Origin of the sequence: Archangium sp. Cb G35, from assembly GCF_001896145.1 — a bacterium.
In the GTDB taxonomy this organism is placed as follows: Bacteria; Myxococcota; Myxococcia; order Myxococcales; family Myxococcaceae; genus Archangium; species Archangium violaceum.
Map to the genome: position 1 here is coordinate 1 of NZ_MPOI01000003.1, position 57671 is coordinate 57671.

Annotated in this window: 48 protein-coding genes and 1 pseudogene (1 of these 49 running past the window's edge); 29 read left to right on the plus strand and 20 right to left on the minus strand. The window is 66.6% G+C overall.

Annotation, left to right across the window (positions count from 1 at the left end):
- The first annotated feature begins 180 nt into the window (after positions 1 to 180).
- The 5 genes from BO221_RS10520 (at position 181) to BO221_RS10540 (ending at position 7745) form a co-directional block, all read left to right on the plus strand.
- Entirely contained in the window at positions 181 to 1815 is a 1635-nt protein-coding gene (locus BO221_RS10520) for an IS1182 family transposase (protein WP_073560307.1), read from the plus strand.
- Between the two features lie 406 nt (positions 1816 to 2221).
- Positions 2222 to 2404, plus strand: a complete 183-nt coding sequence (locus tag BO221_RS10525; RefSeq protein ID WP_198956094.1) for a hypothetical protein — start codon at positions 2222 to 2224, stop codon at positions 2402 to 2404.
- A gap of 294 nt (positions 2405 to 2698) precedes the next feature.
- A complete protein-coding gene (locus BO221_RS10530; protein ID WP_304528701.1) occupies positions 2699 to 3775 on the plus strand; it encodes a sigma-54 dependent transcriptional regulator in 1077 nt (358 codons plus the stop codon).
- A 198-nt stretch (positions 3776 to 3973) separates the two neighbouring features.
- Entirely contained in the window at positions 3974 to 5185 is a 1212-nt protein-coding gene (locus BO221_RS10535) for a GON domain-containing protein (protein ID WP_143195371.1), read from the plus strand.
- 304 nt (positions 5186 to 5489) lie between these two features.
- Positions 5490 to 7745: an RCC1 domain-containing protein gene (locus tag BO221_RS10540; protein WP_233165896.1), complete on the plus strand. Its 2256-nt coding sequence runs from the start codon at positions 5490 to 5492 to the stop codon at positions 7743 to 7745.
- 171 nt (positions 7746 to 7916) lie between these two features.
- On the opposite strand, the gene BO221_RS10545 is transcribed toward BO221_RS10540, so the two are convergent.
- A complete protein-coding gene (locus BO221_RS10545) occupies positions 7917 to 8963 on the minus strand; it encodes an energy transducer TonB (RefSeq protein WP_073560310.1) in 1047 nt (348 codons plus the stop codon).
- A 122-nt stretch (positions 8964 to 9085) separates the two neighbouring features.
- Here BO221_RS10545 and BO221_RS10550 point away from each other — a divergent pair, with 122 nt between their 5' ends.
- Together BO221_RS10550 and BO221_RS52420 are read left to right on the plus strand one after the other, a co-directional pair.
- Positions 9086 to 10699, plus strand: coding sequence for a carboxylesterase/lipase family protein (locus BO221_RS10550; protein ID WP_083680928.1), 1614 nt, complete (start codon positions 9086 to 9088; stop codon positions 10697 to 10699).
- A 74-nt stretch (positions 10700 to 10773) separates the two neighbouring features.
- The gene (locus BO221_RS52420; RefSeq protein ID WP_083680929.1) at positions 10774 to 11595 is read left to right on the plus strand and encodes a peptidoglycan-binding protein; all 822 of its coding nucleotides are present in this window, start codon (positions 10774 to 10776) and stop codon (positions 11593 to 11595) included.
- Here BO221_RS52420 and BO221_RS10565 read toward each other — a convergent pair.
- The gene (locus tag BO221_RS10565; RefSeq protein WP_158079815.1) at positions 11592 to 12446 is read right to left on the minus strand and encodes an endonuclease/exonuclease/phosphatase family protein; all 855 of its coding nucleotides are present in this window, start codon (positions 12444 to 12446) and stop codon (positions 11592 to 11594) included. The two genes, BO221_RS52420 and BO221_RS10565, sit on opposite strands and share 4 nt — an antisense overlap.
- Before the next feature lie 119 nt (positions 12447 to 12565).
- On the opposite strand from BO221_RS10565, the gene BO221_RS10570 reads away from it, so the two are divergent.
- Positions 12566 to 13024, plus strand: coding sequence for a hypothetical protein (locus BO221_RS10570; RefSeq protein ID WP_073560312.1), 459 nt, complete (start codon positions 12566 to 12568; stop codon positions 13022 to 13024).
- Positions 13025 to 13037: 13 nt separating this feature from the next.
- Here the strand turns inward: BO221_RS10570 and BO221_RS10575 are convergent, their stop codons facing one another.
- From BO221_RS10575 to BO221_RS10585, 3 genes are read right to left on the minus strand one after another with little or no spacing between them, the layout of a single operon-like run.
- On the minus strand, positions 13038 to 13433 hold the full coding sequence (locus tag BO221_RS10575) for a VOC family protein (protein ID WP_073560313.1): 396 nt from the start codon (positions 13431 to 13433) through the stop codon (positions 13038 to 13040).
- 15 nt (positions 13434 to 13448) lie between these two features.
- Entirely contained in the window at positions 13449 to 14159 is a 711-nt protein-coding gene (locus BO221_RS10580; RefSeq protein ID WP_073560314.1) for a hypothetical protein, read from the minus strand.
- 20 nt (positions 14160 to 14179) lie between these two features.
- On the minus strand, positions 14180 to 14644 hold the full coding sequence (locus BO221_RS10585) for a MarR family winged helix-turn-helix transcriptional regulator (protein WP_073560315.1): 465 nt from the start codon (positions 14642 to 14644) through the stop codon (positions 14180 to 14182).
- Between the two features lie 100 nt (positions 14645 to 14744).
- On the opposite strand from BO221_RS10585, the gene BO221_RS10590 reads away from it, so the two are divergent.
- Positions 14745 to 15623 (plus strand): glycoside hydrolase family protein, encoded by an 879-nt coding sequence (locus BO221_RS10590; RefSeq protein WP_083680930.1) that lies wholly within the window; start codon positions 14745 to 14747, stop codon positions 15621 to 15623.
- An 18-nt stretch (positions 15624 to 15641) separates the two neighbouring features.
- On the opposite strand, the gene BO221_RS10595 is transcribed toward BO221_RS10590, so the two are convergent.
- The 6 genes from BO221_RS10595 to BO221_RS10620 all read right to left on the minus strand — a co-directional run bounded on the left by BO221_RS10595 (position 15642) and on the right by BO221_RS10620 (position 24218).
- Positions 15642 to 16373, minus strand: coding sequence for a class I SAM-dependent methyltransferase (locus tag BO221_RS10595; RefSeq protein ID WP_073560316.1), 732 nt, complete (start codon positions 16371 to 16373; stop codon positions 15642 to 15644).
- Between the two features lie 82 nt (positions 16374 to 16455).
- The gene (locus tag BO221_RS10600) at positions 16456 to 17859 is read right to left on the minus strand and encodes a heavy metal sensor histidine kinase (RefSeq protein WP_073560317.1); all 1404 of its coding nucleotides are present in this window, start codon (positions 17857 to 17859) and stop codon (positions 16456 to 16458) included.
- Positions 17856 to 18542, minus strand: coding sequence for a heavy metal response regulator transcription factor (locus tag BO221_RS10605; protein ID WP_073560318.1), 687 nt, complete (start codon positions 18540 to 18542; stop codon positions 17856 to 17858). Before BO221_RS10605 ends, BO221_RS10600 begins: the two co-directional genes overlap by 4 nt.
- Positions 18539 to 19906 carry an efflux transporter outer membrane subunit gene (locus BO221_RS10610; RefSeq protein ID WP_158079816.1) on the minus strand — a complete coding sequence of 456 codons (1368 nt, stop codon included), beginning with the start codon at positions 19904 to 19906 and terminating at the stop codon, positions 18539 to 18541. Before BO221_RS10610 ends, BO221_RS10605 begins: the two co-directional genes overlap by 4 nt.
- A gap of 20 nt (positions 19907 to 19926) precedes the next feature.
- Positions 19927 to 23046, minus strand: coding sequence for a multidrug efflux RND transporter permease subunit (locus tag BO221_RS10615; RefSeq protein ID WP_073560320.1), 3120 nt, complete (start codon positions 23044 to 23046; stop codon positions 19927 to 19929).
- The gene (locus BO221_RS10620; protein ID WP_073560321.1) at positions 23046 to 24218 is read right to left on the minus strand and encodes an efflux RND transporter periplasmic adaptor subunit; all 1173 of its coding nucleotides are present in this window, start codon (positions 24216 to 24218) and stop codon (positions 23046 to 23048) included. The genes BO221_RS10615 and BO221_RS10620 overlap by 1 nt, the downstream gene beginning before the upstream one ends.
- Before the next feature lie 150 nt (positions 24219 to 24368).
- Here BO221_RS10620 and BO221_RS10625 point away from each other — a divergent pair, with 150 nt between their 5' ends.
- Complete coding sequence (locus BO221_RS10625) at positions 24369 to 24827, plus strand: hypothetical protein (RefSeq protein WP_143195374.1); 459 nt, start codon at positions 24369 to 24371, stop codon at positions 24825 to 24827.
- An 83-nt stretch (positions 24828 to 24910) separates the two neighbouring features.
- Here the strand turns inward: BO221_RS10625 and BO221_RS10630 are convergent, their stop codons facing one another.
- Positions 24911 to 25192, minus strand: coding sequence for a hypothetical protein (locus BO221_RS10630; protein ID WP_073560323.1), 282 nt, complete (start codon positions 25190 to 25192; stop codon positions 24911 to 24913).
- Positions 25193 to 25293: 101 nt separating this feature from the next.
- Here BO221_RS10630 and BO221_RS10635 point away from each other — a divergent pair, with 101 nt between their 5' ends.
- From BO221_RS10635 to BO221_RS52425, 7 genes are all read left to right on the plus strand, one after another.
- Complete coding sequence (locus tag BO221_RS10635; RefSeq protein WP_143195375.1) at positions 25294 to 25986, plus strand: DUF5819 family protein; 693 nt, start codon at positions 25294 to 25296, stop codon at positions 25984 to 25986.
- A complete protein-coding gene (locus tag BO221_RS10640) occupies positions 25983 to 27023 on the plus strand; it encodes an HTTM domain-containing protein (RefSeq protein WP_073560325.1) in 1041 nt (346 codons plus the stop codon). Before BO221_RS10635 ends, BO221_RS10640 begins: the two co-directional genes overlap by 4 nt.
- A 98-nt stretch (positions 27024 to 27121) precedes the next feature.
- Positions 27122 to 27385: a hypothetical protein gene (locus tag BO221_RS10645; RefSeq protein WP_073560326.1), complete on the plus strand. Its 264-nt coding sequence runs from the start codon at positions 27122 to 27124 to the stop codon at positions 27383 to 27385.
- 82 nt (positions 27386 to 27467) lie between these two features.
- Positions 27468 to 30140 (plus strand): carboxypeptidase-like regulatory domain-containing protein, encoded by a 2673-nt coding sequence (locus tag BO221_RS10650; protein ID WP_073560327.1) that lies wholly within the window; start codon positions 27468 to 27470, stop codon positions 30138 to 30140.
- A gap of 244 nt (positions 30141 to 30384) precedes the next feature.
- Positions 30385 to 32835 carry a DNRLRE domain-containing protein gene (locus BO221_RS10655; protein WP_158079817.1) on the plus strand — a complete coding sequence of 817 codons (2451 nt, stop codon included), beginning with the start codon at positions 30385 to 30387 and terminating at the stop codon, positions 32833 to 32835.
- 118 nt (positions 32836 to 32953) lie between these two features.
- Positions 32954 to 33370, plus strand: a complete 417-nt coding sequence (locus BO221_RS10660; RefSeq protein WP_073560329.1) for an SRPBCC domain-containing protein — start codon at positions 32954 to 32956, stop codon at positions 33368 to 33370.
- Between the two features lie 218 nt (positions 33371 to 33588).
- Complete coding sequence (locus BO221_RS52425) at positions 33589 to 34674, plus strand: transposase (RefSeq protein ID WP_083680932.1); 1086 nt, start codon at positions 33589 to 33591, stop codon at positions 34672 to 34674.
- Between the two features lie 233 nt (positions 34675 to 34907).
- On the opposite strand, the pseudogene BO221_RS10675 reads toward BO221_RS52425, so the two are convergent.
- Positions 34908 to 35036: pseudogene (locus BO221_RS10675) on the minus strand (transposase); the annotation flags it as partial.
- Between the two features lie 253 nt (positions 35037 to 35289).
- On the opposite strand from BO221_RS10675, the gene BO221_RS10680 reads away from it, so the two are divergent.
- Together BO221_RS10680 and BO221_RS53590 are read left to right on the plus strand one after the other, a co-directional pair.
- A complete protein-coding gene (locus tag BO221_RS10680) occupies positions 35290 to 36372 on the plus strand; it encodes a nucleoside deaminase (RefSeq protein WP_143195378.1) in 1083 nt (360 codons plus the stop codon).
- A gap of 1 nt (position 36373) precedes the next feature.
- Positions 36374 to 37186, plus strand: coding sequence for a hypothetical protein (locus tag BO221_RS53590; RefSeq protein ID WP_143195379.1), 813 nt, complete (start codon positions 36374 to 36376; stop codon positions 37184 to 37186).
- A 1024-nt stretch (positions 37187 to 38210) separates the two neighbouring features.
- Here the strand turns inward: BO221_RS53590 and BO221_RS10690 are convergent.
- A complete protein-coding gene (locus BO221_RS10690) occupies positions 38211 to 38756 on the minus strand; it encodes an ATP-binding protein (protein WP_073560332.1) in 546 nt (181 codons plus the stop codon).
- A 231-nt stretch (positions 38757 to 38987) separates the two neighbouring features.
- Between BO221_RS10690 and BO221_RS10695 the strand changes: the two genes are divergently transcribed.
- Positions 38988 to 40703 (plus strand): hypothetical protein, encoded by a 1716-nt coding sequence (locus BO221_RS10695; protein WP_073560333.1) that lies wholly within the window; start codon positions 38988 to 38990, stop codon positions 40701 to 40703.
- Here the strand turns inward: BO221_RS10695 and BO221_RS10700 are convergent.
- Positions 40700 to 41545 (minus strand): hypothetical protein, encoded by an 846-nt coding sequence (locus tag BO221_RS10700; protein WP_073560334.1) that lies wholly within the window; start codon positions 41543 to 41545, stop codon positions 40700 to 40702. The two genes, BO221_RS10695 and BO221_RS10700, sit on opposite strands and share 4 nt — an antisense overlap.
- Positions 41546 to 41721: 176 nt before the next feature.
- Between BO221_RS10700 and BO221_RS57590 the strand changes: the two genes are divergently transcribed.
- Both BO221_RS57590 and BO221_RS53600 read left to right on the plus strand, forming a co-directional pair.
- On the plus strand, positions 41722 to 42216 hold the full coding sequence (locus BO221_RS57590) for a hypothetical protein (protein WP_369864681.1): 495 nt from the start codon (positions 41722 to 41724) through the stop codon (positions 42214 to 42216).
- A gap of 483 nt (positions 42217 to 42699) precedes the next feature.
- Positions 42700 to 43809: a hypothetical protein gene (locus BO221_RS53600; protein WP_143195380.1), complete on the plus strand. Its 1110-nt coding sequence runs from the start codon at positions 42700 to 42702 to the stop codon at positions 43807 to 43809.
- Positions 43810 to 44435: 626 nt separating this feature from the next.
- Here BO221_RS53600 and BO221_RS10725 read toward each other — a convergent pair.
- Positions 44436 to 45236 carry an alpha/beta fold hydrolase gene (locus BO221_RS10725; RefSeq protein WP_158079818.1) on the minus strand — a complete coding sequence of 267 codons (801 nt, stop codon included), beginning with the start codon at positions 45234 to 45236 and terminating at the stop codon, positions 44436 to 44438.
- A 92-nt stretch (positions 45237 to 45328) separates the two neighbouring features.
- Between BO221_RS10725 and BO221_RS10730 the strand changes: the two genes are divergently transcribed.
- The gene (locus BO221_RS10730; RefSeq protein ID WP_233165897.1) at positions 45329 to 46636 is read left to right on the plus strand and encodes a sorbosone dehydrogenase family protein; all 1308 of its coding nucleotides are present in this window, start codon (positions 45329 to 45331) and stop codon (positions 46634 to 46636) included.
- A gap of 121 nt (positions 46637 to 46757) precedes the next feature.
- Positions 46758 to 48563 (plus strand): hypothetical protein, encoded by a 1806-nt coding sequence (locus BO221_RS10735; protein WP_073560339.1) that lies wholly within the window; start codon positions 46758 to 46760, stop codon positions 48561 to 48563.
- A 174-nt stretch (positions 48564 to 48737) separates the two neighbouring features.
- Here BO221_RS10735 and BO221_RS10740 read toward each other — a convergent pair whose 3' ends face one another.
- Complete coding sequence (locus BO221_RS10740; RefSeq protein ID WP_143195381.1) at positions 48738 to 49502, minus strand: hypothetical protein; 765 nt, start codon at positions 49500 to 49502, stop codon at positions 48738 to 48740.
- 425 nt (positions 49503 to 49927) lie between these two features.
- Here BO221_RS10740 and BO221_RS10745 point away from each other — a divergent pair, with 425 nt between their 5' ends.
- On the plus strand, positions 49928 to 50686 hold the full coding sequence (locus BO221_RS10745; RefSeq protein WP_143195382.1) for a hypothetical protein: 759 nt from the start codon (positions 49928 to 49930) through the stop codon (positions 50684 to 50686).
- Positions 50687 to 50748: 62 nt separating this feature from the next.
- Here the strand turns inward: BO221_RS10745 and BO221_RS10750 are convergent, their stop codons facing one another.
- From BO221_RS10750 to BO221_RS10760, 3 genes are all read right to left on the minus strand, one after another.
- The gene (locus BO221_RS10750) at positions 50749 to 51807 is read right to left on the minus strand and encodes a hypothetical protein (protein WP_073560341.1); all 1059 of its coding nucleotides are present in this window, start codon (positions 51805 to 51807) and stop codon (positions 50749 to 50751) included.
- 123 nt (positions 51808 to 51930) lie between these two features.
- Entirely contained in the window at positions 51931 to 52329 is a 399-nt protein-coding gene (locus BO221_RS10755; protein ID WP_073560342.1) for a VOC family protein, read from the minus strand.
- A gap of 142 nt (positions 52330 to 52471) precedes the next feature.
- On the minus strand, positions 52472 to 53266 hold the full coding sequence (locus BO221_RS10760) for a NusA N-terminal domain-containing protein (protein WP_073560343.1): 795 nt from the start codon (positions 53264 to 53266) through the stop codon (positions 52472 to 52474).
- 557 nt (positions 53267 to 53823) lie between these two features.
- Between BO221_RS10760 and BO221_RS10765 the strand changes: the two genes are divergently transcribed.
- The 4 genes from BO221_RS10765 to BO221_RS10780 form a co-directional block, all read left to right on the plus strand.
- Positions 53824 to 54759, plus strand: a complete 936-nt coding sequence (locus BO221_RS10765) for an MBL fold metallo-hydrolase (RefSeq protein ID WP_073560344.1) — start codon at positions 53824 to 53826, stop codon at positions 54757 to 54759.
- Positions 54760 to 55058: 299 nt separating this feature from the next.
- Positions 55059 to 55352: a hypothetical protein gene (locus BO221_RS55420; protein WP_198956110.1), complete on the plus strand. Its 294-nt coding sequence runs from the start codon at positions 55059 to 55061 to the stop codon at positions 55350 to 55352.
- Positions 55353 to 55392: 40 nt separating this feature from the next.
- Positions 55393 to 55947 carry a hypothetical protein gene (locus BO221_RS10775; RefSeq protein ID WP_073560787.1) on the plus strand — a complete coding sequence of 185 codons (555 nt, stop codon included), beginning with the start codon at positions 55393 to 55395 and terminating at the stop codon, positions 55945 to 55947.
- Between the two features lie 48 nt (positions 55948 to 55995).
- Positions 55996 to 57671, plus strand: the 5' portion of a protein-coding gene (locus BO221_RS10780; RefSeq protein ID WP_073560345.1) for a M14 family zinc carboxypeptidase. It continues 82 nt past the right edge of the window; only the first 1676 of its 1758 coding nucleotides appear in the window; its start codon is at positions 55996 to 55998; the stop codon falls past the right edge of the window.

The following is a 57671-nucleotide window of genomic DNA, read 5'->3' on the forward strand; positions in this document are numbered from 1 at the left end:
CTGAAGGACCACCTGGGGCGTCACCCCTCTACTCCACCCTCTACGGTGGGATACTCCGACAAGCTCCTAGAGCACCGGACGGATTGAAGCTCTAGAGATTTCGAGGGCTTGGAAGGAGGCTCGACAGAGAAGGGGCAGGATGGACACCTTACTTCAGCCGTGAGGCGGAGCGAGGTAACCATGGAGATAGAGCGGTGGAGGCCCAAGCAGGAGCTGAGCGAGCAGGAGGAGCGCATCATCGAGCGGATGAAGAGCACCGGGAAGCTCTTCGCCTTCCTGCGCAGACACCGCCACGAGCTCTTCGATGAGGCCTTCCAGGCCGAGTTGGAAACCATGTATCGCCAGACGGGGGCGGGAAAAGAACCGCTGCCTCCGGCACGCATGGCCATGGCCACGCTCCTTCAGGGCTATCTGGGCGCCTCGGATGCCACCATGGTGGAGCTGACTGTTTTCGACCTGCGCGTGCAGATGGTGCTGGATTGCCTGGGCCACAGCGAGCCAGCCTTCTCCAAGGGGGCCTTGTGCGACTTCCGCCACCGCCTCATTGGCGCCAACATGGACCGGCGCCTGCTGGAGAAGAGCGTGGAGGTGGCCATGGGCCAGCAGGAGTTCGGCTGGCGCGCGCTGAAGTCCTCGCTGCGAGTGGCCATCGACTCGCGCCCATTGGAGGGAGCAGGCCGCGTCGAGGACACCTTCAACCTGCTGGGTCATGCCGCGCGCAAGGTGGTGGCATGCGTCGCGGGGCTGCTGAAATGCTCCACTGACAGGGTGTGTCGCGAGGCGGGCATTCCCCTGCTGCTGGAGTCGAGCGTGAAGAAGGCGCTGGATGTGGATTGGAATGAAGCCGGGCAGAGGACACGGGCGCTTCAAGTCCTCATCCAACAATTGGACAGCCTGGTGCAATGGCTGCGGCGGGAGTTGCCCGAGCAACTCGTGGAGGAGCCCCTGGCGGGGCACCTCAAGACGCTCGAGCAACTGCGCGGCCAGGACCTGGAGCCGGACCCGGACGGAGGAGGAGTGCGCATCCGCCAGACCGTGGCGCACGACAGGCGCGTGTCGGTGGAAGACGGCGAAATGCGTCACGGGCGCAAGAGCCAGAGCAAGCGCTTCAACGGCTTCAAACAACACATCGCGGCGGAGATGGAGTTGGACCTCATCGTGGCGTGCACCGTCACCCCAGCAAATCGGCCCGAGGCGGAAGCCACCCCAGAACTCCAAAAGGACATGCAACGGCAGGGAATGGAGATTGGCGAGCTGTACATCGACCGTGGGTACATCAAAAGCCCGGTGGTGGAGTCGGTGCTGGAGCAGCGAGGCGAGGTGCTGTGCAAGCCGTGGGCGACACAGAATGGGGAACTGTTGCCCAAGTCAGCATTCAAGCTGGACATGAGGAGCCGGACAGTCACATGCCCAGGAGGCCAGAGGCTGCCCTTCAAGCCTGGGTCTGTCGTGGAATTCGATGCAAAGGTATGCGGCCAATGCCCTCTACGTGCCGAGTGCACGACGGCTCAACCCGAGCACGGGCGGATGGTACGCATTGCCGAGGATGAGGCTCTCCAGCAGCGACTGCACAAACTGGTGAAGTCGCCGACGGGCCGCGCACGGCTCAGAGAACGGGTGAAGGTGGAGCACCGGCTGGCCCATCTGTCTCGCCGACAGGGACGGCGAGCCCGCTACCGCGGAGTGCGCAAGAACACCTTTGACCTGCGACGTGCCGCTACCCTCCAGAACATCGAGTCCTGGCAGCGGCACCTTGAATCGCCTCGGGCTCAAGCCCAAAAGACTGGGGTACCTTCAAACCGTCCGGTGCTCTAGAAGCTACTCCAGGAGCGTATTGCTGGAGCCCGGGGCCCCCGAGAGAGTCCTCAGGATGCCCCATCGCTTCATGAGTCGTTAGCGCTCAATAGCTCGCGTCATAGTCGGCGCCGGTCCTGAGGGACAACCAGGTCTCATCGCAACGATGCTCAGGAGAGCCATTCGCACCGTAGTCGCACTCATAGGTGCCACTTCCAATGTAATAGCTGTGACTGCCTGGCTGGAGGTTGGTGCTGAGGTTGGACTTCATCGAGGTGTTGTACAGAAGGGCACCCCGGTCAAACCAATGACGCTCAGGTCTCCCGAGGACAGCACGTTGCGGTTGGCGTCGAAGGGGCTGCCGCTCTTCTTCTCCAGCGCGATGGTCCCATCCGAACTCTGAGCCGCAGAAGGTGTCAAAGGTGGCGTGATGCGGGTGCTGGGCGGCAGCCGCCGGCAGTTGCGGCTCGCGCAGGCCTCGGAGTTCGCGGCCATTGGCCTGCTATCGGGCCTCACCGCGGCGGCCGCCGCCTCCATCCTGGCCGGGGTCATCGCCACTCAGGTGTTCGGACTGCCGTGGCAGGCGGACTCGGGGTACTGGCGGCGGTGAGCGCGGGCATGTTCGCCACCCGCCGGGTGCTGGACGCGCCCCCCTCGGTGACGCTGCGGGAGGTGCAGGGCTGAGCGGAGAGCCGACTTTCCATGCGGGGCGCGGCACGACGATTATTTTGCGGCGTCACTTGATTATTTTTTGAAGTCCAACGTCCAGAGGGCCACACCGCGATGCTCAACGAAAGATGGCCTTCCGATGTCGATGAACCCGTGTGGAGATGGTCGTGCAGCATCCTCGTTCGCACCGCTCCCGCGGAGAGGCCTGTCCGAGACGGATGAATTCCTCCCGGTCATGGGAGCGGCGATGGGCGAGTGGCTGCCCATGTTGCGCGTCTTCGCTCAGCAGGATGAGACTCTTCTCATCTGTGGAGAAACGGGGACTGGCAAGTCCCGGCTGGCCCGCTGGTTTCATGCCCACTCCCGCCGCCGCGACGAGGCCTTCGAGGTTCTGGAGCTGTTATCGGTTCCAGAAGAGTTGCAGATGGCGGAGCTCGTGGGCTGGAAGAAGGGCGCCTTCACCGGAGCGGTGGGTAGCAACGTGGGCAGCGTGGCGCGCGCGGAGGGCGGCACGCTGTTCATCGATGAGATCGACAAGCTGTCGCTCAGGGCCCAGGCGGGTCTGCTCCACCTGCTGGAGGAGCGCGGCTACCGGGCCCTGGGCGAAGACACGGGGAAGAAGCGCGCCAACGTGCGCTTCATCATTGGCACCAACGTGAATCTGTTGGGGGCCGTGCGCGCCGGGCACTTCCGGGAGGACCTCTACTACCGCATCAACGTCCTGCCCTTCCGCCTCCCTCCCCTGGATGAGCGCCGGGACGAGATTCGTCCATGGGCCCGGTTCATGGTGGAGCGCTGCGAGCGCGAGCACGGGACCTCTGCCCGGGTGCGGCTGACAACCGGGGCGGAACAACTCCTGTCGAGCCAGCCCTGGCCGGGAAACCTGCGCCAGCTCGACAACATCGTCCGGAGGGCCTTCTCGCTGGCGTTGGTGGAGGCAAATGGCTCGGGCGAGGTGGTGATAGAGGAAGGGAGCGTGGCTCGGGCATTGGCCTGCGAGGCGATGCCCGGACCGAAGACGCTCTGCGAAGCATTGCGGCGCACGGCTCGCGCATTCGTGGAGGAAGCCTGCCGGCGCGAGATTCCCCTGGACCTGGACCTGGCGGATGCCTTTCGGGGCTTCGTGCTGGGCACGGCGGTCCATGAACTGGGGCGGGACGAGGCCTTCCGCGTGCTCGGCCGCGAGGGCCTGGTTCGCAATCGCAATCACCACAAGGTCCTCAAGCGCGAGGTGGATCGGGTGAACGCGCTGTTGACGGCCCTGGGCGAGCAGGATTCCTCGTTTTCTCAAATACTGTCATTGGAGCAATAGCGCTCACGCGGGCGGATGCGTTGATGCCAGACGCGTCCGCGTTGAATGGGAACGCGGCGAAACACTTTTTTCCCGTCCCAGTGCGTGTTCGGGAAGCGCCTCCAGAGGGAAGGCGCTGGATGCCGCGTCTGGCATAGCCATTGCTGAATAAATCCATCGCAGGACATTTTCGTTACCCCCCAACCAGGAGTTGAAGACGTGTCGAATCGCAATCAGGGTCGTCGTCTGCTGTGTGGTGCGCTCGTGGGAAGCATGAGCCTCGTCGCGTGTGGGCCCATGGCCGAGGAGCCGGCGGGCAGCGCGGCCGTCCAATCCCTGGAACCCGGCCCGCTGGCCGTGTCCTGCGCGGAGGTGAAGGCCTCCGGGCTCCCGATGGACCGCAATTACGTGCTCTACCTGAACGCGGAGTTCAGCAAGCCCTACATCGCCTTCTGCGATGCCGAGGGCGGCACCTACCTGACGCTGCCCACGGGCGAGGGACGCAACTTCTCCCAGTACATCAACGTGAGTGGGCAATCCGTCTCCACCACGTGGAACCGGGTCCGGTTCGATCCGGCGACCCAGACCCTGGATGTCGATGACTTCMGCTTCGCCACCTCGACGGGWGGCATCCCYCAGTGGGATACGTACACCGTGGCCTATGGCCTGGCGGGTGACTGCTCCGGTTTCTACTCCTCCGCGGGCCGCGCSAACGTGGACCTGACGGGCCTGCCCTTCGYGGTCACCGCCACCTGGAGCACCCACGGCTACTACCCGGCCGGCGGGTCCACCCGGTCGTCCAATGGCCAGGTCGTCGATATCACCGGTGGTGGCTTCTGCGGCAGCACCCTCGTCGATGGCCCCTTCACCGTGAGCTACGTGGGTTATGGCTCGTGCGACGCCGTCGCCGCCGCGGGCGGAGCGCAGGAGCAGGACTACACGCTGTACCTGGACCAGGACAGCAACAAGCCCTACGAGGCCTACTGCGCGACGGGGGGCGGCACCTACCTGACGCTGCCCACGGGCGAGGGACGCAACTTCTCCCAGTACATCAACGTGAGTGGACAGTCCGTCTCCACCACGTGGAACCGGGTCCGGTTCGATCCGGCGACCCAGACCCTGGATGTCGATGACTTCAGCTTCGCCACCTCGACGGGTGGCATCCCTCAGTGGGATACGTACACCGTGGCCTATGGCCTGGCGGGTGACTGCTCCGGTTTCTACTCCTCCGCGGGCCGCGCCAACGTGGACCTGACGGGCCTGCCCTTCGTGGTCACCGCCACCTGGAGCACCCACGGCTACTACCCGGCCGGCGGGTCCACCCGGTCGTCCAATGGCCAGGTCGTCGATATCACCGGTGGTGGCTTCTGCGGCAGCACCCTCGTCGATGGCCCCTTCACCGTGAGCTACCGCAATCGCATTCCCCGGTAGGAAAGGTAGCGGCTTCGCCTCGGGACCCTGGGCAGGTTCCGAGGCGGGTCATGACGAAATAGGTCACCTCGAGTACGAAATTTGTCACCTGGAGCCTGAGCAGGTGAGCAAGCACCAGGAATTCCGAGGGGTTTGAGCGGCGCCCGGGCGTGGCATGCCGTCTGCTTTCGTGCCCGCCGCCCGGGCAACCCTCCCAATTCCTATCGTACACAAGCGCCTCACCTCTCTCAGGAGAATCATGTTCAACAAGGAACCATCGCGGAGACGCTCGGGGTCTGTCCTGAAAACCCTATGGGTGGCATGCGTGGCGGTCTGGGCCGGTCAGGCCCGCGCGGAAGACCTGCATGGCAAGGCATGGGATGCGCCCCAGCGGAGCGTGCTGTCACAAAGTCTGACCGATTCCCTGGCCGTAGCGCCGGACGGAACCCTGTGGGCCTGGGGTCTCAACAACTACGGTCAGGCCGGAGATGGAACGACGACGCCGCGGCTCACCCCCGTGCGGGTGCCGGGCCTGACGAACGTGGTGGCCACCGCGGCTTCTCCCGGTAACTTCTCGCTCGCGGTGAAAAAGAATGGCTCCGTGTGGGCCTGGGGCGCCAACTTCTACGGCCAGCTCGGAGATGGGACGACGACCCGGCGGCTCACTCCCATGCAGGTGCCTGGTCTGACGAACGTGGTCTCCGTCGCGGCCGGCCGGGTCTTCTCCCTGGCCCTCGAAAGGGACGGCACGGTGTGGAGCTGGGGCAACAACGACTACGGCCAGCTCGGAGATGGGACGACGGCCCGGCGGCTCACCCCGGTGCGGGTGCCAGGCCTGGCGGACGTCGTCTCCATCGCGGCCAGTGGCTCGCACTGCCTGGCGGTGAGACGGGATGGCTCCGTGTGGGCCTGGGGTGCCAACTTCTACGGCCAGCTCGGGGATGGGACGACGACCCATCGGCTCACCCCGGTGCGGGTGCCGGGCCTGACGAACGTGGTGGCCGTCTCGACCGCTTCCATCACCTTCTCCCTGGCGCTGCGCGGGGATGGCACCGTGTGGGCCTGGGGAGAGAATTACACGGGCCAGCTCGGGGATGGGACGACGGCCCAGCGACTCACTCCGGTGCGAGTGTCGGGCCTGACGAACGTGGCCGCCATCTCGGCCGGTCACAGCGGCTTCTCCCTGGCGCTCAAAAGGAACGGCACGGTGTGGGGCTGGGGCAGCAACGACTACGGCCAGCTCGGGGTGGAAACCCCGTTCAGGCGGCTCACTCCGGAGCAGGTGATGGGGGTGAAACATGGCGTGGCCGTGGCAGCCGGCAGCCATGGTTCCCTGATGTTGCGGAAGGATGGCACCCTCTGGGCCTGGGGCACCGACCAGAAGGGAGTGCTCGGCACCGGGACCGCCATCGTGGGCCCGAGGTCTCCGTCGCCCGTGTTGGGACTCTCGAACACGGCCTCCATTTACGCCGGTTCGCACCACTCCCTGGCGCTGCGCGGAGATGGCACCGTGTGGGGCTGGGGCTCCAACAGCTACGGCGAGCTCGGGGCCGTAAACGGTTCCGCGATGGATCAGTACGCTCCGGTGTGGCTCGAGGGCTTGACGGACATCACGGCCCTCTTCTCCGGCACGAGCGCGTTCCACACCCTGGCACTGCGCGGGGATGGCACCGTCTGGGCCTGGGGCTCCAACCAATTCGGCCAGCTCGGGGACGGGTCGGGGGGCTGGTTCGGCGGTCCTCCCACGCAGGTGGTGGGTCTGACGGACGTGAAGACGCTCGCGGCGGGTGAATTCAGCTCCGTGGCGGTACGAGAGGATGGCACCGTCTGGGCCTGGGGATACAACATGGTGGGCGGGGACATGTACGACCCGAGCAATCAGTACCTCACCCCGGTGCAGGTGCAGGGGCTGCAGGACGTGCAGACGGTGTCGAACAGTGGCCGCCATGCCCTGGCGTTGCGCGCGGATGGCACCGTGTGGAGCTGGGGCGAGAACCTCGACGGCCAGCTCGGGAATGGGACGCGGCTCAACCAGGCCACGCCGGTGCAGGCGACGGGCTTGACGGACGTGGTGAGCATCTCGGCCGGTGTCAACCACTCCCTGGCGTTGCGCGCGGATGGCACCGTCTGGGCCTGGGGTGCCAACACCTACGGCCAGCTCGGTGGTGGGACAACGGGCCCGGCCCGGCCCACTCCCGGGCAGGTGCCAGGCCTGACGGATGTGGTGGCCATCGTGGCGGGCTACTCCGTCTCCCTGGCGGTGCGAAGCGACGGCACCGTATGGGCATGGGGGGGGATGCGCGCGGATCCGCTCACGGTGCCCGAAATCCGGCCCACCCCGGCCCCGATGGAGGGCCTGACGAACGTGGTGGCTGTCGCGCTCGGCCGGTACCACGGACTGGCGCTGCGCGCGGATGGCACCCTGGTGGGTTGGGGCAACAACGAGCAGGGACAGCTCGCCAATGGCGAATCACCCCGGCATTTCACCCCGGTCCGCACGCTGCTGCCCTGCCGCTTCAAGGGGCATCCCTCGCACGAGCACCACGCCTCCGGTCTGGTGCCGTGCCACGTGGTTCCCTGACGGACACAGGTGACGCCCCCGTCGCCTGGTAGCGACGGGTCACGCACGAGGCGGCATCCGCTGTCGCAAGGCAGGCCTGGATGCCGCCGGCTCGCTTCGATGGCTCGCGAGCGCGAAGTCCTCACCGATCACACTCTTGGGACACGCGGCGTTCTTCCGGATGAGCCCTCGTCACCTGCCGCAGCGCCGCGTGTACGCCTGGAGCTGATTCACGAAGCGCTCCCGCTCCGGTGCCGGCCACTCCTTGGGGAGCCCGTCCACGGCGCGCCGCTGTTCGGCCACGGCTTCTTCGCACTGCCCCAGCCCGAAGTGCGTGGCCGCGGAGACCTCGAGCACGTACGGATTGCCAGGAGCCTCCGTCCGGGCCCTCCTCGCGAGCGGCGCGGCCTCGGCATACCGCCCCTCCCGCGCGTGCGCCCACGCCAGCTCGCCGGCAGACCACCAGTACTCGGTATCCAGCTCGTTCAGATGCCGGAGGGCGGGGAGGTACGCGGGATCTTCCGGCAATTGCCGCGCCAGCGTCGAGGCCAGATCGAACCAGGCCCAGACACTCCTGGGAAAGGCCTTCGCACGCATCCGGACCCACTCGAGCTTCTGCTCCGGTGACAGACTCACGCCCCCTGGCGACATCTGGGCCTTGATGGTGTACGGAATCTCGATGGGATGACCCGCCAGCGTCGCGGGCTGGAACCTCGCCCCCTCGATCGCCGCGAACATGGCCTCCGTGAAACCATAGGGCGCGGATTCCAGCACCTCGCAATCCCGGCTCCTTCCGTCCACTCCGAAGCGGCAGCGGATGACCACGAGCGCGAAGGCTTTGTTCTTGAACGCTTCGCGTGGGTACTTGGGAAGGTCGCCCGAGAGCCGCTTGGGAGCCTTGAAGTGCTCGCGCAGGAAGTCGCAGGCCTGCTGGAACGAGGCCTCGCAGGCCGCCGTCAGGTCCTCCGAGGCCTGACGGACCTCCGCTTCCGTGGGCGTCCCCCGCAGGAGCTGGACCGCTTCGGCGAAGATGGACGGGGCCTGGGCTGGTTCCACCACCACCTCGGGGGTGCCAACGGGCTTGGGAGCTCCCGGCGGGGACGTGGGGAGCTCCAGGTACTTGTCCAGGGCCAGGGACAGGGCACCGTGACTGGCCGGCAATGCCGGCAGGGCCTTCGCATGGAGGCATCCGGCCGAGAGGAAGAGGAGCGAGGAGAGGGCAACCAGGTAGCAGCGCATCGCGCGCAGCCTACCCAACCCCGCGCACCGCACCGGGGTTTTCCCTCTCATGCGCATCGAGCATGGAGGACATACAGAGAATGCGCGTGGGCAGGGACGAGCGGATGTGCTCCAGATAGCCCATGCGCTCGTTCTCCCGGCTCCTCCTCTCCAGTTGCCTGTTGTTGCTCACCCACTGCGCCCACTCGAACGGGCCCGCCCTGGCCAAGGGACCCGCCCCCGTGGTCCAGACCGGCCGGGGACCCGTGCGGGGCCTCGCCTATGAAGATGGCATCTCCACCTTCCTCGGCATCCCCTTCGCCCAGCCCCCCACGGGCGAGCGCCGCTGGCGCCCTCCCGAGCCCGCCGAGGCCTGGAGCACCCCGCGTGAGGCCTCGCACTTCGGTGTCCGCTGCCCCCAGGTGGACATGCGCAACGGCAAGCCCGTCGAGCCCGCCAGCGAGGACTGCCTCACCCTCAACGTGTGGACGCCCGCGCTCCAGCCCCAGAAGCCCGCCCCGGTGATGGTCTACATCCACGGCGGCGGATTCACCCTCGGCTCGACCCAGGATGAGCTGTACGACGGCTCGGCACTGGCTCGCGCGGGTGTGGTGGTGGTGAGCATGAACTACCGGCTGGGCGCGCTGGGCTTCCTCGCCCACCCCGCGCTCGGCGCTGTAGCGCCCGAAGGATCCTCCGGCAACTACGGCCTCATGGACCAGCGGCTCGCGCTCGAGTGGGTGCGCGACAACATCTCCGCCTTCGGAGGAGACCCCACCCAGGTCACGCTCTTCGGCGAGTCCGCGGGCGCCATCTCCGCGTGCCTGCAGATGGTCTCGCCCGCGGCCCAGGGTCTCTTCCACCGGCTCATCGCCGAGAGCGGCACCTGCTACCTGGGCACCACGCCCCTGAAGGATCCGGGCACGCCCGAGCTGGAGGACAGCGCCGAGGAGCGCGGAGTGCGCTTCGCCCGCGAGGTGGGATGCACCGAGGGTGACATCGCCGCGTGCCTGCGCACCCGGACGCCCGGGCAACTGCTCGCCGCGAGTGGGGCCGCGCTCGATCTGGTCAAGCCACGGGTGGGCTTCGGGCCGGTGGTGGATGGAAACGTCATCCCCACGGCGCCGCGCCAGCTCCTCGCGGAGGGCAAGTACGCGAAGGTGCCCTTGATGCTGGGTACCAACCGGGACGAGGGCACGATCTTCACCCTCCAGGCGAAGATCGACACGCCCGAGCAGTACGAGGCCGCGGTGAACCTGCGCGCCCCTGGCAAGGCCGAGCCCCTGCTGCGCGCCTATCCCGCGAAGGACTTCAGCTCGCCCAAGGCGGCCTTCAGCCGGCTGCTCGGCGACGCGATCTTCGTGTGCCCCACCCGGCGGCTCGCGCGCACGCTGACGGAGCAGGGGCAGCCCGTGCATGCCTATTTCTTCACCTACGAGCCCAGGAAGCCCCTGGGCAGCGTCTTCGGTGGGATGCTGAAGCTGGGTGCGTACCACTCCGCCGAGCTGCCCTTCGTCTTTGGCCTGAGCCAAGGCCGGTTCGCCCTGGACTCCGACGCCGAGCGGGAGCTGTCCAGGAAGATCATCGGCTATTGGACCCGCTTCGCCACCCAGGGAAACCCGAATGGCGAGGGCGCGGTGCAGTGGCCCGCCTATACCCGGGACGGGGAGCAGTACCTCGAAATCAACCTGGAGCTCGGGCAGGGCTCGAACCTGAACGCCCAGCGCTGCGACGTGCTGGACTCGCTCGGACTCTGAGCGGCGCGGCGAGGTGCCAGCCTTCACAAAGCCGCTGGCGCCACCGCACCTTGAGTCAGAGGGAGGTTCCCGCGATGCCAACTCCGACCGAGATCGATACGTCGTTCCTTCAGCTCACATCCCTGGGTCTGCCCACCGTGCTGCACAAGGGCTCGCGTGGCCCATTGGTCATCGAGCTGCAACGCAGGCTGATGGCCGCCGGCTTCGACCCCGGCCCCACGGACGGCTTCTTCGGTGCGCAGACGGAGGACGCGGTGCTGTCCTTCCAGCGGGACAAGGGAATGAACGGGGACGGCATCGTGGACTCCGGCACCTGGCGCGAGCTCGGAGTCGAATTCCAGCCTCCTGAGCGGGAAGAGCCCGAGGGACCGGGCCTCTCCCTGGAGCAGTTGCGCACCGTCATGCCCAACTGCTCGGAGATGCAGGCCACCGAGCTGCTGCCGCACCTCAACGCGGCGATGCTCGAGGCGGACATCACGACGCCCCAGCGCCAGGCCGCATTCCTCGCCGAGCTGGCGTTCGTGACGGGCCAGCTCAACATGCTCGAGGAGCCGGATTCAGGCGAGCAGTACGAGGGCCGTGAAGACCTGGGCAACGTGCGGCCAGGGGACGGCTCTCGCTACAAGGGCCGAGGCCCCCTGCTGCTCACCGGACGGGCCAACTACCGCGCCGCCGGCAAGGCGCTGGGCATCGACCTGGAGAACAACCCCGAGCTGGCCGTGAACCCGGAGGTGGGTTTCCGCGTGGCGGCCTGGTACTGGAACAGCCGTGACCTCAACCAGGTGGCGGACCAGGGGGACTTCGAGGAAGTCACCCGCCGCTTCATCGGGCGAGACACCGTGCTGCCCAGGCACATGGTCTTCTACCGGCGTGCGCTGTCCATGCTCGCTCATTAGGTGCTGGCGCGCAGCAGACGCGCGGCGATTGGCAGATGATCGGAGGGCTCGTTCTCCGACGGCATCGGCGTCAGGCCGTCCAGCTCCGGCAGCCGGTCCGGCCGCGCCCGCAGCGCGCGCGAGTGGAAGAGGAAGTCGATCGCCTTGGCACTCCCGTTCGCGTTACAGGTCGGCTGGTGCCGCCCCTCGTAGGCATCGAGCAGCCCGGCCGCCACGAACACTCGGACCAGCGGCTCCCCGGGCCGCGCGTTGAAGTCACCGCACACGACCCACAGGGCCTCCGGGTCCCGCTGGACCAGTTCCTCGAGCAGCTCCGCCGCCTCCTGCATCCCCTGGTGCTGCTCCACGGGCCTGTCCGGCCGATCCCAGCGCAGGTGCGTACACGCCACGCGCAACCGGTCCCCTCCAACGTCGAAGTCCACCACCAGCGCCAGGTGCCCGGATACGCGCCCGTCCTCCAGCCGGTCCCTGAAGTAGTGGGCCCGGTGACCCTGGCAGCGTTCCATGCGATGGAACACCGCGCAGCCGTCGGGCCGGCCCTGCTGCTTCAGGGCCAGCACACCCACGTACCCGTGTGGCGCCAGCGCCCCCTGGAGCGCGGAGAAGCTGCCGGGCTCCACCTCCTGCAGGCAAACGATGTCCGCGTCCAGCCCCAGGATCCGGCGGGCCAGCGCATCCTGGCGCCTCCTCGGCTCGAAGATGTCCGCGGGTGTGTGCGGGAACCACTCGGGCTTGACGTAGGCGTCCGCCAGGATGTTGTACGAGGCAACTCGCAGCTCCACCGTCATGGGCAAAGTATAGGCGGAATGGAGAGCCGGTTGAGAGGACCCATCGAGCGTCGGGTAGCGCACGGGGGGTCTCCGGTACTGTCGAGCCTCCGACTTCCCGGGCACGCGCCGCACAGCGCCCGCCTTGTGACCCCAGCGCTCCGCTCGCAGCCTCGTCACCTCACCCTGGGAGGAGGACATCCATGCGCAACGGTTGGGCAGCGGCGGCCATCGGTTTCGTGGTGTTCAGCGCAACGGCAGCGGCCGCGGACGACGAGGAGTCCGTGCTCCACTGCGAGCGATTCGCCGATGGCGGCCTGGTGGCGGAGGTGCACAGCTATCCGGCGTTCATCGCAGTCGACACGTACATCTTCAACGACAGCGAGACGCGGACATTCACGGTCACGTCGATCCATGACTGGCCTCGCAACGCGGAGCCGAGCTCCGTGAGCATCGACGTCGGTCCGGGCACCAGCATCGGCGGGACCAGCTTCTTCACGCTGGAGAGCTATGAGCAGTGCGCGAGCCTCGCGGACCGCGAGGAGCGCGCCCAGACGGGCAAGCCCATCCGCCTCAAGACCTTCGCCAAGGTCCGCACCTCCACCGGTGAGAAGGCGAAGTGCGTCGCGCGCGTCGTCTGCCACCCGCCTCAGACACCTTGAAGCCCGTGCGGCTTCACCCGGTGGCCGCCGGCTCGAACCACTGTAGGAGTTGAACGGTCACCCCATTGGGGTCCTTGATCTGAAAGAGCCGCTCTCCCCACGGCTCATCCTTCAGCGGCGCGGTGATGGGAACACCCGCCGCTCGCAGCCGCTTCTCCTCGGCCCGCGCATCCTCGACCTCGAGCGCGATGATGAGACCGCTCGCCTTCTCATCACTGACGGTCTCCTCGGGAGTGATCCGCGCACCGCACTGGAGGAAGAAGAGCTCGTGCCCGTCGTCGTGCCTGAGCTTGGCGAAGACGCCAGGTTGGTCGAGCAGGACCTTGTAGCCAAGGTGCGACGTGTAGAACGCGACGCCCGCGGCAACGTCGGGCACCTGAAGGCAGAGGGTCATTCGAACGATATGCATCGCGAGGCTCCGTGGTCAGCGCTGCGTGCGCGCAAGGGTGTCCGCGGCTTCGAGCTCCTCGCGGAACTGCTCTCTCTCCTCCGCGGAGAGCGCAATCCGCTGGAACTCCTCCCGCGCACTCCGGGCACGTGCCTCGTCTCCGAGTGCGATGGCCAACTCGGCCCGGGCGGCGAGCGCCCGCGCGCGCTCAATGGGCAGGCCCGGCTCACTTCGCGCGAGCGCCACATCCAGAACCTTCGCGGCGGCCAGGTCGTCTCCCTTGAAGTCGCGCAGGCGCGCGGCGGCTCGAAGTGCCTTGCCCAGATGCGATGAGGATTGTGGCTTCTGGCTCTCGTCGTAGTCGTCTGGAGCATTCTTCCGGATGAAGATGACGGAGTTGCCAGCGGGGTCCACCACGGTGAACCGGCTCTGCCCCTTCCTCATCCGAGAGATTCGCGGCAGCCCCGAGATCGGCAGCTTGCCGAAGACGGAGCGCAGTGCCTCGGCGAAGGATTGATGCAGACGCTCGACTTCCGGAACGATCACCAGGCAGGTGGTGTACGCCTCCGTTGGCTTCAATCCCTTCACACCCGCGAAGTGGAGTTGCGCCCCATCGTGCTCGACGACCGCGTACGGGTTCGGCGTGGTCTGCCGATAGGTCCGCTGGAATCCGAGCAGCCCATAGAAGTCCAGCGTCTCGTCGAGCGAAACACAAGGCAGCACGGGGATCGTCACTGCGTGCGTCACGGGTACCTCCTGGGGTGTGTTCACGCCTCGTCCGAGCCGGACGCGTCCTTCTCGAGAAGCTGCCGCGCTTCCCTCAAGCCGTTCACGGCGGCGCGGAGTTGCCGCGCGTTCATCCCGGCGCCGAGCCGGTTCGCCCAGACGGCCTGCCGTCCCTCGACGCGCCGGAGCGCCTCACGGCCCTTGGCCGTCATCGAGATGAGCTTCGCTCGACGGTGGTGGGGATTCTCGAGGTACTCGATGAAGCCATCCCGCTCGAGGGCGTCGGCGGTCTGCTGAACGCCCTGGCGGCTCAGTCCCATGAGCCGCGCCACGTTGGCGACGGGCGCCGGAGCGTGGTCCACCACCCCCAACACCTGCCACCGGGCACTGCTGAGCCCCAGGGGCCCGGTCAATCGCTCCCCCGCCTCCAGCGCGAGGCCATTGAGCCGGAAGACCTCGAGCACCAGCTCCGTGAATGCCTCGCCCTCCTCGGTCAGCGCCGCCATGGACAGCATCCTGTCAACATGACAAGGCCTTGTCAAATCGGGTTCTGACTGCCCAGGCAGGGGAGCCCGGGCATGATGAACGGCTCGGAGGTGGAAACGCATGAAACGACTGGTCGCGCCGTCCTGCTGCATCGCGCTGCTCCTGCTGCTGAGCTGTGACCCGGCCAGCAGGCCCGGACCGGGCACCCAGACGCCCACTGCCACCAAGAGCGCCAAACGGGGGATTGCCTACGACCTCGCCACGCCAGAGGACCTCGCGGCCCTCTCGCCGGGGGTGAGCTGGTGGTACAACTGGAGCCCTCGTCCCCATCGGGACGTGCCCACGGACTACCGGTCCCGTTACGGCATGGACTTCCTCCCCATGCTGTGGAACGGGAACTTCGACAGCGCGAGCATCGAGGCCTTCCTGAAGGCCAACCCGGACATCCAGTACCTGCTGCTCCTCAACGAGCCCAACCTCACGGACCAGGCCAACATGTCGCCCCAGGACGCGGCGCGGCTATGGCCCCGGTACGAGAGCGTCGCCGCGAACACCGGCGTCAAGCTGGTCGGTCCCGGGATGAACTGGGGAACCTACCCGGGCTACTCGGACCCCGTCGTCTGGCTCGATGCGTTCTACGCGGCCTACCGCGCGGCCAATGGCAACCGGGACCCGCGCATCGACTACCTCGCGTTCCACTGGTACGACTACGGACTCGCGGGCCAGTTGGACCGGCTCACGAAGTACGGCAAGCAGTTCTGGGTCACCGAATTCGCCAACTGCCACAGTCAGCGAGATGGCGCGCAGATCGACTCGGTCGCCAAACAGAAGGCCCAGATGACGGAAATGGTGGCCGTCTGCGAGAACCGTGACGACGTGTTCCGTTACGCCTGGTTCACGGGCCGGTGGACGAATGATCCGTGCTTCGCGAGCCTGCTGGGCGCCCAGGGAACCCTGACGGAACTGGGCGCCCACTACCTCTCCCTGCCCTTCCGCTGACCAGGTCGGGACAGCGTCTCAACTCGCGGAGCCGGGCTCGAAGCGCGCGAGGAAGACCTTGAATTGGAGCGAGATGAAGATCGGCCGCGGCTCCACCAGCCCGGTCCGGGCGAGCATCGCGAACAGGGCGGCGTCGGACTCGATGGGCCGCACCTCCGCGAGGCGCTGGCGCCGATTCTCCAGCGCATCCTGGGGGACGCCATACGCCCGCAACCGCCGGAGCTCCACGTTCGTCAACACGGGGTCATTGCCGACGCGGCAGCCCACGACGAGCGGCGCTCCAGGCTTGAGCCGCCGGGTCACCTCCCGCAGCAACTCGAGCCGGGCCTCCTCACCTTGCACATGGTGCAGCACCCCCATCATCTGCGCACCGTCGAACGGGGGGCCGGGCGGCAGGGTACGCAGCTCGCCCACGTGCAGCTGCGTGCGAGAGAGCAGCCCCTCGGCCTCCAGGCGCTTGCGGGCGACGTCGAGCATGGCGTCGGAGGGATCCACCCCCGTGAAGCGCCAGCCCGGCACGCCGAAGCGGGTGTAGGGCACCAACTCCGCGCCCGTGCCCACTCCCACGAAGAGCAGTGACGCCGCCTCCTGGCCGTCGAGCTGTGCGGTCAACGCGCTGACGCCGAGCTCGTACATCGCCTGGGCGCCCGCGAGGTTGACGGATGCCTGGGCGTCGTAGTGGGCGGCGCGGTCGGCACCAAAGCCCGGCACGATGTGGTGGACGGAATGGGTGTGGTGTTCGTGAGCCATGACGTGTCCTCTGAAGGCCCGCGGGAAACGGGCGAGCCATCAGAAGATGCGTCGGGACCCCGCTGAATGGGAGGGCGGGGATTCAGGCCGGATCGGCGGAAATTCCGGTCCCCCCCAGGGCCGCTGGGACGTCCGAGAGGGTGAAGCCCACCGTGTTGCACCCATTCGTGCTCTTCGCGAAGACGCTTCCGCCATGCATCTTGGCCACGGCCTTCACGATCGACAGGCCAAGGCCGTGGTTGTTCCGGCTGTTCCGGCGCGCCCCGTCGACCCGGTAGAAACGATCGAACAGCCGCTCGAGGTGTTGTTCCGGAATCGGCGCCCCCACGTTCGTGACGGCGATGTGCACCTGGGACTCCCGCTGCGCGATGGCCACGACGATCTCCGCGCCACGCTCGGAGTGCTCGATGGCATTGACGAGCAGGTTGCTGGCGGCTCGCCGGAACAGGGAGCTCTCGAACGACGTCCGGGCATCTCCCTCCACCCGCACCGAGACGCCCGCTTCCTCGAGAAGGAGCTCGAGGAACTCGACCGTCTTCGAAACCTCCTCCGCGGCCGAGGCGTCCACCCGGCCGAGCGCCGTCTCTCCTTGATCCGCCCGGGCGAGGAAGAGCATGTCGTTGACGATCTCCCGCAGGCGGTCGAGCTCCTCGAGGTTCGATTGCAGGACCTCCTGGAGCTCAGGCGCGGTCCGCTCCTTGGCCAGCGCCACCTGCGTCTGGCCGATGAGGTTCGCCAGCGGCGTCCGCAGCTCATGGGCCACGTCGGCATTGAAGCCCTCGAGCTGGGCGTACGCACGCTCCACCCTGTCCAACGCGCCGTTGAACGAGGAGACCAGGTCGGCGAGCTCACGCGGCAGGGGCGAGAGCCGCAGCCGCTGCGACAGGTCTCTCGGGCTGAGGGACTGGGCCTCCTGGGACAAACTGCTCAACGGCGCGAGCCCCACCTTGGCGATGCGATGGCCGAGGATCGCGACGACGGCGACTCCCGCGAGACAGAGCACGACCAGCGCCCCGGCGAAGGCGTTCAAGGTGTCGCGGAACCTCGTCGAATCCACCGCCGAGATGATCCGGACCTCCGGGCGCTCGCCATTGGGCGGGAAGGTGCGCGCGGTCGCCAGCATCGAACGGCCCTCCAGCTCGAGCACGAACGTCCCGTCCCCATGGGTGCGGAACCGTTCGCGCAGCTCCGCTGGCACGTCGCCGTACTCGAACCGCGGGTCGGGGCCGATGACCCAGAACAACGCGCTCCCGTCGAGCGGCGTGAGCGCGTCGAGCTTGGCGCGCAGGCCCAGCCACTTCTCGGCGCTGTCGTTCCGGGTGCACATCATGCCCACGTAGTCGAGCCGGGTGTTCACCTCGCTGAGCTGGTGGCGGTCGAATTCGCGGTGGAGCACGTACTGCAATGAGAAGCCGAGCAACGAGAAGACCCCGAGCGAGGCCAACGCGAACATCACGGCCAGCCGCCTGGCGATCGAGGCCGTCATGACGCCTCCTCCTCGTCGCGCACCTCGAGCACGTACCCCATGCCGCGGATGGTGTGGAGGAGCTTGCGCTCATGGGGCCCGTCCACCTTCGCCCTCAGGCGCTTGATGGCGACCTCCACGACGTTCGTGTTGCTGTCGAAGTTCATGTCCCACACCTGCTCGGCGATCACCGTCTTCGACAGGATCTGCCCCTCGCGCCGGGCGAGCAATGCGAGCAGGGCGAACTCCTTGGCGGTCAGGTCGAGCCGGCTCCCGGTGCGGTAGGCCTTCCGGCTGAGCAGATCGATCTCGAGGTCTCCAATCCGGAGCTGGGTCGGCTCCTGCGAGCGGCCGCGCCGGGTCACCGCCTGCAAGCGGGCGACGAGCTCCAGAAAGGAGAACGGCTTGACGAGGTAGTCATCCGCCCCCTCGCGGAGCCCGTGGACCCGGTCGTCCACCCGGTCTCGCGCGGTGAGCATGAGGACGGGCGTCTGCTTGCGCGTCCGGATGGCCCGGAGCACGGCGAAGCCATCCATCTCCGGGAGCATCACGTCGAGGACGATCACGTCATAGTCGTGATGCAGGGCCAGGGCATACCCATCCGGCCCGGTCCTCGCCACGTCGACCGTGTACCCCTGCTCGTTGAGGCCCCGATGCAGGTACTCGGCCGTCTTCACCTCGTCCTCGACGATGAGGAGCTTCATGCCTCCTCCTGGAGCGGAGGCATGAGTCCCATGGTCTGGTAGAGGCGCACGAGCCGGAGCGACACGTCCGCGGTGGCCTGGGCATCCTGAAGCTCGAGGGCATAGAGGGTGCGCTCGGCATCGAGGACCTCCAGCAGCGACAAGGTCCCCTCCGCGTATTGCCGGCGCGCGAGCGCGGCGGCCCGGCGAGCCGACTCGGTGGCGGCGGCGAGCTCGTTCCGCCGACTCTCCCCCTGGGTATAGAGGATGAGCGCCGTCTGGACCTCCTGGAGTCCCGTGCGTGCCGTCAGCTCATAGCTCAAGTAAGCCTGCTCCTGTCTCGCGTCCGCGGCGTCGATCATGGCGCGAATGCGTCCAAAGTCGAGCAGAGGCGCGACGAGGCCCGCGCCGAGCGACCAGAGCAGAGAGCCGCCCGACAGGAAGGCCGCCGCCTCGGTCCCACTCTGGAGCCCCAGCACGCTTCCGAGGGTGAGCCGGGGGTAACGGAGGGCCTCCGCCGCCCCCCGCCGGGCCACGGCGGCCAGTAGCCGTTCCTGGGCCGCCCGGACGTCGGGCCGCTGGCCGATGACCTCCGTCGGCGTGAGGAGCACGCCCATCGCGCTCGCACGTGGGACGGGACCGGTCTCGGGGAGCACCTCTCCGAGCTCGGCCGGAGTCGTGGCCAGAAGCAGGACGAGGCGTTGGCGGGAGGACCCGGCGAGCTCCGCGAGCTGGGCGACCCGGGCCCGCGTCTCGCCCCGGGTGGTGAGGGTGCGCTCGACATCGAGACGGCTGGCGACGCCCTGCTCGAACCGGGCCCGGGCGATCCGAAGCGTCTCCTCCGCGGCCTTCGCGTTGGCCTCGGCGATGGTGTGCTGGGTGCGGTAGAGGCGGTACTCCAGATAGGTGCGTGCTACCTCGGCGGCCATCGTGAGCCGCACCCCGTCACGCTCTGCCATCGTCGCCGCCTGGTCCGCCTCCGCGGCCCGGGACTCCTGGCGCAGACGCCCGAAGACGTCGGCCTCCCAGCTCGCCTCGACGCCGAGCGTGGCGATGGGCCGTGCCATGTTGGTCCCCAGCAGCCGCCCCTGGTTGAGCCCCGCATTGCCGTTGAGCTGTGGAAGGAGTGCGGCCTGGGAGCCCTCACGCAGCGCCCGCGCCTCGCGGATTCGCGCATCGGCGAGTCGAAGCTCCAGGTTCCGGCGCTCGGCCAGGGCGATCAACGCATCGAGCACCGGATCCCCGAACGACCGCCACCACGCCGCGTCGATGGAAGCGCTGGGGGCCGTGGCTGGAGCACCCTCCCACTCCGTCTGGAGCTCCGAGGGGCGCAGGCTCGGCGGAGCCGCGCTCACACAACCCGTGACGGTAAGGAGTACGGCCATGAATCCCACGGACCGGCGCATCACGTCACCTCCACTGCCTGGGGCTTGGGCTGCTCCGAGGTAGACGGACTTCGCAGACGGCCGAAGAGGCGATCGAGCGCCAGGTACACCACGGGGGTCGAGTAGAGCGTCAGCACCTGGCTGACGAGCAGGCCGCCCACGATCGCGATCCCCAGGGGCTGCCGGAGCTCGGCGCCCGTACCGAACCCCATCATCAGCGGAATGCCACCCAGGAGCGCCGCGAGCGTCGTCATCATGATGGGCCGGAAACGGACGAGACAGGCCTCGTGAACCGCCTCTCGCGGCGACAGCCCGCGCGCCCGCTGGGCCTCCAGCGCGAAGTCCACCATGAGGATCCCGTTCTTCTTCACGATTCCGATGAGGAGCACGATGCCGATCAGCGCCATCACCGAGAAGTCGTGTCCCATCACCCACAGGAGCAGGATGGCGCCGAGCCCCGCCGAGGGGAGGGTCGACAGGATCGTCAGCGGATGCACGAAGCTTTCGTAGAGGACGCCCAGGATGATGTAGACCGCGAGGAGCGCGGCGAGGATCAGCATCGGCTGGCTCGCCAGGGACTCCTGGAAGCCGCGCGCGGTCCCCTGGAAGTTGCGGGAGATCGTCGCCGGCATCCCGATGCCGGCCTCGGCCTGCTCGATGGCCGTCACCGCATCCCCGAGCGCCGCACCCGGCGCCAGGTTGAAGGAGATGTTCACGGCCGGGAACATGCCATCGTGGTTGATGGACAGGGGCCCCGTCGTCAGAGGCTCGAGCTTCGCGACCGCGGAGAGCGGAACCACCTCCCCCGTCCGGGGTGAGCGGATGTGGAGCCAGGCGAGGCTCAGCGGGGTGCCTCGCTGCCACTTGTCGAGCTCGAGGATCACCCGGTACTGGTTGACCTCCGTTTGATACTCGTTGATCTGCCGCTGCCCGAAAGCGTCATAGAGCGTCTGGTCGATGTCCCGGGCGCTGATGCCGAAGCGGGCCGCGGCCGCCCGATCGATCGTCAGGCGCGTCACGCTGGCGCCGAGCTGCAGGTCATTCGACACGTCACGGAGTTGGGGAGACTGGGCGAGCCTCGCCGTGAGCTTCTCCGCCCACTCGGACAGCAGGGTGCCGTCACTGCTCTTCAGCGCATACGCGTACTGCGCGCGCGAGGGACCGCCACCGAGGTTGATGTCCTGCGCCGCGCGGAGGTAGAGCATGATGCCGGGCACCTGGGCGAGCTTCGGCCGCAGCCGGTCGATGAACTCGGAGACCGACACGTCACGGTCCGAGCGATCCTTGAGGACGATCCAGAAGCGGCCGTTGGAAGTGCTCTGGCTGCCACCCGTTGCGCCCACCGCATGCGCGAACTCCTGCACCGCCGGGTCCTCCGAGACGATGCCGGCGAGCGCGGCGTGTTTGGCGATCATGTCCTCGTAAGGGATGTCCTGCGCCGCCTGGGTGGTCCCCAGGACGAAGGCCGTGTCCTGCACCGGGAAGAACCCCTTGGGCACATACACGTAGCTCGCGACGGCGGCGGCCACCGCCAGGCCGAAGCCGAGCAGGGTAAGCCGCTGGTGCTCCAGCGCCCACTTCAAGGTCCGGTCATACGCGGCGATGAGGCGTTGCGAGAACCCGTCGTGCGAGCCGCCCGAACCGTGAGCCATGGGCTTCATGAACCGCGACGCGAGCATCGGCGCGAGCGTCAGCGATGAGACCGCCGACAGAAGGATGGCCGCCGTCATCGTCATCGCGAACTCGTTGAACAGACGCCCGACCACTCCGCCCATGAACAGCAGCGGGATGAAGGCCGCGATGAGCGAGAAGCTGATCGACATGACCGTGAAGCCAATCTCCCAGGAGCCGAGGAGGGCTGCCTCGTGCCGGTCCTTTCCCATCTCGAGGTGACGGTGGATGTTCTCCACCACGACGATCGCGTCGTCCACGACGAAGCCCACGGCGATGACGAGTGCCACCAGTGTGAGGTTGTTCAGGCTGAACCCGAGCACGTACATCGCGGCACAGGTCGCGACCAGCGCCACCAGGAGCACCGCGCCAACGATGAGCGTGGCCGACACCTGCCGGAGGAAGAGCCCCATGATCAAGACCACCAGGGCGATGGTGATGACGAGCGTGAGCTGGACCTCGTGCAGCGAGGAGCGGATCGTCCGCGTACGATCGTTGAGGATGTCGATCTCCACGCTCGCGGGGAGCTGCGCCCGGAGCCGGGGAAGGGCCTCGCGGATCCGCTCGGCGGTCTCGACGATGTTCGCCCCGGGCTGGCGGCGGATGATGAAGTTGATCCCCGGCTTGCCATTCTGCCAGGCCTGGACGTAGTCGTTCTCCGCGCCCGTGCTCACGCGCGCCACGTCACGCAGGTGGACCGGCGCCCCGTCGCGGTAGGCGACGATGAGGTCGTCATAGTCCTCGGGACGGAAGAGCTGATCGTTCGTCGAGAGCGTCGAGACGCGGGCCTCTCCGAAGAGCGCCCCCTTGGCCTGATTGACGCTCGCCGCCTGCACCGCCGCCCGGATATCGGCGAGCGTCAGTCCCTGGGACGCCAGCCGCTCGGGCGACGCCTGGATGCGCAGGGCGGGACGCCGCTGGCCGCTCATGCTGATCTCCGCGACACCGGAAATCTGGCTGAGCTGCCGCGCGAGCTGCGTCTCCGCGAGGTCGCTGAGCTCGGTGAGCGGCATCAGCTCCGACTGAATGCGCAGGACGAAGATGGGGCTGTCGTTCGGGTTGACCTTCTTCCAGGTGGGAAGGCTCGGCATTTCCGATGGAAGCCGGCCGGAGGCGGTGTTGATCGCGGCCTGCACCTCCTGCGCCGCGGTGTCGATGTTCTTCTCGAGGTCGAACTGCAGGGTGAGCACGGTCGTGCCGAGAGCGCTCGTCGACGTCATCTCCGTGATTCCGGGAATGGCGCTGAGCTGGACTTCCAGGGGCGTCGCCACGGCGGAGGCCATGGTCTCGGCACTCGCTCCGGGCAGGCCCGCGTTGATCTGGATCGTCGGGAGCTCCGCCTCGGGAAGGGGGGCAACCGGGAGACGTGGGTAGGCGAAAAGCCCGAGGAGGACGACGCCCGCCGTGAGCAGGGTGGTGGCGACCGGATGGACCACGAACCAACTGGAGATGCCTCGCTTCGAATCCATCACGGGACCGCTCCTTTCATGGCCACTCCACCGGTAGGGGCGACCTTCACCGTGCTCCCCGCCTTGAGGCGTGATTGCCCATCGCTGACCACCGTGTCGCCTGGCGCCACTCCGGACGTCACGACGGCGAGCTCATCGTCCGCATAGCCCACGGTGACGGGGACGACGGTGGCCTTCGCCTCATCGACACGAAACACGAACGAGCCCTGAAGTCCCCGCTGGACGGCGCGCGCCGAGACGACGGTTGCCCCCTGGCTCGCTCCGAGGCTGAGCTCGACGGTGACGAACTGGCCCGGCCAGAGCTTGCCCTCGGCATTCGGAAACTCCGCCTTGAGGGAAATGGTGCCCGTCGTGGGATTGATCTGGTTGTCGATCATCATCAGGCGCCCCTCCGCCAACGCCTCTCCTCCGGCGCGATTGAACGCGGTCACGGGAGTGCCGGCCGGAGCACGGAGCAGGGGCTGGAGCCGCGGAAGCTCGTCCTGCGGCAGGGAGAAGATCACCGCGATGGGATTCATCTGGGTGACCGTGACGAGCCCCTGCGCATCGGACGCGCGGACGACGTTGCCGGGGTCGACGCGGCGCAGACCGACCCTCCCGGTGACCGGCGCGGTGATGCGCGTGTACGACAGACGCACCTGGGCCGCGGCGATGGCCGCCTCATTGGCGCGGACGGTCGCCTCGAGCTGCTCGACCTGGGCCTTTTGTTGATCGACCGTCTGGCGCGCGATCGCTTCATCGCGGACGAGGTTGCCGTAGCGCTCGAGGTCGATCCGGGCCGCGTGGAGCTGCGCCTCGTTGCGAGCCTTCTCGGCACGCGCCTGGGCGATTTCGGCGGCGATGGCCCGGTCATCGATGCGGGCGAGCAGATCCCCCTCGTTGACGTGCTGCCCTTCCTGGAAGTTGACCCCGGTGAGGAGGCCATCCACCTGCGTGCGGACCACCACGCTGTGCAGCGACTGAACGGTGCCAATCCCCCGGATGAGGTGGGGAATGTCGCGGCGGGAGGCCTGCTCCACCACCACGGGGACCGCTGGCGGCCCCGATGCGGCCCCTGGCTTCGAGGCGCGTCCGAGCCACCACCCGCCCGCGGCGATGCAGAGTATGAAGACGACGAGGAGAGCGCTCTTGCTGGCCCAGGGACCCCGGGGCCGTTGTTCGTTCGGAACCATGCGCCCATACATCTAGAGAAGCGGGCAGGCACGAAGATGACGCGAAGATGACAAGAATGTCAGTTACGGGCGTTGGAGGGTTCGCGTTGGAGGCGGGCACGCATGTCAGTCCTCGTCTGTACGGTGCGCTTCCCCTTTCACGGAGGAACCATGCGTCACCTCATGCTCGTCCCGCTCGTGTCCCTCTCCCTCTTGTTCGGCTGCGCGACCTTCCAGCAAGGAAGCATCATCTCCGACAAGGAGGTCGCCGACCATGGAACGAAGAGCTTCAACGCTCCCCGGGAAAAGGTCTTCGCGGCCGCCGCGGCCTCCCTCCAGTCGATGGGCTTCGCGGTGGCCATCCAGAACCCGGAGAAGGGGCTCATCCAGACCGATCGGAAGCTCATCCGGGTGGACGCGGCCCGGACCGCGCCGGGTCAGGCGGTCGGCATCACCTACACCCGTCAGTACGTCCTCCGCTTCACGGAAAACGGCGGCACCACGGCGGTGAGCGCCACGCCCCGCCTGTTCGAGAACGACATCGAGATCTCGGACAAGCCCATCTGGAGCATGCAGGGCGAGCAGCAGCTCTGGAAGCAGCTCTTCACCGACATGGACACCGCGATGTAGCGAGCCCCGCCAGGCGGCTCCAGCGCCTCACAGGTTGCGGTGGAGCCGCTCCTGGGCCTTCACGATGGCCGCCGTGCGGGTGGTCACCTCTCGCCGGGATTCAACCAGGGGCATTCGCTCGCGTTGTAATAGACGATCTTCGAGGCCGTCGCCGTGACGCCGCAGGAATCCGTGACCACCACCTTGAGCTCGAAGCGCTTGACCAGACACGAGGGGCCGATCTGATTCACCGTTTCGATCTCGCCGCCCTCGTGCGTCGAGGTGGGAAGCCAGACGCTGCCGAAGTTGCAACACCAGCCAGCACGAGGCCTGTAGCCCGGCAGGCAACACCTGTTGCTCGTGGAGCAACACGGCTCGGAATTCATTCCCGACTTCACGGGGGGTCATTGCTAGAAAATTGAAACCGTGTTAACAGAATTAATGTCTTTCGTCTGTTTTCACGGCTTCCCAGATGGCGGTTCCTTCCTTGGGTAACGAGAAATCCACGACGCTGCCGGAGAAGGTGATGCGCGTGCTGCCCGCCGCGCTGATCGGAGTCCTGGCGATGCACTTCGCCATGACGATGGCGTACCTGACGCCGCTCAACCCGGTGAAGCTGCGGCTGATGCCGGTGGTGGAGGGATACATCCGCCCCTTCTTCGAGCAGCGCTGGACGCTGTTCGCGCCAGACGTGGAGGCCATGACTCGCTACGTGCTGGTGTCCTGCCGGGGTGAGGACGCGCAGGGGGTGGTGCAGGAGCAGCCCTGGGTGAACATCACCCTGCCGCTGCACGAGCTCAAACAGCGCTACCGTCTGACGCCAGCGGACCGGTTGGATCGAGCCCAGACGGTGGGCATCAGCCAGCTCACGCCCAACGACGACGAGGTGACGAAGAAGCTCCTGTCGAAGCCCGCGGACACCGAGCAGTACCGGCAGGCCGTGGCGCAGGTGGAGCGGCAGCGTGAGCACACGAAGCGGTTGGGCTCCCGCGTGCTGGGCCGTGTGGCCTCCGCGGCCTGCGCCAATCTCTACCCGTCGCTGCGCATGCAACAGGTCCGCGTCCGCATGGCCACCATCAAGGCTCCGTCCTTCTCCCAGCGCATGGAGAGCGAGGCCACCGGAGACACGAACTACGCGGAGCTGCCCTGGCAGCCCTATGAGGAGGTGAAGGATCCATGAGCACCTCCCCTTCCCCGTCCACGTTCCCGGGGATCGCCGCCGCGTGGAATGAGCTCATCGCGCGGATGTCCCAGCCCCGCTTCCTGATCGGCGCCAGCCTGTTCCGCATCCTCGCGGGCTCGGCCATCCTCATCGAGTACCTCATCAACTACGCGCACCGGCGCTACCTCTTCGGGCCGAACGGACTGTGGCCCTATGAGGTGTTCGCCGCGGACATGGCCCGCTCGGCCAACTTCTCGCTCTACTCCTGGAGCCGCTCGCCCGTGTACTTCGAGGTGATCTTCCACCTCGGAATCCTCGTGGCGGCCCTGTGGCTGGTGGGCTGGCGCACCCGCTTCCTCACCCCGCTCAACTACGTCTTCCTCTGGTCGCTGCACCAGCGCTTCCCCGGAATCTGGGATGGGGGAGACAACATCATCCACCTCGTCCTCGTGTACGCGGCGTTCGCGGATGTCAGCGCGTACTTCTCCATGGATGCGAGCCGGCGCCAGGCCCGGCCGGAGGCGCCCGGACCGTGGGCCCCCGTGAGCGCCATGTTCCACAACACGGCGATGCTCGCCATCGCCATGCAGATCAGCCTCGTCTATGGGCTGGCGGGCCTCTACAAGGTGCAGGGCCCGGTGTGGCAGGAAGGCACCGCGCTCTACTACGCCTTCCGTGGCGGCCAGTTCGTCTGGCCGGGCGTCACCGAGTGGATCTACCGCAACGCCTTCGTGGTGACGGCCATGTCGTACGGCACCGTGGCGTTCCAGGTGGCCTTCCCCTTCCTGCTCTTCCTCAACCGCTACACCCGCATGGTGGCCGTGGTGTTGGGCTTCACCTTCCACCTGGGCATCGCGCTGTTCCTCGGCCTCATCACCTTCTCGCTCTTCATGACGTCCGTGGACCTGGCGCTCATGGGTGACGAGGAGTACCGCGCGATCGGCGGCTGGCTCGAGCGGCTGCGTCAGCGTTTCCAGACCCGGCAGCAGCCCTCCATGTCCCTCGAAGCGGGAGTGGAGACAGGGTCGTCATCAAGCTCTCCCCCTCCGGGCTGATCCCGGAGGGGTGGAAGCTGGCGGAGGGCCCGGCATGCCGGGCAGGCCGTCAGGGCAGTAGGCAGTACCCACCCCCGGAGTAGTGAAGGAGTCGCACCATGAAGAAGTTCCTCACCCGTCTGTCGCTGCTCGGTCTCTTCGCTGGTCTCGCCGCCACGTCCTTCGCGGTGCCTGCCTCCGCCGCGTCCACCGACCGGAACGCCGCCTACGACGGCCCGACCACCAACGTGGCCTCGGAGGTCGTCATCATCATCATCGAGACTCCGGACGAGGTGTACTACGTGGAGTACTACGAGGGCACGGCCGCGACCGCCAACGCCGCTCCCGCGGGCGCCCTGACGGACGCCGCGTTCGACCGCTAATCGGCTGATTCCCAAAGGGGGGCCACGGAACGAAACTCCGTGTGCCCCCCTTTCTTTTCTCCCCTCGCGTGATGACATGCCCATGAAGCGTCTTGGTCTGGTGGTGCTCGGACTGGTGGTCCTGGGAGCAATCCTGCTGACACTGAGGGGGCTGAACGCTCCGGCGGGGGAGGAACCGGCCGGCGGGAAGAGCGCTTCGCCCGAACGCAAGACCCGGGTCACGGTGCGCTCCCAGAATGTCGCGTCTCGTGGGATGGGCCTCGCCGAGGCCAACACGCTTCCCATCGTCCCCGACAAGGATCCGGAGGGCTCCCTGCGGCTGCAGGTCCTGGTGTTGGATCCCCAGGAGTTGCCGGTCGCGGACGCCACCGTGCTGCTGGACTCGAATCCGGTGCGCTCGGCGCGCACGGAGAAGGACGGCACCTTCACCTTCACCGGGCTCACCCCCCGCTCCTACCAGCTCGAGGCCCGGCACGGCTCTCTTCAGGCGGGCCCCCTGTCCCTCTGGCTGAGCGAGCGGAGCGAGCCCCTCGTCCTCCACCTGCGGCCCGCGGCGTCCCTCGAGGTCGAGGTCGTGGAGGCGGGCTCGCGGCGCGCGGTGCCGGGCGCCGTCGTGGAAGCACGCACCCAGCAGCCCCGCTCGGCGACCACGGATGGTTCGGGCCGCGCGCTCCTGCAGGCGCTCCCCACGGGCCGGCTGGTGCTCAAGGTCTCGGCGAAGGGCTTCGCGCCCGTGTGGCAGCAGCTCTCCGTGGGCCAGGCCTCTCCCGTGCCCCAGCGGGTGACGGTGGCGGTCCGCTCCGGGGCCGCCGTCTCCGGGACGGTGGTGGATGCGCGCGGAGCCCCCGTGTCTGGAGTCACCGTCACGCCCGTCCCCTCCACGCAGAGCCTCCAGATGCTCACCGATGCACGCTGGGATGGAACCGTGACGGACGCCTCCGGCCGCTGGCGCTTCGAGCAGCTCACGGCCGGGAGCTACCGCTTCGAGGCCTCCAGCCCTCAACGCGCGACGGGCTCCTCGGCCCCCCTGACGCTGGAGGAAGATCGCGAGACGAGTGGAATCACCATCACGCTGCCCGAGCCGGCCCGGCTCATGGGGCAGGTCCTCGACGACCGGGGCGAGCCCGTCCCCCATGCGCTGGTGCGGGTGGCGATCGATGAGGGCATGAGCCGGACACTGGCCCGGCAGGTCACGTGCGACCAGCGGGGCGAGTTCGTCATGGAAGGCCTGCCCCAGCGGCGCCTGGCACTGCTGGCCCTGCACGAGCAGGCGAGCTCGATCATCCGGTACGTGGATCTCTCCCAGGAGCCGGTCCAGCAGGAGAAGGTGCTGCTGGTGCTCAACGCGACGGAGGTGATTCGCGGCCGTGTGGAGTTCTCCAACGGCCAGCCCGCCGGAGAAGCCGTGGTGCAGGCGGAGCTGAGTTCCGCACGGGCACGCGGCCGCGTGGAGCAGACGCTGCGTGGGCAGCTCGTCACCCAGGCGGATCCCGCGGGGCGCTTCGAGCTGCGAGGGCTGCAGCCCGGCACCTATCTGCTGCGGGCCGCGCCTCCGGGCACGCCGCCGCAGCGGAGGCTGGCCTGGCTGGTGCCCCCCGTGCAGGCCGAGACGGGAGGCCGGGAGGCGGTGCTGCGCATCAACCTGGGAGGGTCGATCCAGGGACAGGTGCGCCGGGACGACAACTCGGTCCCGGAGAGCTTCTCGGTGGTGCTGCGCGGCTCCGGCTCCATCCCGTACGGCGGCGGCGATGGGCGATTCCTGCTGCAAGGCGTGCCCGAGGGTTCCCACACGCTCTACATCACGGGGCCCGGTTTCATCACCAAGACCGTGCAGGACATCCAGGTCCAGGAGGGGAAGGAGACGAACGTGGGCGTGGTGGTGCTCCAGGCCGGGCGCAGGCTCCAGGGCCAGGTCCTGAGAGCGAATGGAACGCCCGTGGCGGATGCGACGGTCTCCATCTCCCAGGCCATGAAGGGCTCGGGCGTGGTGGTCGGAACCGCGGCGGAGCTGGACTACGGCCTGCAACAAGCGAGGACGGGTGCCGATGGCCGCTTCACCTTCGCGGGGTTGCCCATCACGCCCCTGCAGCTCGTGGGCGAGCACCCCCAGGAGGGACGCTCGGAGTTCGTCCAGATTCCCGCGGGCGTGGCGGCACTGGAGATGAATCTTCGGCTCGCGGCGACGGGACAGCTGGAGGGCACGGTGCTCAGCGGGGGACAACCCGTGAGCGGCGCGCTCGTGATGGTCACCAATCCCGGGGCGCCCGCCGGAGGCACCACGGGCACCACGGGCACGGACGGCCGGTTCCGCTTCGACAACCTCGCGCCGGGCACCTACATGGTGGTGGCCGTGGCGGACTCGTCGGGCAGTCAGCAGGTGCAGCGCACCACCACCACCATCCAGGCCCAACAGGTGGCGCGCGTGGAGCTGGAGTTCCCACAAGGAGATGTGACGGTGTTCGTCCGGGCCCAGCCCGCGGAGGGAGCCAGCGCCACCTCGGCCCGCGTCATCCTGATGGGCAAGGCCCAGCCGGGAACCGCCGCTCCGCCCGCCCAGGTCCAGGTGCTCACTCCCGTGGAACCCGCCCGCTTCACCGCCGTCATCCCAGGCGACTACAACCTCTGTGTATCGCCCATGACGGAAGCGCCCCCCACGGATGGTGGCACGACGGCGCCTCGCTCCAAGTGCAACCCCTTCACCGTCTCCCAGCAGCCCTCGCTGCAAGAGGTGATGGTCGCGATGCCACAGCTCTGAAGGCGCCAGAAGGGCGGCCTCTTCCCAGCCCTGGCAAACCCCTTCACACGGTGGGGCGCCTTGCTTCCCACGAAGTCACGCCCGCGTGAAGCCTCGCGTCTCCACGGCTTCCTTTTGACGGAAAAACCCAGGGCACACCCGGTGCATGTCGGCCGCACGGCGGGTGAATCGTCCTGGGAGGCAGCACATGAAGTATCGGGGGTCGTCGAAAACGAGGTGTGTGGGGGGAGTCGCGGCACTGGTGGTGTTGACCCACTGTGCCGGAGCGGAGCCGGAAGGGGGGGCCACGGACCTGCCCGTGCCCCAGACGCCTGGCCTCCTGAGACAGGAGGTGGCGTCCCCCACGACGTTGACCTTCGGGGCGAGCGCGGACGCCTACGTGGCCCACGCCGCCGACACGCAGAACTTCGGCGGCGCCGACGCGTTGCGCGTGGACCTCTCGCCCGAGGAGTGGGCCTACCTGCGCTTCGACGTCACGGGGGTGTCGGGGACGGTGACGCGGGCGACGCTGCGGCTGTACGCGACCGGGAGCAGTGTGAGCGGACCCCAGATCTTCTCCGCCCACTCGGAGTGGACGGAGGAGGGCGTCACGTTCCGCAACCGTCCCTCGACGAGCGGCGGCCGCCTGGATGTCGCGGGGACCGTCTCCAGCGGCTCCTGGGTGGAATACAACGTGACGAGCGCGGTGCGCGGAAACGGCCCGTTCCACTTCGCCCTGGTGGGGACCTCGAATGACTCGGTGAGCTTCGCCTCCCGCGAGAACAGCCGGACGGATCGCCGGCCCCAGCTCATCCTCACCGTGGCGTCCGAACCGGACTGCATGCCGCGCACCACCACGCAGGTCTTCGACCCCTCGGCGACCTACGACAGCTACGCCTCCCAGAGCCAGCCCACGCGCCGCTTCGGACACGAGCCGCAGCTGCTCGTGGACTCGGCACCCGACCGGTTGGAGGCCTTCCTCCAGTTCCGCTACAGCACCCCCGATGAATGGCGGGTGTTGCAGACGAAGCTGCGGCTCTACGCCACCGACGCCTCCCCCGACGGCCCACTGCTCTACCGCGCCAGCGATGACTGGCCTCCCACGGGCTCCTACGACTTCGATTGGAACACCCGCCCGGCGCTCCTCGGTGCCCCGGTGGGCAATCTCGGCGCCCTCACGGCCGGCACCTGGGTGGAGTACGACGTGTCGAGCCTGGTGAACAAGACCAGCGGCATCTACAGCTTCGGCCTCGTTCCCGAGTCCTCCAACGGGGTGGACTTCGTCTCGGCGGACTCGCCCTCGTACGAGCTGCGTCCCCGGCTGAGCATCACCCTCGAGTCCCCGCCCTACTGCTCCTACCGGGGCACGGGCGGTGGCTCCACCGGGTGGACACGGCATTACGGCGGCCTGGGCACCGAGCAGTTGCATGCCGTGGCCACCGACACTGCTGGGAACTTCGTGGCGGCGGGACTCTTCGGAGACGCGCCGTTCCCGGGCGGCAAGGGGTTCGCCCTGGCGCGCTACACCGCGGACGGCACGCCCGTGTGGAGCCGTCAGGTCACCACGGACGACATGCGGGTGCGGGCCCTCACCGTCACGCCCGACGGCAACATCCTCGTGGTGGGGCGTTACAACGGCTCGCCGGACCTGGGAACGGGCCCGCTGCCCACCAGCGGCTCCTGGTCCAACGCCTCCTTCATCGCGAAGTTCTCCCCCACCGGGCAGCTCGAGTGGGCCCGGGGGTTCGCCGCCACCTACGTGAATCGGGAAGATGGGACGCTCGAGCACTGGCCGGTCACCCCGGAGGCGGTGACCACGGATGCCACGGGCGGCCTCACCGTCGTGGGCAACTTCCATGGCGAGGTGGACTTCGGGGGCGGAAAGCTCTTCGCGGGCCCGGCCAGCATCTACGGCGAGGATCCCTACCCGGGTGGCTTCGTCGCCAGGTTCAACCGCGAGGGGCAACACGTCTGGTCGCGGGCCTTCACGGCGAGGTATTCCGAGGACCCGACACGAATCCAGGCCGTGGCGGCCGACAAGGACGGCAACACCCTCGTCGGTGGCAGGGTGATGATGGAAGCCGACCTCGGTGACGGACCCCTGGCGAGCTCCGGGGCCTTCATCGCGAAGTACAACGCCTCCGGAGCGCTCCAATGGAAGCGGCTGATCCCCGGCGTCCATGGGGCCGTCACCGCCGTCCAGTACCAGATGCCGCGCTACGTGTACTTCACCACCCAGCTGGGCGGGAGCTTCACCTTCGCGGGACGGACGTACACCGGAGGCACTCCGGACGATCCGTACTACCCGGAGAACGTCAGCGGCTTCATCGGCTCGCTGAACAACGAGACGGGCTACGACCAGTGGATTCGTGACCTGGGGCTCGTCAATCTCGACGGACTCGTCCTGTCGGGCGGCACCCTCGCGGTCTCCGGCAAGGGGCGCACCCCCACCTATGACCTGGGTGGTGGAACGCTCGGGGGCTTCGACCAGACCCCCTTCGTGGCGAGCTACACCGAGACGGGTACCCACCGCTGGTCTCGCTCCTTCGACTCGAGAATCGGAGACGCGTTCGGCCAGCCCAGGCTGCTCCTGGCGCCCCAGCCCTGGGGACAGGTCCTGGCCGGAGGCACCTTCAGCGTGCCCGTCCAACACGATGGGACGGCCTATACGCCGCGAGGCAGCTCCGACCTGCTCTACATCCAGTTGAAGCCGTAGGCTTCGCGGCTGGGGTGGCCTACTTCACGCCACCGCTCACGCCTCCTGGTGTGCACGCCCGCTTCCCAGGCAGAGTGCGTGGCTCCCCGGTGGGAGCCCCCATTCCCAGAGGAGCACCATGAAGGAATACAAGGCCAGCACGACCATCCGAGCATCCCCCGAGAAGATCTGGACGATCCTCATCGATGGAGCCTCCTGGCCCCAGTGGGATCCTTCCTGCGAGAAGATCGAAGGCCGCATCGCGCCCGGCGAGAAGCTCAAGGCCTTCACCAAGCTGAGTCCGGGCCGGGCGTTTCCGGTGAAGGTGTCGGAGTTCGTGCCCCACCAGAAGATGACCTGGACGGGGGGCATGCCGCTCGGACTCTTCAAGGGTGTCCGCACCTTCACGCTGACTCCCAGGGGCGACCAGGTCGAGTTCACCCTCCACGAGGTGTTCAGCGGGCCCATGCTCGCGTTGATCGGCGGCTCCATCCCCGACATGAGCGATGCCTTCCAGAAGTTCGTGGAGGGGCTGAAGCGCCGCGCCGAGACCTGAACAGGCATGGCAACGTGCGTGAAAGCTCCTGAAGGGCACGATGCGCCGGTCCATCCACCTCACCCCGCCCACGCTCCGCTACGTCACGGCCTGGCATCACAGGCCCAGATGCGGCTGGCCCTGGCGCGAGGAGAGCGGCCCACACTCATGGCCCGGCCGCTGAACACCCTCGACTCCTACGTCGACGTGCCGTTCAGCATCTGACAGCGGAGCACCTGGTGGAGCGGGTGCTGCCGCACGTGCCCTACCGGCAGTGGACGCTGTCCTTTCCGCACCGGGTGCGCTGGGTGCTGCTCAAGAACGTGGGACTGCTCTCGGACGTCCTCACCCTCTTCCTGCGCGCGGTGTTCGCCCTGCAGCGCCGAAGACGGCGGCAGGGCTTGCATGGTGGGCAGACCGGGGCCGTGTCGTTCATCCAGTTCTTCGGCTCGACCTTGCAAGTGACGCCTCACTTCCACTCGCTGGTGCCGGACGGCGTCTTCGTGCCGGAGGAGGGTGGCGTGCGCTTCGAGCCGTTGCCGCCGCCCACGCAAGGCGAGGTGGAGCAGCTGCTGAAGGTGGTGCGGCACCGGGTGCTGCGGCTGTTGGAGAAAAGAGGGGCCCTGCCCGCGCAAGGGCCCGAGGACGCGCTGCAGGCGTACCAGGCGCATTCCCTGCAGCAGCGATTGCGCTGGACTGAGGTGGACGTGCGGCATCATCCCCGAAAGCAGCCCCGGTGCACCTTCCTGGAGGGCTTCTCCCTGCACGCCAATACGCACCTGCATGCCAACGACAGGCAGGGACTGGAGCGGCTATGCCGCTACGGGGCACGCGGTGCGCTGGCGCTGGAACGTTTGTCACGAGCGGAGGACGGCCGCATCACCTACCGCATGAAGCGCCCGCTGCCGGACGGCACCACGCACCTGCTCTTCACCGGGCTGAAGTTGCTGCGTCGCCTGGCATCCCTGGTGCCTCCGCCTCGGGCAAACCTCACGAGGTTCCACGGCGTCTTCGCTCCAGGCGCCAAACTGCGGCCATTTCTGGTCCCTCAAGCAGGTGCGGAGGAGGCGAGCGCGAGGCTTGAGGTAGCGGCCAGGAAGGAGCGGATGAAGGAGAGGACGCCGCGAGTGGATTGGGCAGAGTTGCTCAAGAGGACGTTCGACTTCGACGTGTTCGTCTGCGTGAGGTGTGGAGGCAGGCAGCGGGTGCTGGCGTACCTGACGGCCCCCAACGCAGTGCGCGCCATTCTGGAGCACCTGGCGCTGCCCTCGCAGCCTGCGAAGCGGGCCCCGACGCAGGGGCCACCGCAGCTCGCGTGCTGTTGAGCCCCAAGCAGTCGCGCTGCCCCACTAGCCCACGCCCTGCTGCGTCCTTCCTGCAGGTGGGGCCGCTTGGGGCGGCGTGTGCCTCCAGGAGGCTGCACGCTCTCTGCTCCGGCCTGGCGCACAGCCCGGGGGGCTCCCCTCAGCGGCCCTCCTCGGCCCCTCGGCTCCTGCCCTCCCCCTCAACAGGGCCCCCATCCCTCCTATACGCAAAAAGTAATTGACGCTGGGCAGCCCCGCAGGGCCGACTCGGTCAAGTCCAAGTCCTTGGCCACCTGGGGCTGGCTCTTGCTGCCCTCGCGCACCAGCCGGACTGCATCGGTCCTGAACTCCGGGGTGAAACTCCGCCTCTTCCTTCGCTCCATGAACACTACCTCCCGTGTAGCCGACTTATGAGGTGTGTCCACAAAACCGGGGCAGGCTCATCAACAGGGTCCCCATGCGTCCTATACACAGCACCCCATCCCCCATAGGGCCCCCATCCTTCTTGTGCCCTGGTGTGTCGGTACTCCTGAAGGTAATACCGCAGTTCGGTATGGCCCGCATCTCGCCTTGAAGGAACACTTGGACGGACGCGACCTGTAGAAACGCCCCGTGTCTCTGGCTGCGGAGGAGCGAGTGAGCATCGAGGCCTTCAAACGTGTCCTCTCTGAGACAGGCGTGCTGACCGCCGGTGGCAAGCCCTCGCCCGGGCTGGTGCGCGCAACGGCCCCCGCGGCAGCACGGCTACGGGGCCGTCTCGAGGACTCCAGGATCTGTCTGATGGCCGACGCGGTGTTCACGGCGCAGAGCATGCCTGCAGCCGTCTTCAAGAGTTCGGGGGACCCTCCGAAAGATGAGAATGTGACGAAATGGCGCGAGGCTGTATTGAACGTCGGCGTTGCGCCGCTCCTGTGGGTTGTGATGCCCACCGACGTTCGCCTCTGCGGCTGCAATGCGTCACCTTCCCAGAAGGGGTCGCAGGGAGCGGCGGAACCACTCGACTGCTTCGCGTTTCATGCCGAGGACCGCCTCCGCCCGCGTGACGCACTGTGCGGCCATCTTGCGGCAGCAACCGGCGCTTTCTGGTCGAGCTCGCTCGGGGGCCTCGAGCGCAGGCATCACGTGGACCGCGAGCCCTCCGTGGAATCAACACTCTGGACGAGCGGTGCGATACTCGCAGGTAAGGCGACAATGACATCCATGCAGAGCGAAGACATCGGGTTTATGCGCCGGGTCCTTGAACTCGCAAGGAGCGCCTCCGAGCGCGGAGAACATCCGTTCGGAGCTCTATTGGTTGAGGAGGGGAGAATTGTTGCCGAGGCCGGCGATAGATCGATCGAGAGCTGTGACCCCACTGCGCACCCAGAGATTCTCGTGATTCGTGAGCGTTGTAGCGCAGTGGGAACGCTGTCGCTGGCCAATGCTACGTTGTATGCCAACGTTGAGCCGTGTCCAATGTGTGCAACCGCCGCAATGTATGCGGGGATCAGGCGAATACGCACCTCTTTGACTCGGGCCGAACTTGAGGCGACTGTAAGCATGGCTCGGCAGCGCGTGTTCCAGTCGCCCATCAACGCTTCGCAGTTGTACCTGAGCAGAGGTGTCCCGCTGGACATTGACTCTGGGTTCATGCGCGACGAGGCGCTAGAATTGATATCGAAGTACGACTTCAAACCGCGACACATGCTTCGTTCGCAACGTCCGGGCAAGCGAGGTTGACATGTCTGAGGTCGCTTCCGCAGCGAAGTCTCTCAAGGTGGAATACTTCCAGATGGACGCGATTGGACAGACCCCGCTGATCGACGTTCGACAGCGGCCCAAGACAATAGATATTGCGGCAGTCAAGGCCACGAGCCTGCTCCAGTATCGACAGTATCTCGTGCGTCACCTCAGGGCGAATTGTGCGGTCAGACTCTTGACCCTGTCCCCGTATGGAAAATGTGCGGACCTCGTTGCGTCGGTGGCTGGTAGAAAAGGGCTTGCAAGGTCGCTTGAAGCATCGAGGGAACAGGTCGTAGCATTTGCTGAACTCGCCAAGCAGAACAACTGGCCCTTCGAAGCGCGGGAGATTGATTGGTTGCCTTCTGCTGCGCTCGTGCTGGTCAGCGCGAAGGAAGCGGATGGGATTGGGTGGGTTGGGACGTACACGCCCGATTTTTCGTCCGCCAGTACCGAGAAATGGTTTGTTGAACTCAATGCAAAAGATCATCCGACAGCACTCAGATTCTATGCGACTCAGTTCGACCGACTCTGGACTCACGCGCATGTGCCTGGTGCCGCGGTTTTGCCTGCGCCGCAGAGTGCATCCGATAAGATTCCGGATCGATCCGTCAGAGCGTTCGTTGCCTCTGCGCCTGTTGGATGGCTGGTTACGGTGACTCTCACGCTGTCATCCCTGATCGCGGGAGTCACGTACAAGGTTGTGTCAGACACCAAAACCGGCCAGATTGAGACTCTCAAATTGCAGCTCGAAGAACAGCGGACAAAGGCAGATGAGTGTGCCAAGCGTGCTGAAAAGACCACGCCCCCTTAGTTTGCCAGCATGCGGGCCAGCCGGTTCATAGGGCGAAAAGGGCATCCCTACCGGATGACAGTTGCTGACTGATGCTCCACACCACGCGAGCTGCGCTGGCCCTGCGTCGGGGTCCACTTCGCAGGCCGCGTGGGCAGTCCCAGGTGCTCCAGAATCGCGCACACTTCTCAGGGCGTATAGGACGAACGGGAGCCCTGTGGTGGGTGCCAGGCGGGTACGGAGAGGGAGATGAGGGCTGCTGGCGGGGCCCCAAGGGCCACACGCCAAAGCCGGTGTAGAGGCCGTGCAGCCCCTTGGGCGCATGAAGGGGCCCAGGCGGTCCCCACAAGAAGGGAGCTGGGTGCCAAAGGCTTACGTCTCATTCCCGGCCGTCAGTGCAAAGACGAACGGCCGGCCTTGCCCCTCGGCTCGCACGTGGAACCTGGTCGAGCCCACCCGGACTCTTGCCGAGTTGGGAGTAGGCTCGGCTCAGAGCGGCGGATAACTTTTAGTGGAGGCGGTGGGAATCGAGGCCGCCGCCGGAGCCTGCTGCATGAGGAGCAAGTGCCCGCCGGTGCTCGGCTCTTGAGCATCGGACTCGCGCTGAGCCCTCCGGAAGCTCCTTCCTGGCCGCTGCCTCGGGAAAAGTGCCCCCGCCTCTCGTCCCTACCTGGGATGTCAGTCGAAAATCGAGGTCCGACGCATGTCCATGCGGCGATCACCGGTGGTTGTTGTCGCACTGGCTCTCGTGGGTTTCCTCCTCGGCTCTCTGGCCGGCTGCAAGCACGACGATGTGAAGTGCTCGCGGCAGGACGTTCAGGACTCCGGCACAACAGTCGTGTCCGGGCAGAGCGGACAAGCCCCCGCGTCCCCGTTCTGCCAGCGGACGCCGCAGGTCCGCGATGCCATCACGCGGGCCGCCTGTCCGAAGTGCTCCTGCGAGTCGATCACGCCAGACCTGTTGGCGTTCACGAGGAAGCGCGGAAATTTGGACCGGGACGCCGCAGGTGTGCCGGGGGGCCGGCATCCCGGTCCGAGGTGAGGCTCAGCGCTTGGACTTCGCCTTCCTGGTCGTCGCGGCTTCCTCGGCCTCGCGGCGGCGGTAGCTCTCGCCTTCGATAGCGAGGACGTCCGCGTGGTGGATGACGCGGTCAATCAGCGCGGTGGCACACGCGGCGTTGGGAAAAATGGTCGGCCAGTCCGAAAACGCCAGATTCGTGGTCATCACCAATGAGCGGTGTTCATACCTGCGCGCCACGACTTGAAAGAGGAGGTCCGCGTTGCGCGCGTCGTAGGCGAGGTAGCCCATCTCGTCGATGACGAGCAGGCTGGTGCGGCTGGTGTAGTGGCGCAGGCGGCGGTCCAGTGCGCGGCTGGTGTCCTGGGCGCCCAGGTCGAGCAGCAACTGGGAGGCGGTGACGAAGAGAGCGGAATGCCCCTTGAGGACGGCCTGGTGGGCGATGTTCTGCGCAATCATCGTCTTGCCCAGTCCCTGAGGGGCGACAATGACGACGTTGCGCGCGCGCTCCAGGAAGTCCAGGCGCAGGGCGGATTCGACGGCCTCGCGGTCAATCTTCTTGGGCCATGCCACGTCCGCGCTCGAGGCGGCACTCCAACTCGCTCCAACCCATGGCGAGCTGGATGTCCGGGCCTGGAAGGCCCGAAAGGGGGTCTACCTCGTGGGTGTCCCAAACGACTCGGAGCGCCCTCCTCGGCCCCTCGGCTCCTGCCCTCACCCTCAACAGGGCCCCATCCCTCCTATACGCATGGTGAACATGCCGGCATGGTAAGCTCCCGGCCATCGACTCGGGAGCAGCTGGCCATGTTGATCTTCTTGAGGAAGCAGTCCGAAGCCGACCACGTCATCACGACACCGGTGGGCCACGCCGTGCTCGCCGACTACACCACCACCTTTCCCAAGCTGAAGGAGGCCGAGCAATCTGCCGTCCCCTGGTACTCCTTCAATGAGGATCCGGAAGCCTTTGGCGAGGAGCTGCTGCAAACCGCTGAAGTCGACGTCGTCTGCAAGGCCCTGCTGAAGCGCGCCACGGAGGAGTGGGGCGCCGACTTCTCCATCCAAGACGGGCGCTTCAAGAACAAGCACGTCCAGGACCACTACACCAAGCAGCTCCGCAACTGGTTGAACCCCTTGTCCGGCAACCTCGGCCGCCGCACGGCCCACCTGACCGACGAACAGCAGCAGTACGATCAGGTCTGGATGAAGCTGAAGCTCAACCGCGACAAGGTCAAGGAGATTGCCCAGCTCCCCTTCTTCAAGAAGAACGGCTTCAACGTGGCGGGCCGCAGGGATCGGCTCCAGCTCTACCGCAACAAGACCGAAGCGGCCCGTGCGCTCGTGGGCGAGGTGACGTCATGGCCCTCGCGGTACGTCGAGAAGCTCGCGGTGCTGTCCCTGCTGCGCAGCGCCAAGCTGGCGGCGCTTCAGCGCACGATGCTCCGCCAGGTCGTCATCGACGGCATCGTGCTCGATGCCACCAAGTGGGAGTACCTCCCTTATTACCTGCGCGGCAAGGCCTTGGAAGCGTGCGTCTCGGTGCAGGAGAAGGAGGACGCCAGGCTCCTGGTGTTGGGGGCCCTCCATGATTGTCTGAACGATGATGTGACGACACGTCCCCAGGCGGACACAGAGGCGATCCGGAAGTTCACGGAGTTCGGGGGAGGCAATGAGTACGCCCGGTGGAGGCTCCTGCCGCAAGTGGTCCGCTATCAGGTGATGATCAGCGATCTGGCGCGCATCATGCCGGGAGGCAAGGCCGAGAGTGAGCACGTGCGATTCGAGTTCCAGAAAACAAAGCTCGACGCGCTCCCCTCGCTGGGCGGCTTCGGCACGTGGACCAAGAGCATGCAGAAGCACGCCTCCTCCACTCCTCACGATCCCGGGCGCCATCTGCCCTTCGCCGCGGGGTGGATCCGCAACGAGTTCTGCCCCAACATCGTCTCCTCGCGCCTGCTACTCGCCCCGCTTTACGCGGGCACCTCCGGGCATAACCAGGGCCGCATCATGGCGTGGCGCAAGCTCAAGACGCTCGACGCCCTCCCGGTGGGGCTCATCGTCTCGGCGGGCTACTCCGTGCTCTGGAGGCTCTACTACGACAAGCGGGTCAGCGGCTTTCACACGATGTTCGAGACCCTCCAGGGAACGCATGTCGATACGGTGGCGACGACCGCATCCACGTTCAAGGGTGGGGTTGACGACGTGGTGTGGAACAACCTCCTGGACAACTCCCCCGAGGGGAAGACGGATGTCTCCCAGTATTGGATGGACTGCATCGCCTGCTTCGCGAAGCCGGGACCGCTGGTGCACCTGATGCTCAAGCAGGACTTGCTCAAGGAGCGCGAGAAGACGCTGCAGCTGCTGGCCGGCGAGGTGCTTCCCCGCTGGGGTGCCACCGAGTCTCCGGATCGCTCGGCTCCCGACGTCGAGGTCTGGGACAAGAAGCAGAGCAAGGCCGTCTCCATGCGGCTGGAGTTCGAGATCGCCAGCAACACCCCCCTGCCGGATGACGACGAGTTCTAGGCGCCTGGGGCCCCGGCACCGAGCAGCCACTGCGTCCAGGACTGGGGGCCGCCCCCCGGGTTGGCCCGGGCGTAGAGGTGAAAGCGCCTGAGCAGCTCGAGCCGCTCGGGCGCGAAGGCCGCCTTGTAGCTGTCCGCGGCGGGCACCTTGCGCAAGTCGTAGTCGTTGAGCCGCTGCTGGCGGTCGAGAATGGCCTCCAGTTCCTCGTCTCGGGCGTTGCAGAGCACCTCCAGGAGCGTCAGGAAGAGGGAGGTACGGCCCTTGCCCCCCCGGCAGTGGAAGTGCAGATGGGCCTCGCCCCGCAGGTCGCGAAGGAAGTGGACGAAGCGCTCGAGCACCGCGTCCTCGGGGCGCAGATGATCAGCGGTAGGCAGGCGCAGGTAGTGGCCCTCGGGCAGTCCCAGCGCTTGCCGTTCGGTCCGCACGTCCCGCGGCGTCCACTCGGTGTAGTGAGGGAGGCGGCCTTCCTTGACGGCGCGGGCATCCGCCACCCACGCGGTCCGCCCACGCGCCAGGAGCCGCAGCCGCAGGGTCTCCAGCTCCAGCACCTCGTCCAGCCCGAGCCCCACGCCTCCCCAGTTGTGCTGGGCGTACCAGCTGACAGCGGCCCCATCGATGAAGCCATGGGACTCCTGGCGCAGATCGAGCACGTAGAGGCGCTCGGGGGAGGGGCGGCCCAGCTGCTCTTGAATGCTGTCCCAGCCGGCCAGGGAGAACTGCGCGCTGCCCGAGCAATGCAAGAGGCCACGGGTGCTCGTGCGGAAGCGGCGAACGAGCGGCTCGTCCGAGTCGAGCACGAGGGGAGCGAAGGTGGCGTCGGGGGCCAGGGGCGGCAAAAGCATCACGGGAACATACTGGAACCGCGGATCATGGACGTCGCCGCGGACGCACAGCCCCTGGCCGCGTCGCTGGTGTGGTTCTCGCCAACCCCTGAGAACTGGCGCACACTCTCCAACTTCTGCGCGCCGACGAGGAACGTCTCTATGCGCTGCTGCGCGCCCATCCAGGTAATGCCAGCGTGAGGCGGCTGGCCCTGGGCGCCGCCCTCCTCCTCAAAGGCCGCTCCGTCGAGGAGACGGCCGACATCTCCCGCGCTGTCTACCGAAGCCTGGGCCCAGAGGAGTACGACACCTTCGAGCGCTTGCGTGGGCTGCGTACCCAGTTGGCCGGGCTCTCGATCCAAGGCCCGGGTTCGCTCCCACCCACGGCCTACCAACACCAGATCAAAGCGCTCCCTCAAGCAGGTGAGGAGGAGGAGAGCGCGAGGCTTGAGGTAGCGGCCAGGAAGGAGCGGATGAAGGAGAGGACGCCGCGAGTGGATTGGGCAGAGTTGCTCAAGAGGACGTTCGACTTCGACGTGTTCGTCTGCGTGAGGTGTGGAGGCAGGCGGCGGGTGCTGGCGTACCTGACGGCCCCCAACGCAGTGCGCGCCATTCTGGAGCACCTGGCGCTGCCCTCGCAGCCTGCGAAGCGGGCCCCGACGCAGGGGCCACCGCAGCTCGCGTGTTGTTGAGCCCCAAGCAGTCGCGCTGCCCCACTAGCCCACGCCCTGCTGCGTCCTTCCAGGAGCAGGGGCCGCTTGGGGCGGCGTGTGCCTCCAGGAGGCTGCACGCTCTCTGCACCGGCCTGGCGCACAGCCCGGGGGGCTCCCGTCAGCGGCCCTCCTCGGCCCCTCGGCTCCTGCCCTCACCCTCAACAGGGCCCCATCCCTCCTATACGCTCCCCCCGCTGCCCTCGACATTGCCCCCATTCCTCTTATGCGCCTGAGCATCATCGGGCCAGCCCAGGTCCCACGAGACTACTTCCGAAGTGACCTCGTAGTACTAGAAGGATGAGAGCCACTCACGCCCTCCCACGGCACATCTTGCAAGAATTTGCGAGCCATGCGCCTCAAATACGCATAGGCTGCCTTGCATCCAACCCACTGCCCATTCTCAAGTCGAGCCCTTGTCAGAATTCTACGAAATCATCCCTCCATCGACGGAAGAACTTTAAAATGCCCCTCCAGTCCAGAGCCCACATCATCATCCTTATATGCATCAACATGGCGCTCCTACCAAAGGCAAGCATTGCCCAGTTCGAGCGCCAGATAACCTCAGACTACATCAAGGCCAGAATTACCGATCTGACTCCACCAGAAAAAGCGCTGCCAGAGAGTGAAATCAGTTTGGTGGAAGAACGAAGGGCGATCGGAAATGAAATCTCTCAGATTCTTGCCATTTCCCAACGACCACCAAGCACAAGCAAGAGTGTTGGAAAAATAGACAATGCCCAAAGAGCCATGATTTCAGCCTTTGAGAACATTAAAAAAACCGACTGCAAAAATCTGGGCCAAGAAAAATTCAATTCCGGCAAAGTCATCTTAAGTCAGTTATCAGCAATTGATGTTATTGTATTTCGTGAGGATCTTGAGGAAGTATCCAACCCATGGGAGGGGACTGATCCGCCCTTTCGCGAAACCAGAGAAGACAAGGATCAAAAGCAGCTTTGCGAACTGTGGAAGCAATTTATCAATGATTCCGACAACCAGACCTCCATGTTGCACTATCTTGATTCATTGAGGGGGGAGCTAAATAAACAACAAGAGAGTTTTTTGAATGACAAGTCCCTGGCGTCTTCATTGGTCGATCTTCTGCAAAAGCGCAAGGAACTCATCGAGAAGAAGTTGTCGGCGCAGTCAGCCCAGAACTCTCTTTCGAGCCACCTCTGGTTGATGATTCTTATTATTGGTGGGCTCAGCATCACAGCAATCCTTGCTGTTAATTTGTTTGAACCCAACATCCAGATCGAATGGGTCACGTCCGGACAAGTGATTCAATTCGTTACCGTAATGATTCTCCTTAGCGTAATCATGGCGCTAGGGTTGGCCGCAATCCTCAAAGAAAACACGCTCGGCACACTTCTGGGCGGGATCGCGGGCTATGTGCTCGCGCAAGGTGTTGGCAGAGCTGTTGCAAGGGAGATCGGTCGAGAAAGACCAGCACCTCAGCTTCAACCCCAGCCGCCGCCTCAACCCCAGCCGCCGCCTCAACCCCAGCCGCCGCCTCAACCCCAGCCGCCACCTCAATCCCAGCCGCCACCTCAACCCAATCCCGAGAGTGAATAATCAAGCCTGCCTCGGTTTGGTAATCCTCCCGCACTTTATGTGGTCTACGAGCGAGGAAGTATACAGAGACGGCAAGTGCCCATACAAATGGGAAACACCGGCGAGGCGCGCTCCGGACGCACCGTGAGTTTCAGCGTGCTCGCGTCGGCGGGAGAAAGTTCCCGGTACATGTCGCCGGCTTTCGTCTGGAGAAGCGCCTCGACGCTCTCCACGTCGATGGGGGCAGCCCTGGCCGTTTCGGACTCTTGCATAAAGTAGCGCTCTTCCGGCCCCTCGCCGCCGTGAAACAGTGTGAAGAATAGGGCGTACCGGGTTGCGTCAGCAGCGCACGGGCGGCGATCTCCGTGAGCGTGTTATGCGCCTCCAGATTTGGTCCAAATTTGGTCCGACAAGAATCGATTTGGTCCCCCAAGGCGAGCCGCGCATCCTCTTTGGGAGTAGGCGTGGAAGCGGCGGGAATCGAACCCTCCGCCGGAGGCATCCGGCGAGAGCATTGAGGCGAGGCCACGGGCAGGCCCATGTACAACGGCTCGTTCGCCGCAGCCCATGAGGCGGGGCTGCGCTCCGCGCGCGAAATGCTCCACAGCCTGGAGGAGGAAGACCGCGCCACGGCCTCCGCCGGAGGCTCAACGTCTGGCGAAGGTGGCCAGGTGCGACGCGATCCGCTGGGGCTCTTCGAGCATGGCCCAGTGGCCCAGGCCGGCGAAGTGATGGACCTCGCCGCCGAAGCGGTCCGCCGTGGCCTTGGGGAGATACGTGTCCAGATCCCCCCACAGCACCTGGTGGGGAAGCGTGTCGAGCGCCTTCAGCAGCCGCACGTCCCAGCCCACCAGCCGCTCCGAATCGAGGTACCGGTAGTACCGGAGCACCATCTTGCGCGTCTTGCTTCCGTATCTCGCGAACGCGCTCTCCGCGTAGTCACGGGGAAGCCTGGGGGAGGCCTTGGTCATCTCGTTCACGAACAGTGCACGAAAGGCGGTGAGCATCGCGAGTTCCCCCAGGACCGGCGTCCGCCAGACCCTTCCCCAGAAATGCCATCGATAGTCCGGAAAGAAGTTCGTGTTCAGGATCGTCAGCGTCGAGATCAACTCCGGATACATGGCCGTGAACGCCAGCCCGTACGTGCCGCCGACGTCATGGACGACCAGGTGCGGCCGTTGCAGCCCGAGCGCGGCAATGAGCTCCCGGACCCACTCGCCCTGTTTCTCCAGCTCGAGGTCCTCCTGCGGCTGCGATTCGCCATATCCGGGCAGATCCGGAGCGAAGCACGCGAACTCCTGCTCGAGCAGCGCGACGACGCCACTCCACGCGTCATGGGTATCCGGGTTGCCGTGAAGGAAGAGGATGGGCCTGCCCTGCCCCGCCTCCGCGACGAAGGTGTCGATGCCCAGGCATGTCACACGGCGTGTACGGTCGAAAGGGTTCAATCGGCTCTCCAGCGGTTCCATCGGGGCCGGCCCACCGTAGCGGACCTCACGCGGTTCGTACTACGGGACCCACTTCAGTATGCTCCGCGCCCATGAACAGGATGCATGTGTGGGGAGTCGCGGGACTGCTGGGGAGCGTGCTGTGGGGATGCTCCCACGCGGAGAAGGGCCCCCCGGACCGGGTGGAGACGCGAACGGAGACGGTGGAGCTGCCGAGGCCGTACACCACGGACTCGGTGCGCAAGTTCAGCAAGGTGCGGGGCTGGCCCGAGGGCAAGGCCCCGGTGGCCGAGGGCTTCACCGTGAAGCGCTACGCCGCCGGCCTGGTGAGCCCGCGCAACCTCTACGTCACGCCCCAGGGGGACGTGCTCGTGGCCGAGGCCAACACCGAGCTGCGGGGCATGATGAAGTTCGGCGCGAAGCTGGTGGGCTATGCCGCCTCCGCGCGCACCGAGCCCAGCGCCAACCGCATCACGCTGCTGCGTGACGCGGACCACGATGGCGTGCCCGAGACGCGCACGGTGTTCCTGGAGGGCCTGAACCAGCCCTTCGGCATGCTGGTACACGGCGGCTTCTTCTACGTGGCCAACACCGATGCGGTCTGGCGCTATCCGTACTCGCCCGGGGCCACCTCCATCACCGGCAAGGGCGAGAAGATCCTCGACCTGCCCGCGGGGGGGTACAACAACCACTGGACGCGCAACCTGCTGGCCCACCCGGACGGTACGAAGCTCTACGTGACGGTGGGCTCGGCCAGCAACGTGGGGGAGCACGGCCTCGACAACGAGGTGCGTCGCGCCAACGTGCTGGAAATCAACCCGGATGGCTCGGGGGAGCGCATCTTCGCGAGCGGCCTGCGCAACCCCGTGGGGCTGGGCTTCGCGCCGGGCTCGCGCGTGCTGTGGACCACGGTGAACGAGCGGGACGAGCTGGGCGATGAGCTGGTGCCCGACTACCTGACCCACGTGGAGGACGGAGCCTTCTACGGCTGGCCCTACAGCTACTTTGGCGCCCACCTGGACCCGCGGGTGAAGGAGCAGAAGCCCGAGCTCGTGAAGCAGGCGAAAGTGCCGGACGTGCCGCTGGGCTCGCACACCGCCAGCCTGGGGCTCGCCTTCAACGAGGGGCCCATGTTCCCCGAGCGCTTCCGCCACGGGGCCTTCATTGGTCAGCACGGCTCGTGGAACCGCTCGAAGCTCTCCGGCTACCAGGTGGTCTTCGTGCCGTTCTCCCCGGAGGGCCAGCCCACCGCGCCCGCGGAGCCGTTCCTCACGGGCTTCATCCAGAACGCGGACGAGCGCGAGGTGTACGGCCGGCCCGTGGGTGTGGCCTTCCTGCCGGATGGCTCGCTCCTGGTGGCGGACGATGCGGGCAACATCGTGTGGCGGGTGAGCCGGTAGGCCGGACGCTCGAGACGTCCCGTCCTCAGAAGCTCACGTCCCACATTTATGCGGGCTGTAACCGGAAAAACTCCACGTGCGTACAGGGTGAAAACGACGGAAATGACGGAGGGTTGTGCACATGGGTCTTCTGGGCAAGGTCGGCAGCGCGGTCTCCAGCACGGTCAGCTCGACGGTCAGCGCGGTGTCCGATGTAACGGAAACGGTGGTCGACACCGCGGACGACGTGTTGGACAGCACGACCGATGCGGCGACCAGCGCCTTCGACGGCGTCAGTGAGTTCGTCCAATCGCCGCCTCCCATGATTTCGGGGGTTTTCGACACCCTCCACCAGGCGCGCCGGAACACCCTGGATGCCGTGGAAGGTGCCGCCCACTCCGCCATCAGCGTCGCGAACGACGGTTACCAACTCGCGGGGGACATCGCGCGCGCGGGACCGAACGCGGCGCTCGGTTTCGCGGACCGGGCCCTGTCGGCGGCGGATCGGCTCGCGCCCGAGGGAGGCATCGTCGACGGCGTGCTGGGCGGCGCGCGCAACGCGGTGGGCTTCGGCCGGTCGGCGCTGGAGCACCACGAGCGGTTTCAGGAGTTCATGGGTGGCGCCGCGGAGACCCTGGCCCACGGCGGGGTGAACCTCGGACGCAGGGCGGCGGAGGACCCGATCGGTACCACCCGGGACGTCATCGAGTTCGCCCGCGACACCACGGCGCTGCTGGCCATCGAGGAAGACATCGAGGCCCTGGGGCCGGGAGACAGCTATTCGCTCAACGCCAGCCTGGACGGCTCCGCCTTCGGTCTGGCCGGGCGCCTCAAGGGCTCGCAGACGATCACCCACAACAAGGACGGGACGTACACGCTCGCCGTGAACGGTGAGGCGGGGGTTGGCCTGATGAGCCGCACGGGCTCGACCGGAGCGGGCACGGTGACCGCGGACGCGTTCGCCAACCAGAGCGCCACCGTGGAGTTCACGTTCGACTCCGCGGAAGAGGTGGCCGAGGCCGCGCGGACGTTCATGGGACCCATCGGCGGCGGGATTTCGGGCGCGCTCGACGGCGGCTTCCAGGGCGCCATCGACGGGGCGACTCCGGATTACGACGCGCTCCTCGAGAACATCTCGGCCGTGGAGATCTCCCCCAACGTGTCTGCCTCGGTGCTGGCCGAGGTCGGCTTCGGAGGGACGAGCGGAACGAGCGGGCCGGCCGGCAAGCCGGGCGGGACCGAGCAGGCCAACAGCTTCCTGGGCATCAGCGCGGGCGCCTCCGGGAAGGCCTCGGTGAGCGCCCGGATCGAGTTCGGCGACGAGGGCCCTCCGCAGCTCGTCCTCTCCCAATCCGTGAATGCCTCCGTGTCGGACTCCGCCTCCATCCCGGGACTGGAGGGGAGCATCGGCGGCTCGGGGACCGTCACCGTGCAGGAGCGCTTCGAGCTGCCGGAGGACTTCAGCGTCGGCGATGCGGTCCGCGATCCGCTGAACGCCGCGAAGGAGATCGCCTCGAACGCGAAGCGCACCGGCGAGGTCTCGGTGACGCTCGCCGCCAATGTCCGCGGAGGACTCGGTGCCAAGCACCCCAACGCGGCGGGCAAGCGCGGCGGGGAGCTCGAGGCGAAGCTCAAGTTCACCGGTGGAGCGCAGGACATCCTCGACTCCGGCGCCCTCAAGGCCGCCCTCCAGGGGAACTTCTCGCGGGCCTACTCGGCACTCGCGGACATCACCCAAGTGGATGCGACGCTGACCCCCATCGAGACGCAGAGCACCCAGGTGTCCGCCAAAGGCGGCGACGGTGTGGACTCGCTGGGCGTCTCGTTCGGTGCGACGAGCATCGATCGCCAGGAGCCCATCGTGGAGTACAAGGGCACCGTCCAGAAGGCGACCACCGAGCTCGCCCAGGCCCTCAAGCAGTACCGCCACTCATTCATCCGCGGATAGCCGGCCCCCACGCCCCCGGGGCCGGGTTCCACTCCCCGGCCCCACCGTTCGCTGGTGCCGGACTGCGTCTTCGTGCCGGGGGAGGGGGCGTGCGCTTCGAGGCGTTGCCCCCGCCCACGCAAGTTGGGCACCTACCTACCTGAGCCACGGCATGTGGCCCCTATAGGAGAGAGCTCAGTAGGTCCTGGCCGTGTAGATATGCGAGCCGCAGCCATCTGACTTGATGTAGCCATAGGCCTCCAGCACGGGGCTGAAGGTCGGGTCGATCCCTGCGTACACCTGGTTGGTGCTGAAGCAGCAGGTGTTCGTGAAGGTGGGGCTCCACTCCGCATCGTAGTTCACGATATCGGGGTCATACATCCAAGCAGCTGCCCTCACGTAGATCCGCTTCGTGTAGGGAGCGTACGGGCTGGGCTCCAGAAAGTAGCCCCGCATGGAGACTGAGCCGCCAGTCATTTCAATGAAGAACTGGGCGTCGAAGCCGTAGGTGCCGCCGCATAATTCACCCGAGGGACTGCCATCCTCGTAGAAGCCCTGGGCCGAGAGGCGCTCGTTGGGCATCCACGCACTGGCGCTGTTCTTCTCTTCGGCAAGGGCGTTCTCCAAGAATTGGATGCGCTGATCATTCTCCTGCGGGCTCGCCTTGAGCGCGGAAGCGTTGCCGCTCGCCTTGGACACCTGCGCGATGAGGGCCCGCTCTGTCCGGGCCAATTGCAGCTCATACTCCAGGCCCTCGACGCCGGTGCTGGACCGCTCACGGATGCCGTCCTCCCGCACGCGCTCCCAGACGCCGGGGGCGAGCCGGGCCCAGGGCTTGGGCGTCAACATGCTCCGCCCGGCCAAGAGCCGCGCGGCTGGCTCGCCCTGAGGCATGGGGTCCTCGCCTCCACATGCCATCAATGCCAGCACAGTGGGCAACCAGATGAATGGCCTCGTCATGGTATGGCTCCTCGTCAGCGGACTGGCGTCATTGCCAGGGTGCATACAGGCCGGCCTATGACCGGTCTACCCTCTGTCCCGCGGGCGCCTACCCTAAGACTGGGTTGAGGAACATCTCCTGCTTTGTGATGAGCGAATGTTTAGCACCTGTCAGGCGACAGGAGTTTTTGACCCCCTTACGTCACCAAAACCGACCCCCTCCCAGGACCCGTTTTCCTACACGGAGGCGACGTCCGAGGCTCTGGAGGCAGGCGCCGGGTGTTGGTGATGCCGTTCGTTTCGCAGACTCCACTGAGTCAGGTCGTCATGAGTGTCCTTGCCAGCCCTCCACCACCTGGATTTCTTTGGTAGAGACGAAATTCAGATTAAATGGTAGATTTCGGTTAATCCAGTGTCTGACGCGATTTTCCCCGAAGAGGAATGCCATGACGCCACGCTTCCCTGCCCACCCATTCCGTCGAGTCCTGCTGCCCGCGCTGCTGCTGACTGCCTGTGGCGGTGCCCCGGAGTCCGAAGTGGCGCCAGCCGAGGAGCTCGTGGGCACCCGGGAGTCGGCGATGTGCTCCGGTTTGAGCGTCACCAGCCTGACCCTCGACGGCATCAGCACGTATGAAGGTGAGCTCGCCGGAGCGGGAACCTACGCGGTCTCCACCTTCGCCAACGCCGTGTCGCTCGAGTTCTACGTCGATGGGCAGACGCCCAGCACCACCGAGCGCCTGGGCTCCAGCGGCACCTGGTCCTACAGCCGCACGGGCGTGGCCTGTGGCCCGAGGAACTTCGAGGTGCGGGCCTACCCCATGGTCGTCGCCAGCGATGGAACCAAGACCATCTGCCGGGAGAGCTACAAGTCAGTGACCCGGATTGTCACCGAGCCATGCCCTCCCACCGCTTCCATCTCCTGCACCAAGCTCTCCACGGGCGTGCTGCGGTGCACCGGAAGCGCCACGGGCGGCTCTGGCTCCTACATGCCCCAGTGGCAGGGATACTGGGACTCCTATTTCTATCAAGAGGAGTACCTCTTCCCCTGGCAGCAGGGCTCGTGGATCTCGTCCTCCTCCTGTTCCCCCACCACCTCGACGACCTTCTATGACGTCGTGCAAATGCACTTCAAGGTGACCGACAGCAACGGGCTGACGTCGAACACCGTTTCCAGCCCCGCCTACAAGTGCTACCCGGTGCACTGAGCGCCGCCCCGCCGTTGCAAGGCGTACATCATTCAAGAAGGGGTGCCTACGTCCTCGCGGCCTCAACCGAGCCGGGGGGACACGAACCAGTCCCAGTCCCCCTCCTTCGCCACGAGGGGGTGCTGCCGGCGCCAGGAGAGCACGTCCAAGCGCCAGGCCTCGGCTCCACCCGGCAGGAGCCACGTCCGTGTGACGGCGGCACGCCGGAGTCCCCTGAACTCCCGCACCAGCGCGCGGTTGGCCCGGTCGATGACCTCCGGCGCCGTCTTGGAGCGCAACTGCACTTCCACCGAGAGTTGGACCCCCTCGCGCCGGACAGGGTCCTCCGGTACCGTTTTCTCGAACACGGGCCAGAGCCCCAGCAGGGGCGGTGGGACGCCCTCGAGCAGGGCCGCGTGCAGGCGGTCATGCCCATCGAGCACCAGCCACTTCCCGGCGATCTCCAGGTAGAGCAGCAGCGCCGGAGGCAACGTCCCCGAGCGAGCGTGCTTGCGCCAGCTTTTCACCCGGCCATCCTCCGCGGCGGAGGGAGCGCGCAGCGGCAGCACGGCCCCGCTGCTCACCGAGTCATCCCCCGGCGGTCCACCCGAGGACCATTCTTCCACCCAGAACCGCTCCCAACGTAGGACGCCCTCGAGCGAGTGCGGGGGATCGGCCGGTCCGCCTGTCAGGCCGCTCGGGACGCAGGGATAGGGGGCGGACTCGCGGCGCGTCACGGCCTGGAGGGGCCGCAGGCACCAGCGGCCCACGTGGAGCACCGGCTGGGGCGACTGCGCGAGCGCTCGCGCCATCTGCCAGGTCCAGGACTCCCACCAGGCGGACGTACCCGGCTCGTGCGGAATGCCTCGCACCTCGGCCACCGGCAACGGGGGAATCACCCCGGGAGCGAGGGCGTGCCCCCGAAGGAAGCCGCAGAAGCTCCACCACTCGTCGATGCGCAACCAGAGCAGCGGCAGGCCTCCGCTGCTGACCCGCAGGCGGTACACGGGTGTGGCCTCCACATGGAAGGACGGCCGCCGGAGCCAAGGGCCCGTGCCGGGCACATCCAGCAACAGGCCCGGTCCCGCTCCTGGCGGACGCCAATCCGTATCATCCGGGGTGAAGACCACGCTGGAGGGCATTCCCTGCTCCTTTCGGCAGCCGTTTCGGAATTCTCCGTGTAACCAGGGCAGGGACCCAGGGCAGATTCCTTGCTGCCCAGCTCAGAATTGCCGCGAACCTCAAGGACTTCAAACCACGCATCATCAGGCCTGCGGCGCCGTCCAGACCAGGTTCCACAGGTGGCCGTCGAGGTCCTCGAAGCCCTGGTCATACATGAAGCCGTGGTCCTCGGGCGGATGCGGAGTACGGCCGCCGGCGGCGACGGCCTTGGCGATCAGACTGTCCACTTCTTCCCGGCTCTCACAGCTCAGGCAGATGACGACCTCGTTGGCCTCCTTCGCCTGCACGACGGGCTTGTTGATGAGGCTCTTGAAGAACGCTTCGGTCGTCAGCATGGCAGAAATGCTGCCATCCACGATGACCATGAACGCCGCGCTCTCGTTGCTGAATTGTGGATTGAAGCTGAAGCCGAGAGCGGAAAAGAAGGCCTTGGATTTGTCCAGATCCTTGACCGGCAGGTTGAAGATGATCTCCTTGTTCATGACGTCCCTATGTCGAAAGGTGAGTTGAATAACGGGTCCTGCATCCGGACGACGGATGATGACGCATGGAATCGGCAAGCGCGCGAAAAAATCTTCGCTGCGATGATGCTCACCAGACTACGCGAGCCAAGACCGACCCGTGTCAACGCTCGCCCTGCGCGACACCGAGATGCTCGAGGATACCCTCCCGCAGGGCGCCCGGCGTCAGCGGCGCAATGAAGTTTCCATGTGTACTCAGCTTCAACAGCCGCCCCCAACTCAAATCCTGTGCACGGGCCGTGGCACTGTCCTCCTCACGGTAAAAGACCTGGAAGACGATCTCCTCCCCAACTTCCACCTCCAGCCCGTGCTTGCACGCTTCATCGATGGGAAGTTGGTGCAGCGCCTCCGCCGGATCGGTGATCTGGCGCACGACCACCATGGGCTGAAAGAGTTCCACAACTCCCTTCTCTGGCTCATACCGGGCCTCCAGCCGCCGCCCCTCGCCGTAGTGTTTCCGGGCTTCAGCGCGGATGAAGTCCTCCAGAGCAGCAATGGCGGCGCTCCTGCTGAGGCCTTTTTCCTGAATCAGTTGTTCCAGCACCTGGGCCTGACTCCCCTGCTTCTCTACTCCAGGCACCGCCTCCCCAACCCTCTTCGCTCCCACGAGACTCAGGAACTCGTCTGACGAAAGACCAACACCTGCCGCCCACTCATGCCAACTGTCAGTTTGGAGGAGAGTGTCCAGTCGCTCGGCCACTCGCCCACACACCCCAGCCAGTTCGAGGTCTGGAAAATTCCTCTCAGCTCTCCACCCGTTCTTCAGAAGCGCGACCTCACGCCCCAAGGCGGCATCCACATCAAACGCATAGTCCCCCTCATAAACAATGCGCCCATCTACTTCGACTCTCGCGGTCCACGCATCTTGACTCGCATCGAACGTCACGCCGTGAAACATCCGCCTCTCACTTCCTGAGTCCGAGGGATTCAAGCACGAACCTACTGTGGGAGCTCGACGGCACCGAGGGAGACCTCGTGCGCACCGCGGGCAGTGGCCATGTGCAGAGATGGGGTACAGCGACGGAAAGGACATGCCGCCAGCAGCACGGCGCAGCAGCACAACAGTAACGGCGTTCTCTTCATTGAATCGCTCTCACGAGGTGATACGGAGTTGGGAGGCGGGGTGTGATCTACAACCCACGCGCGCCGACGTCTCCAAACGTGAACGGAATGAGCGCCTCGTACGAAGTGCGCATGCTCGATTCGGAGGAGCGACAAGTCGCGGCCTTCCAGGCGACCGCGTACTCGCGGTGACGATGCGACGCTCCGCACACGCTCTGTCCGTACGGAACTCCTCGCGAAATACCCGCCGTGGAGCATTCGGACGACCGGCGAGGGCGTGACCATGACCGTGACCGCGTGAACCGGTTTCCCACATCGCCCTTGCATCCGAGGCCAGCACCGGGACAAGACAAGGGCGGGCCCCTCTTCGCTCCAGGCCCACGGGAGAGCTTCATGACCGCGCGCTTCAAGAACCTGGATGGCAGCCTCCCCCACCCGCTCGGCAACGTCTTCAAGTGGGCCGTGGGAGACAAGCTGGCCGGCAAGCGCCGCAAGAGCCCGGACACCGCACCCGTGCGCCGCGTGGAGCCGGACCTCACCGCGCTGGCCACGCCTCCCGCCGTGGGCGAAGGCGCGCGCCTCACCTGGCTGGGCCACGCGAGCTGGCTGGTGCAGCTCGATGGCGTATCGCTGCTCATCGACCCCGCCTTGCGCGACACCATCACCGGTTTCATCCGCCGCAACGTGGGCCCGGGCGTGCCCATGGAGAAACTGCCCCCCATCACCGCCACCCTCGTCTCGCACAACCACTTCGATCACCTGGACATGCCCACCGTGCGCCAGGTGGGCGCGCCCGTCGTCAGTGGACTGGGCATGGCGCGCTACTTCCGCCCCGGCTCGCCGCCCATCACCGAATTGGACTGGTGGGGCTCCACCCAGGTGGGTCCGGTGACGGTGCACTTCGTCCCCGCCCAGCACTGGAGCCGGCGCGGCCTCAACGACGTCAACGAGACGCTCTGGGGCGGCTTCGTGGTGCAGGGCTCCAGCGCGTGCGTCTACCACTCGGGCGACACCGCGTACTTCGACGGCTTCACGGAAATCGGCCGGCGCTTCCCCGCCCTGGACGCGGCCATGCTGCCCATTGGCGCGTATGACCCGGGCTGGTTCATGGAGAAACAGCACATGAATCCCGAGCAGGCGGTGCAAGCCTACGAGGACCTCGGGGCCCGGCGCTTCCTCGCCATGCACTGGGGCACCTTCAAGCTCACCGACGAGCCCCTGGACGAGCCACCCCAGCGTCTGGACGCCGAGTGGGGCCGCCGGAAGCTACCCCGCGAGCCACTCCACGTGCTCGCCGTGGGAGAGAGCCTCTCCGTGCGCCGCAGTTGAGGTCCTCCACCCATGAACTCGGCCCCTCTCATTGCCGCGAGCCTCGGCGTGCTGCTCATTTCTTGTGCCGCCGTCCGCCCCACCGCTCCTGCCGATACCGAAGCGCTCTCCCACTTCGTGCTCACCATCAAGGAGTCACCCCGAGGTCAGGCAACCCATGACTGGCAACGTGCGGAGGAGGTTGATCTTTCGCCCTACAGGCACGGGCCAAGAACATTCAGTGCACCTGGCGCCATCGTGCTCGTCTCAGGCCGTCAACGTGACTGTGACCAGGAACTCGTGGATTGCCATAGGAGTGCATGAAGCGCCCCGTTCCACCAGATTACAATCAGTACGAGCACAACCGCGGACTCGGGGGACGAGCGGACTACTGTAACAAGCAATGCATGCCACCCTATCTGGACTGCAAGGAGCTGGAAAAACTCCGTCCCCAGGAGTTTTCGGCCATGGATGAAGCCATCGACTGGTTGAAGCGCCACCGCCAAACGCTCCTGGTGGGAAGCACCGTCGTCATCGCAGGAGTGGCCTTCGTGGTGGTTTCCGCCGCAGCGGGCAGCGTCATTCTCGCCCCCGTTCTCCTCGTTGCTTCTTGAGTCCTCCCACCCGTGCCACAAAGGCGGTCATGCCATGGACATGGATAGACTTTTCCAAGACGTCCAGGGTCTTCTTGGACGAACCCTCCACAACACGCCATCCCCTGAGGAGAAGGAGCTCTTCAGGATCGCCGCCGCGGCACTGATGTTCATCTCGGAGACCGGCCGAATCCTCTCGTTCGAGGATTATCTCCAGCATGGCAAGGAAGACCCCCCCTACGCGGTGGCTGCCTTCAAAACACGCGAGGAAGCGGATACCTGGCTCAGGAAGCACTCCGAGCCGCCCCATGGCGCCCACATCCTGATTGCGGATGAATACCACCTCGTTGCGTACCGCCGTGAGCATGACATCCGCGGCCTGCTCAAGCTGCCCGTCATCGAGCACTACCTCGAGGAGCTCGCACGCCGCGGCCCTACGACTCCGGTGGCTTCCTTCAGCACACGCGAGGCGGCGATTGCCTGGCTTCAAAGCCAGCCCGAGCCCCCCAGAAATGCCTTCATCTCCATCTCGGGCAAGTACCACGTCGCGCTCTACCATCGGCTCATCAACCACCGTGCACTCTACCCCCTGCCCATGACCGGGGAGCCGGGATGACGCTCCAGGGTTGAGGGAGGGCGGACGGTGTGCTGTGAGGGGGGTGCCATGCTCCTGCCCGTCCTCCTCGCACTCACCCTCCACCAGGCTCCCCTCACCACCGTCGCCGAGCAGAGCGGCTGGACTCGCACCGGCCGCTACGCGGAGGTGGAGTCCCTCTGCCGCGCCTTCCCCCAGCGCTACCCCGGCAAGGTGCGCTGCGACACCTTCGGCACAACGCCCGAGGGCCGCCCCATGCTCGCCCTCGTGGCCAGCGCGGATGGCACCCTCACCCCCGCCGCCGCCTCCAAGAAGGGCCGCCCCGTCGTCCTCTTCCAGGGCGGCATCCACGCCGGAGAAATCGACGGCAAGGACGCCGGCTTCTGGCTGCTGCGAGACTTGCTCGACGGCAAGGCCCTGCCCGGCGTGCTCAAGCAGGTGACGGCCGTCTTCGTCCCCGTCTTCAACGTGGATGGCCACGAGCACTTCGGCCCCAACCACCGCCCCAACCAGGTGGGCCCCGAGGAGATGGGCTGGCGCGTCACCGGGCAGAACCTCAACCTCAACCGCGACTACGTGAAGGCCGATGCCCCCGAAATGGTGGCGCTGCTCAAGCTGCTCCACTCCTGGAACCCGCTCTTCTACGTGGACCTGCACGTCACCGACGGCGCCAAGTTCGAGCACGACGTGAGCGTGCAGATGGAGCCCCAGAAGGTGGGCCCGGAGGCGATGCGCACCCTCGGCGCGAAGCTGCTCGAGGAGCTCCTCACCGAGCTGGCGTCCAAACAACACCTGCCCCTCCCCTTCTACCCATCCTTCCGCGAGGACGATGACCCCACCTCGGGGGTGAGCTACGGCGTGTCACCCCCCCGCTTCAGCCACCAGTACTGGGCCGCCCACCGGCGCTACGGCGTGCTGGTGGAGACCCACTCCTGGAAGCCCTACGCACACCGCGTGGCCACCACGCGCCACGTGCTCGAGGGCCTGCTGCGCCTCACCGCCCGCGACGCCCAGGCCCTCCTGTCCGCCGTGAAGGCCGCCGACACCGAGGCCACCTCCGGCAAGGTCCGCGAGGTGGTGCTCTCCTGGGACAACACGGACAAGAGCCGCCCCTTCGCCTTCCGCGGCTACGCCTACGAGCGCACCCCCTCCGAGCTCACCACCCAGCCGTGGATCCGCTACGACGACTCGAAGCCCCAGGTGTGGACCATTCCCTATTACGAGGAGCTCCGCCCCGTCCTCACCGCGTCGCTGCCCGCAGGCGGCTACCTGGTTCCCCCCGCGCACGCGGGCTGGGTGGCGGAGAAGCTCACCACACACGGCCTGCGCTTCCAGCGGCTCGGCCAGAACGTCCCCTCCGCCCAGGTGGAGGTGTTCCGCGCCACCGAGGCCAGGTTCCGCCCCGCCTCCGTCGAGGGCCGCCAGGGCCTCTCCGTGAAGGGCCAGTGGACGAAGGAGACCCGGCCACTCCCCGCCGGCACGCTCTACGTGCCCGCCACGCAGACGAATGTCCCCCTGCTGGCGCACATGCTCGAGCCGCTCGGGCCGGACTCGTTCCTCTCCTGGGGCTTCTTCAACAACCACTTCGAGCAGAAGGAGTACGTCGAGGACTACGTGCTGGAGCCCTTCGCGCGCGAGCTGCTCGCCCGCGACGCCTCCGTGAAGGCCGCCTGGGAGGAGAAGCTGAAAGACCCGGAGTTCGCCCGTAACCCGCGCGCCCGCCTGCGCTTCTTCTACGAGCGCCA

Coding starts and splice junctions, on each gene's coding strand:
- BO221_RS10530 (WP_304528701.1), top strand. CDS start 2,699: ATGGGAGCGGCGATGGGCGAGTGGCTGCCCATGTTGCGCGTCTTCGCT.
- BO221_RS10575 (WP_073560313.1), bottom strand. CDS start 13,433: ATGCATATCGTTCGAATGACCCTCTGCCTTCAGGTGCCCGACGTTGCC.
- BO221_RS10735 (WP_073560339.1), top strand. CDS start 46,758: ATGGGTCTTCTGGGCAAGGTCGGCAGCGCGGTCTCCAGCACGGTCAGC.
- BO221_RS10630 (WP_073560323.1), bottom strand. CDS start 25,192: ATGAATTCCGAGCCGTGTTGCTCCACGAGCAACAGGTGTTGCCTGCCG.
- BO221_RS52420 (WP_083680929.1), top strand. CDS start 10,774: ATGCCAACTCCGACCGAGATCGATACGTCGTTCCTTCAGCTCACATCC.
- BO221_RS10595 (WP_073560316.1), bottom strand. CDS start 16,373: ATGGCTCACGAACACCACACCCATTCCGTCCACCACATCGTGCCGGGC.
- BO221_RS10750 (WP_073560341.1), bottom strand. CDS start 51,807: ATGCCCTCCAGCGTGGTCTTCACCCCGGATGATACGGATTGGCGTCCG.
- BO221_RS10590 (WP_083680930.1), top strand. CDS start 14,745: ATGAAACGACTGGTCGCGCCGTCCTGCTGCATCGCGCTGCTCCTGCTG.
- BO221_RS10695 (WP_073560333.1), top strand. CDS start 38,988: ATGTTGATCTTCTTGAGGAAGCAGTCCGAAGCCGACCACGTCATCACG.
- BO221_RS10700 (WP_073560334.1), bottom strand. CDS start 41,545: ATGCTTTTGCCGCCCCTGGCCCCCGACGCCACCTTCGCTCCCCTCGTG.
- BO221_RS10585 (WP_073560315.1), bottom strand. CDS start 14,644: ATGGCGGCGCTGACCGAGGAGGGCGAGGCATTCACGGAGCTGGTGCTC.
- BO221_RS10620 (WP_073560321.1), bottom strand. CDS start 24,218: ATGGTTCCGAACGAACAACGGCCCCGGGGTCCCTGGGCCAGCAAGAGC.
- BO221_RS55420 (WP_198956110.1), top strand. CDS start 55,059: ATGAAGCGCCCCGTTCCACCAGATTACAATCAGTACGAGCACAACCGC.
- BO221_RS10615 (WP_073560320.1), bottom strand. CDS start 23,046: ATGGATTCGAAGCGAGGCATCTCCAGTTGGTTCGTGGTCCATCCGGTC.
- BO221_RS10765 (WP_073560344.1), top strand. CDS start 53,824: ATGACCGCGCGCTTCAAGAACCTGGATGGCAGCCTCCCCCACCCGCTC.
- BO221_RS10520 (WP_073560307.1), top strand. CDS start 181: ATGGAGATAGAGCGGTGGAGGCCCAAGCAGGAGCTGAGCGAGCAGGAG.
- BO221_RS10640 (WP_073560325.1), top strand. CDS start 25,983: ATGAGCACCTCCCCTTCCCCGTCCACGTTCCCGGGGATCGCCGCCGCG.
- BO221_RS10650 (WP_073560327.1), top strand. CDS start 27,468: ATGAAGCGTCTTGGTCTGGTGGTGCTCGGACTGGTGGTCCTGGGAGCA.
- BO221_RS10625 (WP_143195374.1), top strand. CDS start 24,369: ATGCGTCACCTCATGCTCGTCCCGCTCGTGTCCCTCTCCCTCTTGTTC.
- BO221_RS10755 (WP_073560342.1), bottom strand. CDS start 52,329: ATGAACAAGGAGATCATCTTCAACCTGCCGGTCAAGGATCTGGACAAA.
- BO221_RS10775 (WP_073560787.1), top strand. CDS start 55,393: ATGGATAGACTTTTCCAAGACGTCCAGGGTCTTCTTGGACGAACCCTC.
- BO221_RS10730 (WP_233165897.1), top strand. CDS start 45,329: ATGAACAGGATGCATGTGTGGGGAGTCGCGGGACTGCTGGGGAGCGTG.
- BO221_RS10570 (WP_073560312.1), top strand. CDS start 12,566: ATGCGCAACGGTTGGGCAGCGGCGGCCATCGGTTTCGTGGTGTTCAGC.
- BO221_RS10545 (WP_073560310.1), bottom strand. CDS start 8,963: ATGCGCTGCTACCTGGTTGCCCTCTCCTCGCTCCTCTTCCTCTCGGCC.
- BO221_RS10760 (WP_073560343.1), bottom strand. CDS start 53,266: ATGTTTCACGGCGTGACGTTCGATGCGAGTCAAGATGCGTGGACCGCG.
- BO221_RS53590 (WP_143195379.1), top strand. CDS start 36,374: ATGTCTGAGGTCGCTTCCGCAGCGAAGTCTCTCAAGGTGGAATACTTC.
- BO221_RS10745 (WP_143195382.1), top strand. CDS start 49,928: ATGACGCCACGCTTCCCTGCCCACCCATTCCGTCGAGTCCTGCTGCCC.
- BO221_RS10605 (WP_073560318.1), bottom strand. CDS start 18,542: ATGAAGCTCCTCATCGTCGAGGACGAGGTGAAGACGGCCGAGTACCTG.
- BO221_RS53600 (WP_143195380.1), top strand. CDS start 42,700: ATGCCCCTCCAGTCCAGAGCCCACATCATCATCCTTATATGCATCAAC.
- BO221_RS10740 (WP_143195381.1), bottom strand. CDS start 49,502: ATGACGAGGCCATTCATCTGGTTGCCCACTGTGCTGGCATTGATGGCA.
- BO221_RS10645 (WP_073560326.1), top strand. CDS start 27,122: ATGAAGAAGTTCCTCACCCGTCTGTCGCTGCTCGGTCTCTTCGCTGGT.
- BO221_RS10550 (WP_083680928.1), top strand. CDS start 9,086: ATGCGCTCGTTCTCCCGGCTCCTCCTCTCCAGTTGCCTGTTGTTGCTC.
- BO221_RS10600 (WP_073560317.1), bottom strand. CDS start 17,859: ATGACGGCCTCGATCGCCAGGCGGCTGGCCGTGATGTTCGCGTTGGCC.
- BO221_RS10660 (WP_073560329.1), top strand. CDS start 32,954: ATGAAGGAATACAAGGCCAGCACGACCATCCGAGCATCCCCCGAGAAG.
- BO221_RS10610 (WP_158079816.1), bottom strand. CDS start 19,906: ATGGCCGTACTCCTTACCGTCACGGGTTGTGTGAGCGCGGCTCCGCCG.